Below are 56,203 nucleotides of genomic sequence, written 5' to 3' on the forward strand. Positions count from 1 at the left end.
CCGCGAGCACCGGGAAGAACGCGAACACGCCGGGCGCGGGGTGACGCACCCACAGCGGCAGCCGCGAGGCGGTCGCCCACCAGCCCACGAAGGCGAGCGCCCCCACCAGAGCCGCGAGGGCGTAGGCGATCACGATCCGCTCCTCCGCGGTGGCCGAGCGCCAGCGCCGCACCACCCCCGCCACCACGAGCACGAGGGCGAGCACGGCGGCGACCACGGCCAGCACCCCGGGCAGCGACCACGAGTCGGCCAGTGTGCCGAGCTTCTGCAGGACGGAGGTCGCCGCGTCGCCCTGTCCGCCGCTGCGCACGAACCGCACGAGCGCCCGCAGGTGCTCGACGAACCCGGCCGGCCCGAGCGACAGCAGTGCCGCGAGCTCCACGAGCGCGGTCGGCACCGCGACCAGCAGCAGCGGAAGCCACGCGCGGCGCAGCGTGTCGCGCAGCCGCGCCCAGCCCGAGCCGTCCGACAGCACCCACAGCGCGACCGCGAACGCCGGCAGCACCAGCAGTGCGATGAGCTTCGCCTGCACCGCGAGCCCCACCAGGAGCCCGGCCAGCCAGGCGCGGCGGGGAAGCACGACCAGGGCCCACACGATCAGGGCGGCCGCGGGGATCTCGCCCAGCAGATCGGCCGGCCCCTGGATGGGGGAGACACCGGCGCTCGCGGTGAACGCCAGCGGCACGGTCACGGCGAGCAGAGCCGCCCACCGTCCGGCGATCCGCCAGCCCAGCACGCCCAGCCCCGCCAGCAGCAGGACCCAGAACGCGAGCGGCACGAGTCGCGCGGCCAGCACCGGGTCCATCCCGGTCGCGAGGGTCGCGGCGACCGGGAGCAGCACGACGGGGCCGGTGGAGATCCGCGGGTCGAACGGCGTGATCGTCGAGCCGGACAGCGCGCCGTCGCTGGCGTAGCCGAGCCCGGCGAGCAGATTGCGCGGCACGGTCAGGTTGAACGCCTCGTCCTCCCAGAACCGCCACACCGTGAGACTGTGCCAGGCGAGGATCGCATGTCCCGCCAGCAGGGCGACCGCGGCCGCCCAGAACAGGATCGTGCGCGCCCGCGTCATCGGGCGACGGGCTCCGGGCGTCGCACGGCACGCAGCGGGGCGGACGGCCGCAGCGACAACTCCCACGCCTCACCGAGCGCGGCGCGCACGAACCGGCGCAGGCGCTTGGGCGGCAGGGTCACGCCGGCGCCGCGACCCCACATGGTGCCCGAGGCGGACTCGCCGCGGCGCGGGATGCTGGCGACGCGGAGGTAGCGCACGCGGAAGCCCGCCCTGGCCTCGGCCAGCGAGAAGTGCACGTGCGGCACGGTCGCCTCGGCCGGGACCGCGTCGAGCAGCACGCGCAGGGCATCGGGGCGGTAGGCGCGCAGCGGTGTGTTCACGTCGGGGATGCGGCGTCCGGCGGCGAGGGCGATCAGCAGGCCGACCGCGCCGGTGAGGCTCTTGCGGTACCAGGGGTCGGTGCGGCCGTCGCGCACGCCGTGCACGACGTCGGCCTGCTCGGCCAGGAGCGCGCCGATCAGCCGCGGGAAGTCGCTGCCGAGGAACTGCCCGTCCCCGTCGACGTGCACCAGCACCTCGGGATCGGCGGCGAGGCCGGCGCGGTAGGCGGCCAGGGCGGTCGGGCCGTGCCCGCGGTTCGCCGCCTGCACCTCGACCGTGGTGTCGGCGACACCGTCGAACGCGGCCGCCGTGGTGTCGGTCGACCGGTCGTCGGCGATGTGGAACGAGACGGTGTCGGCGAGCGGGGCCACGGACGCGCGGATCTCGTCGACGAAGCCCTCGATGCCCTCCGCCTCGTTGTAGGCGGGCATGACGATGGCGAGATGGCGGAGAGTCACGGGGTCCTCGGATGGGGGTGGCGGGGCGCGGAGGCGTTCAGGAAGTAGCCTAGTTGAGCCATGAATCCTCCCTCACGACTGCGCCGCCTCGCTGGCGTCGGCAGCCGGTTCCTCGTCGTCGGTGCCGTCAGCACCCTGATCGAGGTCGGCGTCTTCAATCTTCTCGTCTACGTGTGGGGGTGGGACGTCGTCGCGGCCAAGATCGTCGCGTCCCTCGTCGCGCTGATCAACGCCTACATCGGAAACCGCGAATGGACGTTCCGGCACCGGGACCGCCGCGGCCGGGTCTCCGAGGTGATCCTGTTCCTGGCGGTGAATGCCGCGTGCACCGCCCTGGGCGCCGCCCTGGTGTGGGTGGGGGTGGAGGCCGTGGCCGGCATCCTCGGTCGTACCCCCGGCGCCATCGCCGTCAACGCCGTGAACCTCACGAGCATCGTGATCGTCGTGGTGCTGCGCTTCCTGCTCTACCACGGCGTGGTGTTCCGGGTCGCTCCGAAGAACTGACCCGCCGGCGCCTGCGCTCAGGCCCGCACCCTCGCGGGCTTCCCGGTGCGCGAGGTGCGGGTGCGGCCGCGCTTGGACGCATGCCGTCCGGCGTGCACCGGGGTGCCGTCGGACTCGTGCGTCGCGCCGTACGTGTAGGCGCCGTAGCCGTAGCTGTCCGGACCCTTGGTCGGGAGCATGGTCACCACGATGCCGAGCAGGGCGACACCGGCGGTCTCCAGCGCGCGGACCGCGCCGGACAGCTCCTGCTTTCTGGTCTTGCCCGACGCGGCGGCGAGGATGACCCCGCGCGTCTTGGCGCCGACCACCGCGGCATCGGTCACGAGCAGCAGCGGGGGCGCGTCGATCAGCACGTAGTCGAAGTACTCGCCCAGAGACGCGAGCACCTGGTCCATGGCGGCCGATCCGAGCAGCTCGCTCGGGTTCGGCGGCACCTGGCCGCTGGGCAGCAGGTAGAGGTCGCTGGTGCCCCACTTCTGCAGCGCATCGGCCACGTCCATGCGACCGATCAGCACGTCGGTCAGGCCCGCACCGCCCTCGATGCCCATGTAGTCCGCGACGCGGGGGAGGCGCAGGTCGCCGTCGACGAGCGCGACCCTGGCTCCGGTCTCCGCGAGCGCGATGGCCAGGTTGGCGGTGGTGGTGGACTTGCCCTCGCCGGGACCGGCACTGGAGACCACGAAGATGCGCGGACCGGCGTCGAGGTTCAGGAACTGGAGGTTCGTGCGGAGGCTGCGGAAGGACTCGGCGCGCGGGCTGCGCGGGTCGGCGTGCACGATCAGCGGACGCTTGGTCGCCTCCGGGTCGTACGCGATGCCGCCGAGCACGGGCCGCTCGGTGAGGGCCTCGATGTCGTGGAGCGTGTGGATGCGGTTGTCGAGCACGGTGCGCAGCATGGCCACCGCCACACCCAGGGCGAGTCCGATGATGCCGCCGAGGATGACCAGCAGCCGCACGTTCGGGCTGGTGGGGGCCGTCGGCACCTCGGCCGGCTCGGTCACGGTGATGCGCACGGGGCTCACGGCGTCTTCCACCGCCGGCTGCTCGAGCGTGTTCTGCACCGCGTCTTGGAAGCTCACGGCGACCGCGTTGGCGATCTCGGCCGCGCGCTCCGGGTCGCCGTCGGTCGCGCTCACGTCGATCAGCACCGTGTTCAGCGGGGTCGTGGCGGTGATGCGGCCGCTCAGCTCGGCGACGCTGTCGTCCAGGCCCAGCTCCTCGATCACGGGCTCGAGCACGAGCGCGGTGCCCACCACGTCGACGTAGCTGGTCACCATCTGGCGCGCGAACGTCGTCCCCTGCACGAGGTCACCGGTCGCGGCGCCCTCGGTGCGCACCGACACGTACAGCTGCGTCGAAGCGACGTACTTGGGCTGCTGGAGAGCCGCGTACCCGGCACCGCCCGCGAGGCCGAGGAGGAGCAGGACCAGGATGAGGATCCAGTTCCGGTGCAGGATGCGCACATAGTCGCGAAGTTCCACGCGGCAGATTCCTTCTGTTGCTGGGCGGCTCCCGGACGACGGTGAACCGCAGAGTCAAATCCCGTCATTCTCCCACAGCGCGGGCGCCGTGCCGGACGGAGCGTCAGCGTGGCGCCGCGGCGGCGTACGAGGTCTGGGCGTTGTGCTCCCTGCGACCGAGCGGGGCCTTGGTGAGCACGGTGCCGAGCACCCGGGCGTCGACGGCCTCGATGCTCTTCGCGGCGGCGGCGAGTCGTCCGGCCTGCGTCGCCCCGGCCGCCGCGATCAGGATCGCCCCGGTGGTCACCCGGGCGATCACGGCGGCGTCGGTCACGAGCAGCAGCGGAGGGGCGTCGATCACGACCACGTCGAACGCCTCGCTCGCCGCATCGACGAGCTGCTGCATGGCGGGGGAGCCGAGCAGCTCCGCGGGGTTCGGCGGCAGGGAGCCGGCGGGCAGCAGGAACAGCGAGCTGCGCCCCCAGCGCTGCACCACGTCGTTCAGGCGCACGCGACCGGCGAGCACGTCGCTCAGTCCGATGCCGCCCTCGATCCCGAAGTAGTCGGCGACGCGCGGCAGCCGCAGGTCGGCGTCGATCAGGGCGACGCGGTGCCCGGCGTCGGCGAACGCGAGCGCGAGGTTGGCGGCGGTGGTCGACTTGCCCTCGCCCGGCCCGGAGCTGGTGACCACGAACACGCCCCTGCCGTCCTCGAACAGGAAGCGCACGTTGGTGCGGAGGCTGCGGTACGCCTCGGCGCGTGCGCTCTGCGGAACGGAGCTGACGGCCAGCGGACGGTCGGCGGTGTCGGGGTCGAGCGGGATCCGCCCGAGGAGCGGGACGGGGAGGGCCGCCTGCACGTCGGCATCGGTGCGCACCCGCTGATCGAGCAGCGAGCGCAGCAGGGCGACCGCCAGGCCGACCGCGAGACCGACGAGCCCGCCGACCACGAGCATCAGCTGCGTGTTGGGCGCGACCGGTGTGGTGGGCACCTGGGCGGCCTGCAGCGTCACGATGTGGATGGTGTAGGAGGTCTCCTGCTCCCGCAGTTCGAGCGTGTCGGAGACCACGGCGGAGAAGCTCTCGGCGATGCCGTTCGCGATCCGTGCGGCCTGACCGGGGTTGGTGTCGCTGACCCGGATCGAGAGGATCGCGCTGTTGAGCTGGGCGGAGGCGTCGGCGGCGGCCGCGAGCTCGGCCCGGTCCACGTCGAGGCCGAGGTCGTCGATCACGCGGTCGAGCACGATCGAGCTCGTCACGACGTCGCGGTAGGTCTGCACGACCTGGTTGGCGTAGCTCGTGGCGAGCGCGCGCTCGGTGGGGCTCGCGGTCTCGCCCAGCTGCACGGTGACCATGACCTCGGTGGTGGCCTGGTAGCGCTGCGGCGTGAGCATGGCGATCAGGGCGCCGACCGACACTCCGATCACGGCACCGGCCAGGATGATGACGAGCTGGCGGCGCAGGATCCGGAGATAGTCCTGGAACTGCATGGTTCTCCCGTGCTCGGTCGTGCGGATCGGGGGTATCGTCTCCTGAGACTACCCACTCCCCGAAGGGCAGCATGACGGCACTCCGCGATCTCTTCCCCGATGGTCCGCGCTCGGATCACCGCGCGGACGTCGTGCTCGACGACACCCACACCCGGTGGCGTCTGCGCGAGATGATCGGCGAACCGCGCCGCTCCGAGCCCGCACGGGCGCCGCTCGCGGACACCAGGGAGCTTGCGCGCATGGCGGAGGCCGCCGCGCGCACGGCCGTGCCGTTCACGGCGGAGTCGCCCCGATCGGCGCGCGAACCCCGGCGGCAGCGCCGTCGCCCTGATCTGCTGACCACGGCCGCCGCCGCCCTCGCCGTGCTCGCGGTCGCCGCGGCCGCGACCGTCGGCGGGATCCAGGCAGCGACCGCGAGCCCGGCGGCGAGCGCCCTCGAATCCCTCCAGGCGGACGAGGCCTCCATCCAGAACGCGCACCAGGCGTTGACGTCGGCCCGCGACACCCTCGTCGCCGACATCGGGACCCAGACGGCGGAGGCGACCGCGCTGCGCACCGCCATCGTCGACACCGCCACGGTGCCCGATCCCGCGTCGTCGTCGGACGACGACGTCATCGCGGTGGCCGATCCGGCCCTGGAGGAGGCGGCCGTCGCGGCCCTCGACGGGTACCTCGCCGCGCTCGCCGCGGTGACGGTGCCCGAGCTGCCCGCCGAGTATCGCCGCGCCGAGATCGACGAGAACTCGCTCGTCGACGTGGGGCAGGCGATCGACGACGCGCAGGGCGACCTGGACGCGCTCGACCAGGCGACCGCGGAGATGCGCACGATCCGCACGGCGTTCGACGCGCTGCGCCCCGCCGCCACCCCGGCCGTGACCGCGTACCTCGCGTCGTCCGTGCCGGCGGCGGCCGAGGCGACGGCGGATCGGCAGAGGGCCGAGGAGTCGTTCCGCACCGCCGTGACCGACGCCGCCGCGCAGGTCGCCGCGTCCGACCCGTGGACCCCCGGCGGGCAGGCCGCGCTCGTGGCGTACCGCGACGCGTTCGCCGCGCTGCTCGACGACCAGTTCCGCGCGGAGGTCGAGCAGGAGCGCGCCGACACGCAGCGCCGTCAGGGCGGGCAGTCCGGCGGGCAGCAGGATCAGCCGTCGGACGGCTCCACTCCGCCGCAGTCCGACACCACACCCGGGACGGGCGAGGAGACGCCGCCCGACGGCCAGGCCCCGCCGGCCGGCTGAACGACGGCACTAACGCACGGACCTGCTCGTTGCCTGTGAGACCATATCTCCAGGGGAGTGAAGAAAGTCCGGAGGGGGCGACACACTCGTGAGCAAGAAGGACGCGGCGGGCGACGTGTCCACCGGCGAGATCGCGATCCTGTCGGAGGGCTCGGTCACGCAGCGCCGACGACGCCGGTTCGCCGCGATCGTCGACGGTCTGGCGTGGAGCTTCGGCGTCGTCATCGCGATCGCCCTGCGGTTCGAGCTGCAGATGGACGCGGACTCGTGGATCGCCGCCGTCGTGCTGGCGCTCGTGGCCGGAGCCATCCAGATCGTGGTCGGGTACGCCACGGCCCTCTACCGCGGACGCTTCACCTACGGATCCTTCGACGAGGTCAGGACGCTCGCGCTGATCGTCGTGATCGAGGCGCTGCTGCTCTCGGTGGTCCTCATCCCGGTCGGCCCCCTGGTCGGCATCCCGCGCGGCACCCTCATGCTCGCGTTCCCGTTCGTCCTGCTGCTGATGTTCGGGGTGCGCTACGCCGCGCGCCTGGTGATCGAGCGCTCCCGCAAGCCGGGCGCTGACGCCGAACCCGCGCTCATCATCGGCGCCGGCTTCATCGGCGACAAGCTGCTCGCCAACATGACCACCGACCCGAACTCGCCGATCCGCCCCGTCGGGCTGCTCGACGACGACCCCGACAAGCGCAACCTGCGGCTGCGGGGCGTCGCGGTCGTCGGCACCACGCGCGAGCTCGCCGACGCGGCGCAGCGCACCGGCGCCAAGCTCGCCGTGATCGCGATCGCCCGCGCCGACAGCACCCTGCTGCGCACGCTCGCCGACCGGGCCGAGGCGGCCGGCCTGCGCGTGGCCGTCACGCCGACGCTGGAGATGATGACCTCCGGCGAGAAGGCGCTCACCGACGTGCGCGACATCAGCATCGAAGACCTCATCGGCCGGCACCCCGTCGACACCAACGTGGAGCTGATCGCCGGATACATCACCGGACGGCGCGTGCTGGTGACCGGGGCGGGCGGTTCGATCGGCTCCGAGCTGTGCCGCCAGATCGCCAAGTACGGCCCGCGCGAGCTGATCATGGTCGACCGCGACGAGACCGGACTGCAGGTCGCGCAGCTCGGCACCGCGGGGCACGGCCTGCTCGACACGAACGACGTGGTGCTGGCCGACATCCGCGACACCGACACGCTCGACCGCATCTTCCTGGAGCGGGAGCCGGAGGTGGTGTTCCACGCCGCGGCGCTCAAGCACCTGCCGATGCTGGAGCAGTACCCCGACGAGGCGTGGAAGACCAACGTCCTCGGCACGCTGAACGTGATCAACGCGTCCCGCCGGGTCGGCGTCTCGACGTTCATCAACATCTCCACCGACAAGGCCGCCAACCCCACGAGCGTGCTCGGGCACTCCAAGCGCGTGGCCGAGAAGCTCACGGCGTGGGCGGGGGAGGACACCGGCATGCGGTACCTCTCCGTGCGGTTCGGGAACGTGATCGGCAGCCGCGGATCGATGCTGCCCACGTTCCAGCGCCTGATCGCCGAGGGGCGGCCGATCACGGTCACGCACCCGCAGGCCACGCGGTACTTCATGACGATCCCCGAGGCGTGCCAGCTGGTCGTGCAGGCGGGCGGCATCGGCCGGGCGGGCGAGGTGCTGATCCTCGACATGGGGGAGCCGGTGTCGATCCTCGAGGTCGCCAAGCGCATGATCGCGATGTCGGGCAAGAACATCGAGATCGTGTTCACGGGGCTGCGTCCCGGCGAGAAGCTGCACGAGGAGCTGGTGGGTTCGCGCGAGAACCTCGAGCGCCCCTTCCACCCCAAGGTGTCGCACACGCGCGTCGACACCATCACGCCCGAGCGGCTCGACAAGGAAGGGTGGATGCGGCGGATGTTCTCGAGCCCCCGCGTCAACGACACCGTGACGATCGAGCCCGTACGCATCGGAAAGGCACCCCAGGAGTGAGTGAGCGGATCTACATGTCGTCGCCGGACGTCGGCGAGGCGGAGGAGCAGGCCGTCGTCGCGGCCATGCGATCCGGGTGGATCGCTCCGCTCGGCCCCGACGTCGACGCGTTCGAACGGGAGCTCGCCGACCGCGTCGGGGTGGCGCACGGCGTCGCGCTCAGCTCCGGCACGGCCGCCCTGCACCTCGGGCTGCTGGCGATGGGCGTGCAGCCGGGCGATGTCGTGCTCACGTCGTCGATGACGTTCGCCGCGACCGCCAACGCGATCGTCTACACGGGTGCGGAGCCCTACTTCATCGACGCGGATCCGCGCACGGGCAACATGGACGCGGCGCTGCTGCGCGAGGCCCTCGCCGAGCTCCGCGCCGCCGGGGAGCGGGTCGCGGCGATCGTCCCGGTCGACCTGCTGGGCAAGGCCGTGGACTACACCGCGATCCTGGCAGCCGCGGAGGAGTACGGGGTGCCCGTGCTGTCCGACGCCGCCGAGTCGCTGGGCGCGAGCCACGCGGGTCGCGCGACCGGCAGCTTCGGCCGCGCCTCGGTCGTGTCGTTCAACGGCAACAAGATCATGACCACCTCGGGCGGCGGGATGCTGCTGACCGACGACGGCGAGCTCGCCCAGCACGTGCGCTACCTCGCGACGCAGGCCCGGCAGCCGGTGGTGCACTACGAGCACACCGACATCGGCTACAACTACCGCATGAGCAACCTGCTCGCGGCGCTCGGACGCGCCCAGCTCGCCCGGCTCGACGCGATGATCGCGCGCCGCCGGGAGATGCGGGAGCTGTACAAGGAGCTGTTCGCCGACGTGGACGGCGTCGAGGTGTTCGGTGCCGACGGCGACGAGCACGACAACGTGTGGCTCACGTCGATCCTGGTCGACCCCGACGTCACGGGCTGGGAGCCGTCCGAGCTGGCCGCCGCCCTGACCGCCGACAGCATCGAGAGCCGTCCGCTGTGGAAGCCCATGCACGCGCAGCCCGTGTTCGCCGACGCCAGGCGCAAGAGCAGCGGCGCGTCGGAGCGGCTGTTCGCCCGCGGTCTCACGCTGCCCAGCGGCTCGGCGCTCACCGACGCCCAGCGCGAGCGCGTGGTCACGGCCATCCGCGGCTTCCTGGACCGATGAGCGCGCGGTTCCGCCCGTACGACGCGGTCAAGCGCGCGCTCGACGTCGTGGTCTCCGCGGTCGCCCTGGTGCTGCTGTCGCCGGTGATCGTGGCGACGGCCGTGCTCGTGGCGGTGCGACTCGGGCGGCCCGTGGTGTTCGCGCAGCCGCGACCGGGGCGCGACGGCCGCCTCTTCACGCTCTACAAGTTCCGCTCGATGCGCCCGGTCGACCCGGCGCGCGGGTGGGTGACCGACGCCGAGCGCCTCACGCCGTTCGGGGCCCGGCTGCGCTCGACGAGCCTGGACGAGCTGCCCAGCCTGTGGAACGTGCTGCGCGGGGACATGAGCATCGTCGGCCCGCGGCCGCTGCTGGTCGAGTACCTCGACCGGTACACGCCGGAGCAGGCACGGCGGCACGAGGTGCGCCCCGGCATCACCGGGCTCGCGCAGGTGACGGGACGCAACGCGGTCACGTGGGAGAGCCGGTTCGCGCAGGATGTGCGGTACGTCGACCGGCGCAGTGTCGGGCTCGACCTGCGGATCGTCGTCGCGACGGTCGGCTCTGTCGTGCGCCGGGACGGCATCTCGGCCGACGGGCACGTGACCATGAGCAGGTTCGGAGAGACGCATGACTGAGCGGATCGTGGTGCTGGGAGCGGGCGGCTTCGGTCGCGAGACGCTCGACGTGCTGGAGGCGATGATCGCGGCCGGCGCGGACCTCGAGCTGGTCGGCGTGGTCGATGCGGGACCGCGGGCCGTGGAGCTGGAGCGCCTCGCCGCGCGCGGGGTGCGCTTCCTCGGCGGGGAGGACGAGTGGCTGCCCGCTGCGGACGGCGACGAGCGGTTCGTGGTCGCGATCGGCGCGCCGGAGATCCGCCGCCGGGTCGCGGAGCGGCTGCGGGCGTCGGGGCTGCGCGCCGCCACGCTGATCCATCCGAGCGCCGTGATCGGCACGCAGGCGCAGGTCGGGGAGGGCGTGGTGATCACGGCCGGCGTGCAGGTGTCGACCAACGTGACCCTCGGCGACCACGTGCACCTCAACCCCGCGTGCATCATCGGACACGACGCGGTGCTCGCCGAGCACGTGTCGGTCAACCCCGGCGCGATCGTGTCGGGCAACGTCACCGTCGAGACCGGCACGCTGCTCGGCGCCGGTTCCGTGGTGCTGCAGGGGCTCACGGTGGGCGCGGGTGCCACGGTCGGCGCCGCGGCCTGCGTCACCAGGGACGTCGCCGCGGGGACCACGGTCGTCGGGGTCCCGGCGCGCGTGCAGGCGAAGGACACCGACGCGTGAGGGTCCTGATCGTCTCGCAGTACTATCCGCCGGAGGCTGTGCCGCTGCCCGCCGACCTCGCGCACGGCCTCGCCGGGCGCGGGCACCGGGTGAAGGTGCTCACGGGATTCCCGAACTACCCCACCGGAACCGTGTTCCCCGGGTACCGCCAGCGGTGGCGCACCATCGAGCGCGACGGAGACGTGCAGGTGTGGCGGGTGCCGCTGTACGCGGACCACTCGCAGAGCGCCGTGCGCCGGCTGCTCAACTACGCGTCGTTCGCGCTCAGCTCGGCGACCGCGCGACGCCTCTCCCGCGGGGCCGACGTCGTGTACGTGTACGCCACGCAGATGACGGCCGGCTTCGGGCCGTGGCTGTGGCGCGTCACCGGCGGCCGCCCCTACGTGCTGCACGTGCAGGACCTGTGGCCCGACTCGATCGTGGGCTCGTCGATGGTGACGGGCGGCACCAAGGCCAGGGTCGTGTCGGGAGCCCTGGGGCCGTGGCTGCGCAGCGCCTACCGCCGGGCGGGTGCCGTGATCGGGATCGCGCCGACCATGGTGAGCACGCTCGTGTCGCGCGGGGCTCCGGCCGCGCGCACGCACCTCGTGTACAACTGGGCCGACGCGGGCGAGCCGGTGACCTCCGCGCTCCCGCCCGCCGACGAGCACCGCGCCGCCGTGGTGTACGCGGGCAACGTGGGCGACATGCAGGACCTCGCGACCGCGGTGCGCGCCGCCCACGCCGCCGCCGACGCCGGGGTCGTGCTGACCATCGTCGGTGACGGCGTTCTCAAGCCCGAGCTGCGGGCGCTCGCGGACGAGCTCGGTGCCGACAACGTGCGCTTCCTCGACCCGGTGCCGCGCGAGCGCATGGCGGAGGTGTACGCGGCCGCCGACTACGCGCTCGTGTCGCTCAAGGACATGCCGGTCTTCCGCGGCACGATCCCGTCCAAGCTGCAGGCCGTGCTGTCGGCCGGCCTCCCGGTCATCACGACCGTGCAGGGCGATGTGCGCGCGCTCGTGGAGGGTGCGGCGGCCGGGGTGACCGCCGAGGCCGAGGACGTAGGCTCGATGGCGGACGCCTTCCGCGCCGCCGCCGCCCTTCCCGCCGAGGAGCGGGCCGCGATGGGCCGCCGCGGCCGCGACCTGTACGACACCAGCTTCTCCCGCGAATCCGGGATATCCACGATCGAACGGCTGCTCACGGCAGCGGCGAAGGGAACGGGCACACGATGAGCGACTCCTACAACGGCGCGCGGGTCCTGGTCACGGGCGGCACCGGCTCATTCGGGCACACCGTGGCGCGCAAGCTGCTCGAGCGCGACGTCGCCGAGATCCGCATCTTCAGCCGCGACGAGGCCAAGCAGGACCTGATGCGGCACGAGGTGCGCGACTCCCGGCTGCGGTTCTACGTGGGCGACGTGCGCGACTACGACAGCGTGGAGCGGGCGACCCGCGACGTGGACTTCATCTTCCACGCGGCCGCGCTCAAGCAGGTGCCCTCGTGCGAGTTCTTCCCGATGGAGGCCGTGCGCACCAACGTGCACGGCAGCGAGAACGTGGTGCGGGCCGCCGACCGCAACGGCGTCTCCTCGGTCGTGGCGCTCAGCACCGACAAGGCCGTGTACCCGGTGAACGCGATGGGCATGTCGAAGGCGCTGATGGAGAAGGTCGCGCAGTCGCACGGGCTCAACAACCCCAACACCGCCACCACCGTGTCGTGCGTGCGCTACGGCAATGTGATGTACTCGCGCGGCTCCGTGATCCCGCTGTTCATCCGCCAGCTCCAGTCGGGCGGGAACATCACGGTCACGAACCCCGACATGACCCGGTTCATGATGTCGCTCGCGCACTCGGTCGACCTGGTCGAGTTCGCGTTCCGCAACGCGCAGCAGGGCGACCTGTTCGTGCGCAAGGCGAAGGCCACCTCGATCGGGAACCTCGCCCAGGCCGTGCTCAACCTGTTCCGCTCCGACGCGAAGGTCGAGGTGATCGGCACCCGTCATGCGGAGAAGCTGTCGGAGGCGCTCGCCACGCGCGAGGAGCTGTCGCGCGCGCGGGACATGGGCGACTACTTCCGCGTGGTGGCCGACAACCGCGACCTCAACTACAGCGTGTACTTCGAGGAGGGCGACGTCGCCCAGAGCCGCTTCGAGGACTACGACTCGCACACGGTCGAGCAGATGTCGGTGGGCGAGGTCGAGGAGCTGCTGCTGACGCTGCCCGAGGTGCGCGCCGAGCTGCGGGCCGCCGGACTGCCGGAGACCCGCGGGACGCAGGCGTGACCCGGTTCGCGGTCACCGGGGCCGGCGGGTTCCTGGGCTGGCACCTGCGCGGCGCGCTGCTCGAGGCGGGCGTCGAGGTGGCGCCGATCGCCCTCGGTGCGGGCGTCGATGCGGCCGCCGCGATCACGGCGGTCGACGGTGCCGACCGGGTGATCCACATCGCCGGGGTCAACCGGGGCACCGACGAGGAGGTCGGCGACGGCAACCTCGCATTCGCCGAGCAGGTGGCCTCCGCTCTCCGGGCCGCCGCGAACCCGCCACCCGTGGTCGTGTTCGCGAACTCGATCCAGGCGGGCAACGGCTCGGTGTACGGGGAGGCGAAGGCCCGCGCGGCCGGGGTGCTCTCCGCGGCGGCGGCCGAGATCGGCGCGGAGTTCGTCGACGTACGGCTGCCCAACCTCTTCGGCGAGCACGGCCGTCCGTTCTACAACGCCGTCACCGCGACGTTCAGCCACCTGGTCGCCGCGGGGGAGAGCCCGGTGGTCGAGCAGGACAGGGAGCTCACGCTGCTGCACGCGCAGGACGCGGCCGACGTGCTGCGCGGCGCGGTGCCGGTGGCGGGGATGGCCGGGCGCGAGCGCCACGAGACCGTGTCCGGGCTGCTCGCGCGGCTGCAGGGATACGCGGAGCTGTACCGCCGCGGCGAGATCCCGAGCGTCGCGGACGACTTCGACCGCGACCTGTTCAACACGTACCGCTCGTACACGTTCCCGGCGCAGTCGCCGATCGACCTCACGCGGCACGCCGACGCCCGCGGCTCGTTCTTCGAGATCATCCGGTCGCACGGGGGGCCCGGACAGTCGTCGTTCTCCACCACCGTGCCCGGCGTGACCCGCGGCGACCACTTCCACCGCCGCAAGATCGAGCGCTTCACGGTGCTGCAGGGGCGGGCCCGCATCTCGCTGCGCCGCCTGTACTCTGAGGAGGTCGTGTCGTTCGAGGTCTCGGGCGAGGCGCCGGGCGCGGTCGACATGCCGACCCTCTGGGCGCACAACATCACCAACATCGGGGACGACGTGCTCTACACCTCGTTCTGGACGAACGACATCTTCGACCCCGCGAACCCCGACACGATTGCCGAGGCAGTGTGACATGGCCGACAAGCTCAAGGTGATGACCGTGGTCGGCACCCGACCCGAGATCATCCGCCTCTCCGCCACGATCAAGATGCTCGACGAGCACACCGACCAGGTGCTCGTGCACACCGGGCAGAACTACGACTACGAGCTCAACGAGGTGTTCTTCGAAGACCTCGGCCTGCGCCGGCCCGACCACTTCCTGGAGGCGGACACGTCGTCGCTCGGGGCGGCGCTCGGCTCCATCCTCGCGAAGACCGAGGAGGTGCTGCGCACCGAGAAGCCCGACGCGTTCGTGGTGCTGGGAGACACCAACAGCTGCATCTCGGCGGTCATCGCCAAGCGGCTGAAGGTCCCGGTGTTCCACATGGAGGCCGGAAACCGCTCCTTCGACGAGAACGTGCCGGAGGAGACCAACCGCCGTCTGGTCGACCACGTCGCCGACTACAACCTCGTCTACACCGAGCACGCGCGGCGCAACCTGCTCGCGGAGGGGCTGCATCCCTCGCGCATCCTGCTGACCGGCTCGCCCATGCGCGAGGTGCTGGCGCAGAACAGGGAGCAGATCGACGCGAGCGACGCCGTGACCCGTGCGGGCCTGGAGCCGGGGGAGTACTTCCTGGTGAGCCTGCACCGCGAGGAGAACGTCGACAACCCGGAGCGCCTGCGCGCCGCCGTCGACGCGCTGCACGCCCTGAGCGCCGAGTACGGGCTGCCCGTGCTGGTGTCGACCCACCCCCGCACGCGCAAGCGCCTGGAGGCCCTGGGCATCGCCGAGAGCGACGACGTGCGCTTCCACCCGCCGTTCGGCTTCCACGACTACGTCAAGCTGCAGCAGGACGCGAAGCTCGTCCTGTCGGACAGCGGCACGATCAGCGAGGAGTCGAGCCTGCTCGGCTTCCCCGCCGTCACGCTGCGCGACTTCATCGAGCGGCCGGAGGCGATCGACACCGGGGCCATCGTCACCGCGGGCATCGAGCCCGAGCGCGTGCTCGCCGCCGTGCGGGTCGTGCTGGACAGGGCGCGCCGCCCGGAGACCCCGGCCGACTACCGGATCGAGGACACGGCGCAGCGCGTGGTGAGCTTCATCCACGGCACGGTGCCCTCGCACCGGCGCCGCCTGGGACTGCTGCCCGCCGACGCCTGAGCCGTGCCGCGCTAGGCGACGGGCGGCGCCTCGGGGCGCGGCCGCCGCGACAGGTGGTAGTAGCTCGCCCACCACACCACGGCGTTGAGCGCGGAGATCGCCGCCATCGACCACGTCGCACCGGGGATGCCCCACACCTGCGCGCACGCGAGCACCACGAACGGCCGGGGGATGCCCACCGCGAGCCGCAGTGCCAGGCTGCGACCCCCGGCGAAGGCCACCCGGTGCCCGGAGTTGGCGACCGCGCCGATCAGGGCGAAGACCGCCTCCAGGCTCAGCGGCAGCAGGGCCAGGCTCGCGAGCTGCCACGTGTCGCCGAGCAGCTGCTCGCCCCACGCGTCCGGCAGGAACTGCAGCGCGACCAGGAACGGCGCGAGCACCGCCACCTGCAGCAGCGCGACCCGCAGCGCCGCGCGGATCTGCCGGCCCTGCACGTCGTCGCGGCGCGACAGGAACGGCAGCAGCAGGGAGCGGACGGTCGTCGCGATCAGGTTCAGCGGGCCGAGCAGCGTGCCCGCACCGCGCACCGCGCCCAGCACCCGTCCGTCGGACACGAGGCCCAGCAGTCCGGTGGTGAACAGCGCGCCGCCCGAGCCGACGGCGTAGTCGAGCGCGAACAGCCCGCTCACCCTGGTGTCGGCGGGGTGCCGCGACCAGCCGGGGAGGACGGGGGTGCGCGCGACCGCCATCAGGACGTAGCCGGCCAGCGCCCCGCTCGCGGCCCACACCACGAACACGACACCGGCGTCGAGATGCCCGGCGATCGACAGCACCGCGGCCGCGATCGTCAGCACCGACCACGCGGTCGTGGCCACCATCGCCCGACCCGCGGCCCCGGCGGCGGAGTCGAACGTGCGCAGGAAGTCGAACACGATGAGGCCGTGGAACGCGACCCCCAGCACCACCAGGAACGTGTTCGCCGTCACGAGGCCCCACACCACCACGACCACGGCCCCCGCCAGCGCGACGAGCGAGGCCCGCCGGAAGCTGCGGTCGAACGTGTCGCGGTCGGCCGGACGGGACAGGGCCGAGTCGGTGAGCGCGGACCGGATGAGCCCCGACCCGAACAGGTACGCGACCATCGCGAGCGAGAACGCCGCGAACACCGGGACCGACGACGCCCGGGCGACCGTGATCGACAGCGCCAGGCTCGCCAGACTGACCATGCCGTTGCCGCCGACCGCGAAGATCAGGCGGCGGCTGCCGGGCAGGCCGGGGAGCAGGCGTGCGGCCACGGGTGCCTAGCCGTCGGTGCGCAGGGCGGTCAGCGCGTCCTGCAGGGCCGTGCAGACCTCGGCGACGGCCGCATCGTCGAGCCGCGGGAAGGTCGGCAGGCTGATGCCCTCGCGCGAGATCGCCGCCCCGATCGGGGTCTGCGCGCGCTGCGCCTCGGGCACGAACGGCATGTCCTGCACGAGCGGGAAGACCGGTCGCGACTCGATGCCGCGGTCCGCGAGCGCCGCGATCACCGCGTCGCGCTCGGCCGCGGAGCGTCCCACCAGGCGCACGGAGTAGATCCACGGCGTCGGCGAGGCCCCGGGTGCGGTGTCCTGCGCGCGCACGCGGTCGTCGCCGCCCAGCAGGCGCTCGTACTCGGCGACCACGCGGCGGCGCTGCGCGATGAGCTCGGGGGCGCGCTCCAGCTGGGCGGTGAGGATGGCCGCGGCGACGTTGGTCATGCGGTAGTTGTAGCCGACCATGTCGTGGAAGTAGCGCCGCGTCGGGTGGTTGCCCTGGTTGCGCAGCTGGAGGATCGCGGCGTGGAAGTCCGCACGGGGCGTGGTGACCGCACCGCCCTCGCCGCTGGTGATGACCTTGTTGCCGAAGAACGAGAACGTGCTGATGTCGGCCAGGGACCCTGCCGCCCTGCCGCCCCACGTCGCCCCGAGCGACTCGGCCGCGTCGGCGATGAGCACGAGGTCGTGCGCATCGGCGATCCGGCGCAGCGCGTCGTAGTCGGCGGTCTGCCCGTACAGGTCGACCGCCAGGATCGCCCTGGTGCGCGGGGTGATCGCGCGCTCCACGGCCTCCGGGTCGATGCACCAGGTGTCGTCGCGCACGTCGACCACGACCGGCGTGGCCCGCACGTAGTAGACGGCGTTGAGCGTGGCCACGTAGGTGAGCCCGGGGATGACGACCTCGTCGACCTCGCCGATGCCCGCGGCGAGCAGCGCGAGGTGCAGCGCGGTCGTGCCGTTGTTGCACACGGCCGCGTGCGGGGCGCCGGTGAGCTGCGACAGCAGTTCCTCCGCGCGCTCGACGTACGCGCCGCGGGACGAGATCCAGCCGCTGTCGAACGCGTCGAGCAGGTACCGGCGCTCGAGGTCGCCGAGGTCGGGTTCCGAAACGGGGATCATGCGTGGTCGCCTCTCGTCAGGTGCTGCGGCTTGTCGCCGCGCCCGCCCGCCCAGGCGAACACCTGGTCGTACTCCTGCGCCATCTGCCGCCAGGTGCGTGCGCGCAGCTCCGCGCTGAGCGGACGGAGCCGGTCGACGAACGCCGCGTGGTCCGCGGTCGCCTCCCGGATCGCCGCGACCAGCTCGTCCGGGGCGTCGGGATCGAACGTGGGGGCGGGAAGGCCGAGCGTCGCGAGCTGGGCGGTGATCGGGGGGATGCGGCTCGCCACGAACGGCAGCCCGCGCACGATCGCCTCGAACACCGGGCCGCTCGCCGCCTCCCACCGCGTGGGCATCACGAGCAGGTCGGCGGCGGCGTACTCCGCCTCCAGGCGCTCGGCGTCGACGAAGCCGAGCCACTCGATGCGGTCGGCGACGCCCAGCTCGGTGGCCAGCGCGCGCAGCTGATCGCCCTGCGCGCCGTCCTCCGCGCCCGTGAACACCGCGACGGCGCCCGGGAGCTGCGGGAGCGCGCGCACCAGCACCTCGTGGTTCTTGTGCGGCGTGACGAAGCCGGGCAGTAGCAGCCGCAGGGCGCCGCCGTCCGGCAGGGTGCGATCGGTCCAGGGCCCGCTGTTGAGCACGGGCAGCGGGATGAGGAAGGTCTTGTCCGCCGCGGCCGGGAACCGCTCGATCAGGCTGCCGTACGGGTGCGCCCAGCTGCAGATCACGGCCGCGGCGCCCTCGACGTTGCGCGCGATGATCTCCTGGTCCATGGGCGAGGCCAGCCCCGGCTCGAACACCCGCAGGTCGTGCACCGTCACCACGGTGCGTCCGCCGCCCAGGGGGACGCGGTGGAACGGCTGCCACACCACGCCGTCGCCCAGGGCGCTGGAGGTGGAGCGCGCCCGGACGGCACGCACCCGCCCGATCAGCAGCTGCGCGAGCCTCGACGACCGCGGCACCAGGCGTCGCAGCGCCTGCTGCCACCGGCTGGTCGCGCTCAGCGCCACCGTCACCGGGACGATGGCCGAGGTCAGCGAGGGGAGGCGTTCGGCCCAGGCGTCGGCGGCCTCGGCGTTCACCAGACAGCGGAAGCGGACGTCGGCGGCCTCGAGGCCCTCCGCGACCCCCGCCGCCACCACGCCGACGCCGCCCGAGCTCGGGCTGACCGAGGTGAAGTCGAGGGTGAGGTCGGGCACGCTCAGATGTCCACCCGCACGTGCTTGCCGGCCTTCTCGTCGCGCACCTGCTCGAGATCGCCGTCGACCATGCGCTGCACGAGACCGGCGAACGTCGTGGTCGGCTTCCAGCCCAGCTGCCGCTCCGCCTTGGAGTAGTCGCCGATCAGCGCGTCGACCTCGGAGGGGCGCTCGTACCGCGGGTCGGTGCTGACGTAGTCCTCCCAGTTCAGGTTCACGTGCTCGAACGCCGCCTGCACGAACTCGCGCACCGTGTGGGCCTCACCCGTGGCGACCACGTAGTCGTCCGGCGTGTCCTGCTGCAGCATGAGCCACATGGCCTCGACGTACTCGGGCGCGTAGCCCCAGTCGCGGACCGCGTCGAGGTTGCCGAGCACCAGGCGGTCCTGCACGCCCTCGACGATGCGCGCGACCGCCCTGGTGATCTTGCGCGTGACGAAGGTCTCGCCGCGGCGGGGGCTCTCGTGGTTGAACAGGATGCCGTTCGAGGCGTGCAGTCCGTAGGCCTCGCGGTAGTTCACGGTGGCCCAGTAGCTGAACACCTTCGCCACGCCGTACGGGCTGCGCGGGTGGAACGGGGTCTCCTCGTTCTGGGGCGGCGGGGTCGAGCCGAACATCTCCGACGACGACGCCTGGTAGAAGCGCGAGTCGACGCCGCTCGCGCGGATGGCCTCGAGGAGGCGGATGGTGGAGACGCCGGTCACGTCGGCCGTGTACTCGGGGATCTCGAACGACACCGCCACGTGGCTCTGGGCGCCGAGGTTGTAGATCTCGTCGGGCTGCACGTCGCGGATGAGGTTCGTCAGCGAGCCGGAGTCGGACAGGTCGGCGTAGTGCAGGATCAGGTCGGACGGCCGGTGGCCCTCGGCCCTGGCCACCTCCTCCAGCCGGGAGGTGTTGAAGGAGGACGAGCGGCGCTTGGTGCCGTGGACCTCGTATCCCTTGCTGAGCAGGAGTTCGACGAGGTAGCTGCCGTCCTGTCCGGTCGTACCTGTAACGAGCGCCTTCTTCATCTCTGCCCTTTGTGCGTGCTAGCTGCGATTTGTCTGCCGGCGGTTCCGGATCGTGACTATCCTAGGGCGTCGGGGGATTCGCCCGTTCTGCCCGCCCCGTGGCCGGACGGTCGTCGGCCTCGCCGGATCCCTCACCCCGGATCCGAACCGCACGAAGGGCGAGCTGGCTTCTCGATGGACACACTCTCCGGTGCACGGGAGGCGCACGCACCCTCGTCCGAGGACGACGTCGCGACCGCCCCCGCCGGTCGTCCGCCGCGGTTCCAGCGGCTGTTCCGGTCGTTCCCGATCTCGGTCGCCCTGGCCCTGCCGTACGTCGTGCTGATCCTGCCGCAGGCGGTGTGGAACGACAACGAGCACCTCGGATTCATCGTCGGCGTGTTCGCGATCGCGCTCGCCGCCACGCTGTTCGTCGAGCTGCTGATCGCGATCGCCCGGTCGTCGCGGACCGACCGGCAGCGGGAGCGGGGCGAGCTCCGGCCCGACGCCACCCTCGCGCGCCTGAACGAGTACGGCCCGGCCCTCCGCCGGGTGGCCTTCGTGGTGACCGCGGTCGGGGTGGCGGTCGGTGTGCTGTCCGCCGCGGCCGGCGTGGGGTCCATCCAGTCGCAGATCGGGCTCGTGGCCGTGTCCGCGCCGCTCGCGATGGCCTCGGCGCTCGTCGGCGGGTGGCCCACGGTGGGCGTCGCGCTGCTGATCGCGGCCCGGCTCGCGGGGCAGCTGTCGGTGCGGACCTTCTGGATCTGGATCGGTGTCGTCGTGCTCGGGCAGGGGATCGAGGCGTACCTGACGGCGCTGACCGCCTCGCTCATGGCGTTCGCCACGAGCCTGATGATGATGCTGCTGCTGTTCGGCGTGATCCGCATCCGGTACGCCGTGATCGCCCTGCTGGTGGTGCTCGTCGCGTGGCCCCTCGCGTTCGACATCCGCAACGAGCTGCGCCAGTCGACCGGTGTCGCCGTGAGCACCCAGGTCGGCGCGTTCGACCGCCTGCGGTTCGACGAGCAGATCGCCCGTGCCACCGAGGTGACCGAGATGCCGCTCGACCTCGGCCAGCCGGGACCCATCGAGATGCTGCGCTACGGCCTGGTGCCGCGCGTGCTCGACCCCGAGCGGCCGCCGATCTCGACCGGCATCAAGATCAACATGTACCTGGGCGGAAGCGCCACCTCCACCTACACGTTCCTCCCCGTCACGACCACCTACGTGCTGGGCGGCCCGGTGTACCTGCTGCTCTGGTACGCGTTCTGGGCGCTGATCGGTGCCGTGATCCTCCGCGGCGGACGCGACCTCAGCGTGCTGCGCATCGTGCTGATGGGGCTGGTCTTCAGCGGTCCGCTCGGGTGGTTCTCGACCTTCCCCGACCGCACGATCGGCGTGCTGCAGTTCTTCGTGTCCTTCCTGCCGGTGATGCTGTTCCTGCTGCTGGAGAAGACGGCGGTCAAGCGCCGCGCGGCCCGGCGCGAGGCGAAGGCGGCCGCGTCCGGCGAGGAGCCGTCGTGACCGCGGCCCGGCGGGTCGCCGTGCTCGCCCCGTACTACCCCCCGGCCTTCCGCGGCGGGGGACCCGTGCGGTCGATCGCCGCCCTGGTCGACAGTGCCCCCGACTCGTTCGCCCCGCTCGTGCTCACCGCCGACCGCGACCTCGGCGAGACCGTCCCGCTCCCGGTGCCCGCCGACCGGTGGACCCGCCGTGACGGCGCCGAGGTGTACTACGCCGCGCTCGGCTCGATGGGCGGCTTCGTGCGCGGTCTCCGCGCCGTGCGCCGTCGCCGGCCGGAGCTGATCCACCTCAACAGCGTCATGAACCGCCGCCTGTCGATCGCGCCTCTCGTGCTGTGGCGGCTCGGGTTCTGGGGGCGTGCGCGGGTGCTGCTGGCCCCGCGCGGCGAGTTCGGCGACGGCGCGCTCTCCCGGCGCGGCCTCAAGAAGCGCGCCTACCTCGGGCTGTTCCGGCTGCTGGGCCTGCCGCGGCGTGTGGTGTGGCACTCCACGGCGCCGCACGAGACCGCCGACATCCGCCGCCTCTGGGGCGACCGGGTCGTGATCGTCGAGCGGGAGAACGACACCCTGCTGCCCGCGACCGCCACTGCACCGCGGCCGGTCGAGGGTCCGCTGCGCGCGGTGTTCCTCGGTCGCATCGTGGAGCACAAGGGGCTGCACCTCGCCCTGGAGGCCCTGGCATCGGTGACGGCCCCCGTGCACCTCGGCGTGTACGGCTCTCGGGAGGATGCCGCCTACTTCCGTCGCTGCGAGGAGCTCGTGCGCGGCCTCCCCGACCACGTCACGGTGACGTTCCACGGCCCGGTGTCGCCCGACGACGTCGTTCCCACGCTCGCGTCGCACGAGCTGCTGGTCATGCCGACGGCCGGCGAGAACTTCGGCCACGTGATCGCGGAGGCCCTGTCGGCGTCGTGCGCGGTCGCCGTCACCCCGCACACGCCGTGGACCGACGTGCTCTCGGAGGGCGGTGGCGTGGTGGTCGAGCGGGCGGTGGCGCCGTGGACGCAGGCCCTGCAGGCGCAGGCGGCGGCGACCCCGCAGCAGCGGCTGGCCTCCCGCCGGGCGGCCGGGGAGACCTACGGGCGGTGGCGCGCACGACCGCGACCGCCGCACGTGTGGACGTCGGCGCTCGCCGCCGAGCTGCCCTGACCTCCGGCCGGCGCCGCGCCGGTCAGAGGCGGTGCACGCTCGGGTTGCCGAGACGGTTGCGGGTGTCGAACACCGTCACGGCGCCCGCCTCCGCCTGGCGCTCGAGCAGCTCGAAGTCGAAGCGGTCGTGGTCGGTCACGAGGATCACCAGGTCGGCCTCGGCCACGGTCTCCGCGGTGAGCTCGCGGCGCTCGGCCGTCCGCGGCCACTGCGCCTCCACCACGTGCGGGTCGGCGGCCAGGACGGTCGCGCCGAAGTCGGCCAGCAGCTGGATGATCCGCAGCGCGGGGGACTCGCGGCTGTCGCCCGAGTTCTTCTTGTACGCCACCCCGGCGAGCAGCACCGTCGAGCCGTTCAGCGCCTTGCGGTCGGCGTTGAGCAGCTCGATCACGCGCTGCACCACATACGCCGGCATGTTCTCGTTCACGTCGTTCGCGAGCTCGACGAACCGGAAGCTCTTGCCGAGCGTGCGCCGCACCTGCCAGGACAGGTAGCTGGGGTCGACCGGCAGGCAGTGCCCGCCGACGCCCGGGCCCGGGGTGAACTTCATGAAGCCGAACGGCTTGGTCGCGGCGGCGTCGATCGACTCCCACACGTTCACGTCGAGCTCGTCGGCGAACACCGCGAGCTCGTTGACGAGGGCGATGTTCACGTGGCGGAACGTGTTCTCCAGCAGCTTGGTGAGCTCGGCCTCCTTCGGCGTGGACACCGGGACCGTGCGCTCGACGAGCGAGGAGTAGAACGCGTCGACGTGCGCGAGGGAATCAGCGTCGATGCCCGAGACGACCTTGGGCGTGTTCACGAAGTTCCATCGCGGGTTGCCCGGATCGATGCGCTCCGGGCTGTAGCCCACGAAGAAGTCGGTGCCGGCGGTGAGGCCGGAGCCCTTCTCCAGCAGCGGCACCATGAGCTCTTCCGTGGTGCCGGGGTACGTGGTGGACTCCAGCACCACGGTCGCGCCGGGGGTGACGAACGGGGCGAGCGACGCCGCGGCCGACTCGATGAACGACAGGTCGGGCAGCGTCTCCTTGAGCGGCGTCGGCACGGTGATGACCGCGACCCCGAAGTCGCGCGCGGTGTCGTAGTCGGCGCTGGCGCGGTAGCGGCCGGAGTCGAGCGCGGCACGCACGGTCGCGTCGGAGATGTCCTCCACGAACGACCGGCCGTCGCCGAGCGCGTCGATGCGCACCCGGTCGAGGTCGAGCCCCACCACCGTGTAGCCGACCTCCACGGCGCGCATCGCGAGCGGAAGCCCGACGTACCCCTGTCCGATGACGACGACGGGGCGGGAACGGTCGAGCATGGAGACTCCATTCGGACGGGGCGACGCGAGCACGCCGAGACGAACATAGTCTGTCATGCGGCATTCCGGCCGGTCGCGGACGGTCCCGGACGGTCGGGGACACGGCGTCGCGCGCGTCGCCGGGGCGCGGCTCCTGCGGTTGAATGAACCCGATGGACAGTGCGGGAGAAGGTTCGGCGTCGCCGCGGCGTCGCGTGCTCGACGTCGCCGGTGCGTTCATCGCGGTCGAGGTCGATCGTGGCGACGAGGACCGCGCGGCGTCGCTCCTGCGCGGCTGGGCCGACGCGGTCGCCCCGGAGGGCGCGGCGGTCGATCGCACGCTGTTCCTCGCCGAGCTCACCGGGGCCGATGCCGCCGATCTGCGCGCCGCCGTGTTCACCGCGGCACGGCGGGTGCTCGCCGACCGCGACGTCTGGGCCCCCGAGGCGACGCTGCTGGTCGATGACACCGACGGCGGCGACCGCGCCGTGCTGGTCGTCGGCGGTGCCGCGGCGGCGTTCCCGCCCGGAGCGCACCACGGCGGTTTCGTGAGCCGGGGCCGCACGCTCGTGGCGGTCGATCCGCTCGGCACCCTCCGCCCGTGTGCGGCACCGGTCCCGACGGCCGACGGGCCCGTCGCGCCCTCCGCGGCCGATGAGCGGACGGAGGCCCCGGCCCGGCTGCGCCTCGCGGGCGTGCTGCTGCCTTCCACCCTGGCCGACGACGCGGTGCCGCCGGAGGATGCGACGCCGGTCGCGCTCGAACGGGTGCTCCCGGCCCTCGCCGCCGCGGCCCCGCCGTTCCCCGGTGCCCGCGACCCGCTGCGCTCGCTCGCCCGGCTGGTCGCGCACGCGGGGGTCGCCGAGCTGCGTTCACCGCACGACGACGACGCGCACGCCGCCCTCGCCGCACTGGCGCACGGTCCCCGCGGCCTCGGACATCGAGCCCTCCCGGTGGCCGAGCCGCTGACCGCCGCGTCCGGAGAGGCCCGGCTCCACCGCGCGGGCGCGACCGATGCGCTCGTGACCGAGGGCGGGCGCGTGGTCGCCCTCACCGCGCACGACGGCGGCACGGTCGTGGTGCTCGACGGCGGCACGGTCGTGGTGCTCGACGCCGCGGAGTCCGCCGTCTGGACCGGCGACGCGGACGCCGTCGCGAGCGCCGAGGTTCCGGCGGCTGTGGCCCGGCTCCTCGACCGCGGACTGCTGTCGGCCGACCCCGGCTGGCGGATCGCGGACCACGCGACCTGGGCCGACCACGGCGCCTCGACCGTGGCGCTCGACCTGTCGACACCGGCCGCCGCACCCCTCGCCCTGCGCGACTCCGCCCAGTCGGTGTGGCACGTGCTGGTGCAGCGGCGTGCGGTCCAGCGGACGCGACTGCTGGACGAGCTCGCGGCACAGTACGGGGTGGAGCCCGCGGTGGTCGCGGACGACGTGGATGCGCTGCTGGCATCGCTCGAGCGGGCACGACTGGTCGTGCGACCGTGAGGCGCGCATCAGGGGCGGCCGCGGGGCGCCGCGAGCGGAGGGGAGCGCGATGACGGGGGAGCAGCACGCACCGCCCGCCGCGGCGGCGTCGAGCGCGCTGCCGATCGACGCCGCCGGTCGCCTGGCGCACGCCCTGGTCGCCTACACGGCCGCCGAGGCCGGCGTGCGGGCGCTGTCGCTCAAGGGGCCGTTCGCGGCCGAGTACGGGCTGCGCGACCGCCGCCCCTCCGCCGACGCCGATGTGCTCGTCGACCCCGCGGCGCTGCCCGCGCTGCGCGAGCGTCTGGAGCAGCGCGGCTGGCACACCCGCGCCGGCCGCATGCCGCCCACGTTCATCGACCTGCACTCCGTGACGCTGATCCACGACGACTGGCCGTGCGACATCGACCTGCACCGCTTCTTCCCCGGCTTCCTCGCCGCGCCCGAGGTCGTGTTCGAGCTGCTGTGGCAGGGCAGGGAGGTGCACCGCGCGGGCGGCGCCGCCGTGCTCACCCCGTCCCGCGCCGGCATGGCCGCCGTCGTGGCGCTGCACGCCGCCCGCGACCCGCACGTGTCCAAGAACCGCCGTGACGCGGAGTCGGTGCGCACGGCCGTCGCGACGCGCTTCACGGCCGCGGAGGTGCGCGAGTTCTGCGACATCGTGCGCGGCGGTCGCGCGCAGTGGGTGCTGCGCGAGCTGATCGCGGAGGCGGGGCTGCCGCTCACCGCCGACGACGCCACCGCGGACGAGAAGGCGCTGTGGCTCCGGAACCAGCAGCCGGCGCCGGCGAAGGCCGCGTCGCTGTGGATCAGGGAGATCGCCGACGCCCCGCTGCGCGACAAGGTCAGGGTTCTGCTGCACGCGCTGTGGGTGCCCCGCGACGACATCCCCCGCAACGACCCGCACCGTCGGCCGAGCCGGCGCGAGGCCCTGGCCTTCCAGCGCCGGCGATGGGCCAGGGGCTTCCGGTCGCTGCGCGGGTACCTGCGCCGCCGCTGAGCCGCACGCCCGCGGGCGGCCACCGGCGTTCTCCCGGGGAACTGCGCTTGAATAGGACGCGATGTCCTCCTCCGCTCCCACCCGTGCCCAGCTGCGTGCCGACGCGCGTCGCGATGTCCCGCGTCGCGCCCCCTGGCGTCGCATCGTCTGGATCGCCCTCGGCGTCCTCGCCCTCGTGCTCGCGGTCGCCGCCGTGGTCGGGGGGATCGCGGTGTCCAAGGCGCTGACCGTGCGGGACGCCCTCACCCGGGCGATCCCGGTCGCGAGCGGTCTGCCGGCCAAGATCGTCGCCGGAGACACGGAGGGTGCGACCACCGACGCCGCCGCGCTGCAGAAGTCCGCGGCCGCCGCGGTCGCCGAGACCGAGGACGGCGTCTGGACGGCCGCGGAATGGATCCCGTTCCTCGGCCCGAACCTCGCCGCGATCCGCACCGCCGCGGAGGGGGTGGACGACCTCGCCGACTTCGCCGTCGAGGCCGTGCCGACGCTCGACCTCGCCGCGTTCCGCCCGGTCGACGGCGCCGTCGACCTGGCCGCGGTGCACAGCCTCGAGAAGGTCGTGTCGAGCGGTGCGGCGGTGTTCTCGTCGGTGAACCAGCGCATCGACGAGACGGACCGCTCGGTGCTGCTGCCGCAGGTCACCGGAGCGCTGGGCACGCTCGACGACGCGGTCTCGCGCGTGGACGACACGCTGGGAACGCTCGCCCCGATCCTGCGGGTGCTCCCCGCGGCGCTCGGCGAGGGCACCCCGCGCACGTACCTGCTCATGTTCCAGGGCAACTCCGAGCTGCGGGCCTCCGGCGGCAACCCCGCGGCGCTGGCCCTCGTCACCGCGACCGATGGCCGCATCGAGCTCACCACCCAGGCTACGAGCGTGCAGTTCGACAACGCGCGGCCGGAGAGCATCGCCCCGCTCGACCCCGAGACCCAGAACCTCTACTCCGACATCATCGGCCGCTGGATCCCGAACATGACCGCGACGCCGGACTTCCCGACCACGGTCGAGATCATGCGCGCGTGGTGGGCCGACGAGGGGCTCCCGCCGTTCGACGACGTGATCTCGACCGACCCGGTGGCGCTGAGCTACATGCTCAAGGCCACCGGCCCGATCCCGCTCGCGACCGGCGAGACCCTGACGAGCGACAACGCGGTGGCGATGCTGCTGAACGAGGTGTACTTCTCCTACGGCGAGTACGTGCCGGGCAAGGTGCTCGACGCCTCGGCCCAGGACGAGTTCTTCGCGGCGGCTGCTGCGCAGATCTTCTCCGCGCTCACCACCGGCATCCAGAGCCCGCTCGGGTTCCTCGACGCGCTGAGCCAGGCGTCCGACGAGGGCCGCATGAAGCTGTGGTCGTCGAACCCCGACATCGAGGCGATGCTCACCGGGAGCAAGGTCGCCGGCACGCTCCCCGCCTCCAACGCGGACCAGACGGTCGCCGGCGTGTACTTCAATGACACCACCGGCGCGAAGACCGACTACTACGCCGACGCGAGCGTGGTCTCGTCGAGCGACCAGTGCACCGCGACCGGCGCGCCGTCGTTCCGGCAGACCATCACGTTCGCCAACAACATCACGCCGGAGCAGGCCGACGCCCTGCCCTACTTCATCACCGGCCCGCACTTCCAGCCCGGCTACATCGCCACCGACGTGGTCGTCTACGCGCCCGTCGGTGCCACGATCAGCGGCTGGGGCGTGGAGGGCGCCGAGAGCTACACGCTGGTGTCGGAGGGCACCCACCTCGGGCGCACGGCCGTGCGCATCAACGTGGTCACACCGCCGCAGACCGCCGCGGTCATCACGGTCGACATGACGGGGGCGGAGGGAACCACCGGGGCCGACTACGGGCCCTACGACGTGTGGACCACGCCCATGGTGCGACAGACCCCGGTCACGCTCGAGACGCCCGGCTGCGGCTGATCCCGCGGCCGGGGGTCACGGGCCGCCCCACCGGTCGAACGGCCACAGGATCGGCCCCGCCCTGCCCACGACCTCGTCCCGCGTCATCCACCGGGCGCAGTCGCCGGCGTCGGGCCTGCCGCGGCACGGGTAGACCGAGTCCGCCGAGTTCGCGCGGTTGTCGCCCAGCACCAGGTACGAGTCCTCCGGCACGGTGACCGCGGGGAAGCAGCGCGTCGAGGCCGGGGTCGTGTCGCAGTCGAGCTCTCCCGCCACGAAGGGCAGGTCGCGCGTGACGTAGGGTTCGTCGAGCGGTTCGCCGTCGACCAGGACCGCGCCCTCGGCGTCGCAGCACTCGACGGTCTGCCCCGGCCCCGCGATCACCCGCTTCACCAGCACGTACGGCCGGATCCCGGTCGCCTCGCCCGCCGCGTCGAGGGCGTCGCGCAGCGGGTTGCCGGTCGGCGCGGGGCGCTCCCACCCGTCGCCGGGACGGAACACCACGATGTCGCCCTGCTGCGGGTCCGCGGCGACGTACGCGAGGCGGTTCACGATGAGCCGGTCGCCGGGCTCGAGCGTCGGCGCCATCGAGTTCGACGACGGCTGCCCCACGAACGCGACGATCAGCAGCGCGAGCACAAGGGCGAGCGCGACGTGCACCCACACGCTCCCGCGCCGCCGGCGTCGCGGGCGGGACGGCTCGGTCGTCGTCATGGTCTCTCCGGTCGCGCGGTCGGTGGTGCACCCAATAGTGTCAGGGAATGCGAGGGGGAACCGAGGCCGACGTCGTGTCCACCGGAGTGTCGAGCGGCGTGCGCGCGACCGATCGGCTGCGCATCCCCGACGTGCTGCGCGGGATCGCGATCGTGGCGATGCTCGTCGCGCACGCCGCGGTGTTCCTGCCCGTGAAGCCCCTGCCGGTCACGTTCGTGAGCTCGATGCTGAACGAGCTGGCCTCTCCGCTGTTCGCTCTCGTGATGGGCATGTCCGCGCAGCTGCTGTGGACCAGGGGCCCGCGGGTGCCGCTCACGCTGCTGCAGCAGGTGGTGCGGGGACTGTTCCTGATCGCGCTCGGGGTGTGGATGTCGACGTGGGGGTCGTGGGTGGCGATCATCCTCGGGCATCTGGGCGTGCTCCTGATCGTCGGCGCCCCGCTGCTGCTCGCCCGCACGCCGTGGCTCATCGCGATCGCCGCGACGCTGCTGCTGCTCAGCGACCCGCTGGTGCGTCTGACCCGGGGGTGGCTGTGGGCGTACACGGCGCCCAGCCCGCTGCACGAGCTGCTGGAGTGGGTCGCGCTGAGTCCGTCGTACCGGCTGCTGAACCTGCTGCCGTTCTTCCTGGCGGGTGCCCTGCTGATCCGGCACGGGCTGCGCCGGGACGCGCTGCTGTGGGCGCTCGCGGGCGTCGCGGTCGTGGCCTACCTGTCGTGGGGCGTCGCGGCCTTCACGGAGTTCGGCGGAACGGACTCCGGGCTCCTGTTCGACACCCTGCGCGACATCGGCCTGGTGTCGGCCACGTACGTGCTGGTGGTGCTCGCGGCCACATCCCGCCGCGGCGCCCGGTTCTGGAACGCGCTGTTCACGCCGCTGGTGGCGTGCGGGCAGGTGGCGCTGTCGCTCTACCTGCTGCATGTGGGTCTCATCGCGCTGTGGAACGGAGCGTACGGACGGCCGGCGGAGAACGCCTGGCTCGGATGGCTGGTGATCGTCCCCGGCATGATCCTGGTCGGCTGGCTGTGGTGGCGCTTCGTCGGCACCGGCCCGGTGGAGTGGGCGATGGGCTGGGTGACCGGGCGCCGCAAGCCGCTGCGACGCACGCGCTGACCCGCGGCACGCACGAGGGGTGCGGTGTCGGCACCGCACCCCTCGTGGCCGGCTCGTCAGAGGAGCGTGATGCCCACGTTCGAGGTGGTCGTGTTGTTGCCGGTCACGTCGTCGCCCGCGACGGTGGCCGTCATCGTCTGCTGCGGTCCGCCGAGCAGCCCGGTCACGATGCTCAGGTTCAGCAGCGAGTCGAGCGTCGTGCCCAGGTTGATCACCACGTTGCCGCCCGCCGGGATCGACGGGAGCGTGAGGGTGTAGTTGCCGTCGGAGCCGGCGACGGTCACACCGGCGACCGGGCCGATGTTCAGGGTCAGCAGCGACGGCGTGTACTGGATGGTGGTCGTGGCGCCGGCGGGGGAGGCGGCCGGGCCGTTGTTGGTGATCGTGAGCGTGTTGACCGTGGCGATGCTCGCGACGGCCAGCGGGCCCACGCCCAGGCTGAGCGTGATCGGCCCGCTCAGGGCGGGGACCAGGTCGCTGTCGGTGAGCGATGCGGCGGCCAGCGGCGTCGCCACCGCGGCCGCGATGACGGGGACCGACCAGGCCGCGCCCTTGACGACCGTGCGGCGCGAGATGCCCTTGTTCTTCTGGATTTCCTCGGTCACGTGAGTGTCCTCCCTCGTAGATGCAGATGCGGTTTCCCGCGGTGTCGTGAAGAGGCGACACGTTGTCTGCATCCCCCAGGAGCCCCTCCGTGGACCTCAAGCTAGGGCGGCGGGGAACGGCGTTCCGGGGCTTCCCGCGAAAGCCGCGCGGGGTGCGCCGAACCTGCGCGGAGTGTGCTCTGGGAGGGGCGCGCGGGCTAGGCGCGGCGGGCCGAGCGGAGCGCGCGCGGGGTTGCGGAGTAGGACTCGTCGAGGGCGCGGCGCAGGCTCATCGGCGACTGGAAGCCGGCGCGCTGCGCGATCTGGTCGATGCTCAGCACGTCGTAGCGGCTGTCCATCAGCAGGGAGTGCGCCAGGCGGGCCCGCTGTCGCCGGATCTCGCCCGCCACGCTGTTGCTCACCTCGGAGAACACCAGCTGCAGCTGGCGCAGCGACGACTGCACCTCGCGCGCCACCCTGGCCGGGTTCAGCGACGGGTCGCCGCACTGCTGGGCGATCACCGCGATCGCCCGCTCGCGCAGGACCTCGTGGGGCGTGCCCTGCCCGGTGACACCGCCCACGCGGTCGAGCACGAGGGCGCCGCTCATCTCCATCACCAGCTGCTCGATCGCGTACTGCTCGATGGCCGACGCGTGCGCGTCGGTGTCGAGCAGGCCGGCGATGAATCGCTGCAGCGATGCATCCAGCAGCCGCCGTTCGGGGTACACGCTCGCGTCGGGCGGGAGGGAGGGCACGAACGATGCGATGGCCGAGCGGGGGACCAGTGCCGCGACGCAGCGCCAGACCCCGGCCGCACGGAGCCGCCGGGTGATGCCGTGCGGTGCGATGACGAGGCCGCTCTCGGTCTCCACCCAGGGCTCGCCGTCGACGCGCGACCACAGGGCCTGCGCCTCCAGGAACGCGAACACCGAGTGGTCGGGGTAGGCGCTGACCGTGTCGACGGTGAGCTCGGACGTGGCGCCGCCCATTCCGAGCAGCAGCACCCCTCCGGAGCTGCGCACGCGCGAGCGGAGACCGGGGTGGTCCCCGACTCGACGGATCCCGTGCAGGGAGAGCTCGCGGTCGTCGATCGAGTGGGCGGCCTTGGTGTTCACGAGGTCCTCCTCAGAGGTTCCGTTCCGCGGGGGGATCCGGGCGGAGGTTCGCTCCGCCCCGATCGCTCGAGGGTTCGGGGCGCACCGCCGGTGGACGACACTGCCCGATTTGAACAAGTATTCAGTGGAGCACGCGGAAGTACAGAGGTGATCAGAGAATTCCCGCGCCGACGGGCACGGGGATGGTGGTGGTCGCCGTCGCGGCGGTCCCGCCGACGGTGACCGTGAGCGTCACGGGGAAGGTCGCGAGCGCGCTCACCGTGACGCCGGTCGACGCTCCGGCGAGCCCGACGACGACCGACAGGTCGACGGCGCCGTCCGGGGCGACCGTGACGGTGCGCGTGCCGGTCCACGTGGTGGCGGGGAACCCGGACTGCCCGACGATCGGCGCGGTCTCGTAGACCGCGGTGCGTTCGCCCGCCGTCGTCCTGACACCGTCGACGGACCAGACGCCGATGCCCCGCGCGCGGCCGAGCGAGAGGGTGAGGTCGGTGGGACGCCCGATCCCGATCGTGATCGTCGCCGGGGCGGCGGTGATCGGGCTCGGCCCGTTCACGATCGTGAAGCGGGTGGGCACCGTGACCACGTTCTGGCTGGTGAGGACGCCGCCGCCGTCGAGCAGGGGAAGGGCCACGAGTGAAGTGGTGGCGCCCGTCCAGGCCAGGCTGAAAGTGGTAGCGCTGGCGGCCGCGAGCGGTGCGGCGGCGGCCAGCGCCACCACCGGGACGCTCCAGGCGGCGGCGTGCAGGACGGCTCGTCGCGACGGTCGGGGCGGGGGACGGTCGTCGTCGATCATGGGGCTCTCTCCCGTGGGTGCAGAAGCGTGACGTGCGGTCGCGGAGCGGCGACACGAACCGTCTGCATCCCCCAGGAGCCCTCCGTGGAAGAGACGGTAGGGGCGGGCGGACGGGCGCGGGCGGCGCACCGGGGAAAAGCGCGCTGTGCGCGTTCTTTCTGCGCGGATTGTGCGTTCGACTCGGGGTGGGCGAAAGCGCCGCGGGCTCGGCCGCCGCCCCGGGGAGCTGCCGCGGTGCACGGATAGGCTGGCGCCATGTCCGACCGCATCCGGGTCGCCGCGATCGGCGCCGTCATCGACATCGACGCGTCGACCAGGGGTCCGGTGTTCGCGGATCGGGTGCGCGCCGCCTGGAGCGACGCGCTGACCGATGCCGACGGCCCGCTGTCCTCCGTCGTCCGCGTTCGGGAGGGCGGCGACGACGACGCGGCCCTCGCGCTCCTGTCGAGTGACGTGACCCTCGCAGCGCTGGCCCTGCGCCGCGGCGACGCCCTGTGGATGATGCACGCCGCGGGTCTCGCCGACGCCGACGGCCGGGTCGCGGTGCTCAGCGCGCCGTCGGGCACCGGCAAGACCACGGCCGCCCGCCGGCTGGCCCGTCGGTACGCGTACGTGAGCGACGAGACCGTCGGGGTCGCCGCGGACGGCACCATCGTCGCCTACCGGAAGCCGCTGTCCGTGATCGAGGCCGCCGCACCGCACAAGGTGCAGGTCGCGCCCTCGTCGCTGCACTCCGGGGTGCCGCTGTCCGGGGCACCGCGCGTCGCCGCCGTCGTGGTGCTGGACCGCCGCGTGGACGGACCGGACTCACCCGAGGTCGAGCGCCTCGACCTCGCCCAGGCGCTCGAGCTGCTCGCGCCGCAGACCAGCTACCTCAGCGACGCCCCGCGCCCGCTGCACCTGATCCGCGACGTGCTCGACCGCGTCGGCGGGGCCGTGCGCGTGCGCTACCGCGAGGCCGAGACGCTCGACGCCGTGGTGGCCGCGCTGCTCGCGGAGGCGCCGACGGGGTCGCGGTCGCGCGACGACGCCGACACCGCGTCCGAACCCATGCCCGAACCCGAACCCGCGCCCGAACCCGAACCCGCGCCCGGACCCGTGGCCGGGGGCGCGGTCGGCGCGCTCGTGCGCACGGCCATGGTCGACGCGCTCGACCTCGGCGACGGACGACTGGCCCTGCTGCGCCGCACCGACGACGGCAGCAGCGTGCACGTGCTCGACGGCATCGGACCGGCCGTGTGGCGCGCGGCCGACGGGCGCCCGCTCGACGACATCACGGCGGAGGTCGTGCGGGTGCACGGCCGCCCGGAGGGCGCGGACGCCGGGGCCCTCGTCGCCGCGGCGGCGGAGACGCTGCGCGCGGACGGCCTGCTGCGGCGGGTGCCTCAGACCTGAGCCGTGCCCCGGCGGCGCACGCCCGGCGTCTGCCCGGCGTCGGACGGCGCGGCGGCCGGTGCGTCGTCCGGCTCCGCGTACCGCTCGTACGCCCCGTAGTACTCGCGGCCGTAGTACGCCGACTCGGCGCCCTTGCGCGGCACGCGGTTGAGCACGACGCCGAGCACGCGGCCGGTGGTGCGCGTGATGTTGGCGATCGCGCGCTGCAGCATGTCGAACGTGGTCTTGCCGGACGACACGACGATCAGCACGCCGTCAGCGCCGGCGGCGAGCACCGCCGCATCGGTCACCGGCAGCACGGGCGGGGAGTCGAGGATCACGATGGCGGACGAGCTGATCTCGGCCAGGAAGTCGCGCATGCGCTTCGAGCCCAGCAGCTCGCTGGGGTTCGGCGGGATGCGCCCCGCCCCGACCACGGCCAGCGGCACGTCGCGCGAGGGGCGGTGCGCCACGTCCTGCAGCTCCGCCCGCCCGGCGAGCACGTCGGTCAGCCCGACGTCGCGGGACATGCCGAAGATGTCGGCGATGACGGGGCGCCGAAGATCGCAGTCGATCAGGATCGCCCACTGCCCGGCGGCCGCGAGGCTCGAGGCGAGGTTGACCGACACGGTCGACTTGCCGTCGCCCGGCACCGAGCTGGTCACGACGATCACCCGCGGCGGGTGATCGACATCGATGAACTGCAGGTTCGTGCGCAGCTCGCGCATCGACTCGATCGTGTGGTGGGAGACGCCGTGCTGCGACTCGAGCGAGAAGTCGATCACCTGCCGCTCGTCGGACATCGACTTCTCCAGCGGCAGCGTCCCGATGACGGAGACGCCGGTCTCGCGCTCGATGTCGCGGGGGTGGCGGACCCGCCGGTCGACCGTGTGGCGCACGAACGCGTAGACCAGGCCCAGCGCGAGTCCGGCGAGCGCGCCGATGAGGACGGCGATGCGCGTGTTGGGGGAGGAGGGTTCGGTGGGCAGGCGCGCGGAGTCGCCCACCACGAGGGAGATCGCGGCCGGGGTCGACGAGGTGCCGCCCTCGAGCTTGTCGATCTCGATCGCCATGCCGTCGAGCCAGGCCTGCGCCAGCGCCTGTGCCTCCTGCGGCGTCGGTCCCTTCGCGGTGACCTGCAGGGCGGTCGTGTCGAGCGGATTGGTCACGGTCACCCGGTTCACGAGCACGTCGGGGGTCGTGTCCAGCCCGAGCTCGTCGATCGCGTGCTCGGCGACCGCCCGCCACGAGCCGATGTTGAGGTACGACTTCACCCTGCTCTGCGCGAGCTGATTGCCCACCAGGGCGGAGCCGCTCGAGCCGTCGCCGCCGGCCGCCGTGACGATGCCGGTGGTGTCGGCGGAGTACACGCGCGGCTGCAGGGCGGTCCATCCGAACGCGGCGGCGGCGCCGACCAGCGTGGCCACCACGATCACGATCCAGTGCGCGCGCACGATGCGCACGTAGTCTCTCAGTTCCACGGTTTCCGCCCCTCGCGCATCCCTCGGGGAGCACGGGATGCCTGCATGACCATGAGCATACGGTGATCGTCCGCGCGGACGGGTGCGTCTCAGCCGATGGCGTCGCGCACGACCCGCTCGACCTCGGCCAGCGCCGGGGTGAGCTGCGATGCCGAGAGCGCGTAGGTCTCGCGCGAGCGGCGGTACGGGTCGATCACGTCGTCGTCCTCCGGCTGCGAGGGGGTGAGCCCGCGCTGGTCGTTGAGCGCGCGCAGCACGGCGGCGAACCGGTCGGCAGGGGCGTCGCCGGCGGCATCGGCTGCCGCCCTCGCGTCCGCACTGGTCAGCGTGGACGCGAGCCGGGCGAACTCGCGCACCGTGAACGTGCGCCGCAGGATGCTCGGCAGCATCTTCACCGCGTGCGAGCGGTGCTCCCTGGCCATGGTCAGCACGAGGTCGGTGTCGGCGAGCAGCGGCTCGACCAGGTAGCGCGCCTGGTGGGCGGCGGCGATCGACGGCTCGACGCCCGCCGTGGCCGCGAGCTCGAGCGCCGGCTCCGGCATGCCGTGGCCCACCAGCGCGTGCGTCCCCGCGCTGTGCACGCGCACGCCCAGCGGCTCGAGCGAGCGGCGGAGCATCACCTCGGCCAGCGGCGAGCGGCAGATGTTGCCCGTGCAGACGGTGAGGATCGTGAGGCGGTGGCCGGGGTCGCCGCCCGCGTCCGGGCGCAGCAGCGCGTCGAGCGGGCCGGGCGCCGGGGCGTCCGCGTGCGCGTTCCCGGGTTCGGGGGAGGGTGAAGGGGAGGCGGAGGACGCGGCGGGCGTCGTCGCCCGGAGCTCGCGCCATTCCCTGCGGCTCATGCCGGCCGGAGGGCCGTCGGGGTGGGGCGTGGTCACGACACCAGCCTACGGCGGGCCGCCGCCGGACGATCACCCGCCACCAGCTGGAGCAGCACCAGGGCGAGCACCGCGCCGATCAGCGTGCCCGAGGTGTTGGCGATGATGTCGCTGAGGGCCGGGACGCGCGAGGGCATGAGCCCCTGGACCGCTTCGATGACCACGCTCATCAGACCGCCGCAGAGCACCACCTGCCACAGGCGCAGCCGCGGGAGGGCGAGCGCGAGCAGCAGGCCTACCGGCACGAACAGGGCGACGTTGGCGAGGATCTCCAGCACCACGGCGCTGCGCTCGTACGAGGCGATGCCCGCATCGGACACCCACGCGGCCATGACGCCCACCAGCCCCGTGACCTTGGCCGAGACCGAGGCGGGGAGCCAGACGGTGAAGCCGACGAACAGCAGGTAGCCGACGAGCGCGAGACGCGCCGTCACCGTGCCCGCGCGCGAGGGGGCGACGGCGGGGGAGGTCATGCGGTCATGCTAGCGGCGGGGGGTGTGCGCCCCTCTCAGGTTCGCGCGCCGCTGTGCTCCTCGATGTAGCGCAGCAGCACGCCCTCGCGCAGGGCCCACGGGGAGACCTCCAGCTCGTCCACCTGCAGGGCGCTCATCGCGGTGTGCAGAGCGACCGCGGCCGCCACGATCTGGAACGTGCGATCGGGGGTGATGCCGGGCAGCTCCTGTCTGGCCGAGGCGGGCAGGCGGGCGAGCCGCGGGATCCAGGAGCCGAGCGCCGCGCGGGGCAGCAGCATCCGGTCGCTGCCCGACCACCCGGGCGCCGGGTAGCCCACCAGACGCGCGAGCGAGCGGATGGCCTTGGACGATCCGACGACGTGGTCGGGGCGGGGCAGGGCGCGGAATCGGGGCAGCACCTCGGCGAGCGTCGTCTCGGCGTGCGCGCGCAACCGCTCGACGTCGGCTTCGCCGGGCGGGTCGTCGGGGAGGAACTGCACGGTCATGCGGCCGGCGCCCAGCGGGACGGAGGCGGCGGCGTCGGGCAGCTCCTCCGCCCCCGCGGCGATCTCCAGCGAGCCGCCGCCGATGTCGAGCAGCAGCAGCTGTCCGGCCGACCACCCGAACCACCGCCGCACCGCGAGGAACGTCAGCTCCGCCTCGGTCTCGCCGTCGAGCACCTGCAGCGGCTGCCCGAGCGCGGCTTCGATGCGGGCGATGACCTCGGCGCCGTTGCGGGCGTCGCGCACGGCGCTCGTCGCTGTGGCGAGCAGCTCGTCGACCCGCTCCGCCTCGGCGACGCGGCGGGCCTGGGCCACGGCGGCCTCGAGCGCGGCGACGCCCTCCTCCGAGATGGCGCCGTCGGGGGTGAGGTAGCGCATGAGGCGCAGCACCGTCCGGTCGCTGGTCGTCGCGAGCGGGCGGCCGCCGGGACGCACGTCGGCCGCGAGCATGTGGACGGTGTTGGATCCGATGTCGAGGACTCCCAGGCGCACGGGAAGAGACTACTCGCGCGCCGTTACGATGGTGCACGTGACCCCCGACCCCACGCTGCCGTTGTCGCCGTACCGGGAGATCGGCCGAGCCGAGTGGGCGCGTCTGGCTGCGGGCCTCGACCAGCCCCTCACCGAGACCGAGGTCGTGGAGCTGCGCGGCATCGGCGACCGGCTCGACCTCACCGAGGTGCGCGAGGTGTACCTGCCGCTGAGCCGCCTGCTGAGCCTCTACGCCTCGGCGACCAAGCAGCTCGGCGCGGCGACCTCGACCTTCCTGCAGGAGGACGACAGCACGACGCCGTTCGTGGTCGGCGTCGCCGGATCGGTCGCGGTGGGCAAGTCCACGATCGCCCGGCTGCTGCGCGAGCTCATGAGCCGCTGGCCGGGCACGCCACGCGTCGAGCTGGTGACGACCGACGGCTTCCTCTATCCGAACGCCGAGCTGGAGCGCCGCGGGCTCATGGACCGCAAGGGCTTCCCCGAGTCGTACGACCGGCGCGCGCTGATCGAGTTCCTGACCGAGGTCAAGAGCGGCGCCCCCGAGGTGCGCGCGCCGTTCTACTCCCACATGCGCTACGACATCGTGCCCGACGCGCACGTCGTGGTGCGGCGACCCGACGTGGTGATCGTGGAGGGGCTGAACGTGCTGCAGCCGCCGCCCGCGCCCAACGACGTCGCGGTCAGCGACCTGTTCGACTTCTCGATCTTCGTCGACGCCGAGACCTCGCACATCGAGAAGTGGTACGTCGACCGCTTCCTCGCGCTGCGGCAGGGCGCGTTCAGCAATCCGTCGTCCTACTTCAACGTGTTCGCGCACCTCACCGACGAGGAGGCGATCACCACGGCGCTCGGGTACTGGAACGAGATCAACATGCCCAACCTGGTCGAGAACGTGATGCCCACCCGGCATCGCGCACGCCTGGTGCTGCGCAAGGGGCCGGACCACGACGTGGAGAGCGTGCTGCTGCGCAAGCTGTGACGCCGCGCCGTCGGCGCTCTATTGTTCGGACGACTCGCAAAAATCGCGTCTTACCCTGTATCTCATGTGTGGAATCGTCGGATACGTGGGCCCGCGGCCCAGCCAGGACATCCTTCTCGCCGGTCTCGCCCGGCTCGAGTACCGCGGCTATGACTCCGCGGGCATCGCCGTGATCGACGGCGATGGCGAGCTGGGGATGCGCAAGAAGGCCGGCAAGCTGGCCGTGCTGCGCGACTCGCTCGGCGACGCGCCGCTGCCCGACGGCACCACCGGCATCGGCCATACGCGCTGGGCCACCCACGGCGGACCCACCGACGGCAACGCCCACCCGCACCTCGCCGACGACGACAAGCTCGCCGTGATCCACAACGGCATCATCGAGAACTTCGCCGCGCTGCGCGACGAGCTGCTCGCCGACGGCGTCGTGTTCCGCAGCGAGACCGACACCGAGGTGGCCGCGGCCCTGCTCGGTCGCGAGTACGCCGGCAACGGCGGCGACCTCGAGCTCGCCTTCCGCTCGGTCGTGAACCGCCTCGAGGGCGCCTTCACGCTGCTCGCGATGCACCAGGACCACCCCGGCCTCGTCGTCGGTGCCCGCCGCAACTCCCCGCTCGTGATCGGCCTGGGCGAGGGCGAGAACTTCCTCGGCTCCGACGTCGCGGCCTTCGTCGAGCACACCCGCCAGGCGCTCGCGATCGGTCAGGACCAGATCGTGTCGATCACGCCCGACGCCGTGACCGTGATCGACTTCGCCGGCACCCCGGTCACCCCGGAGCCCTTCGACGTGTCGTGGGATGCCGCCGCCGCCGAGAAGGGCGGCTGGTCGAGCTTCATGGCCAAGGAGGTCGCCGAGCAGCCCGAGGCCGTGGCCAACACGATCCGCGGTCGCATCCAGGACGGGCAGGTCGTGATCCCCGAGCTCGACGGGCTCGACGAGCTGTTCACCGGCATCAACCGCGTCATCATCACCGCGTGCGGCACCGCGTCGTACGCCGCCCTCGTCGGCAAGTACGCCATCGAGCAGTGGGCGCGCGTCGCGGTCGACGTCGAGCTCGCGCACGAGTTCCGCTACCGCGACCCCGTGATCGGCGCCGACACCCTGGTCGTGTCGATCAGCCAGTCGGGCGAGACCATGGACACGCTCATGGCCGTCAAGTACGCCCGCGAGCGCGGCGCGCGCACCCTCTCGGTGTGCAACACGCAGGGCGCCACCATCCCGCGCGAGTCCGACGCGGTCGTCTACACGCACGCCGGACCGGAGGTCGCGGTCGCGTCGACCAAGGCGTTCTCGGCACAGATCACGGCGCTGCTGCTGCTCGGCCTGCACATGGGTCGCGTGCGCGGCACGGTCGCCGACGCGTCCACCGACGTCGCCGAGCTGCTGGCCCTGCCCGAGAAGGTCGCCGCGGTGCTGGAGAGCGAGCAGGAGCACGTCACGCAGCTCGCCGGCTGGATGGCCGACACCCGCTCCGTGCTGTTCCTCGGTCGCCACGTGGGCTACCCGATCGCGCTGGAGGGCGCGCTCAAGCTCAAGGAGATCTCCTACATCCACGCCGAGGGTTTCGCCGCCGGCGAGCTCAAGCACGGCCCGATCGCGCTGATCGAGCCGGGGCAGCCGGTGTTCGTGCTGGTGCCGTCGCCGCGCCACTCCGCGCTCGTGCACTCGAAGGTCGTCTCCAACATCCAGGAGATCCGCGCGCGCGGCGCCCGGGTCATCGTGGTGGCGGAGGAGGGCGACGCCGCGGTGCTGCCCTTCGCCGACGAGGTCATCCACATCCCGCTCGCCGGCCCCATGTTCGAGCCGCTGCTGGCCGTGGTGCCGCTGCAGATCTTCGCGATGGCGCTGGCCACCGCCAAGGGACTCGATGTGGACCAGCCGCGCAACCTGGCCAAGTCCGTCACGGTGGAGTGACCCCGCCCGTCGTCCGCGAACGGCCCCGTCCCGCTCCGGGGCGGGGCCGTTCCGCGCGAGTAAGCTGAACGGGTGATCATCGGCACCGGCATCGACCTCGTGGACATCCCCCGGTTCGAGCGCACGATGACCCGCACGCCCAAGCTCCGCGAGCGGCTGTTCGCCCCCTCGGAGCAGGCGCTCCGACTGCCGTCGTTGGCCGCGCGCTACGCCGCCAAGGAGGCGCTGATCAAGACGCTGGGCGGGTCGGACGGCGTGCACTGGACCGAGATCGAGATCGCCTCCGAGCCCTCGGGGCGGCCGTACTTCGTGCTGTCCGGATCGACGGCGGCGGTCGTCGAGGAGCGCGGCATCGTGACCCTGCACCTCACCCTCACCCACGACGCGGGCCTGGCCGCCGCGTTCGTCGTCGCCGAAGGAGCACCGCTGTGACCGTCCACTTCCGTGAGGCCGCGATCGACCTCGACGCGATCGCCGACAACGTGCGGCACTTCCGTCGGCTCACCGGGGTCGAGGTGCTCGCGGTGGTGAAGGCCAACGCGTACGGACACGGTGCCGCGGCGACCGCGGTGGCCGCGCTCTCGGCCGGTGCCACCCGGCTCGGGGTCGCCGAGATCCCGGAGGCGCTGGAGCTGCGTCGGCAGGGCGTGCACGCGCCGATCCTCGCCTGGCTGCACGCCCCGGGGGAGCGCTTCACCCAGGCGGCGGCCGAGAACATCGAGCTCGGGATCTCCTCGTTCGACCAGCTGGAGGCGGCGGCGGCCGCGGCGGCGGTCGACAGCCCGGTCGCGGTGCACCTGAAGTTCGAGACGGGGCTGTCGCGCAACGGCATCGCCCCGGGCGACTGGGGGCGGGTGCTGGCCGAGGCCGCGCGGCTCGAACGCATCGGGCGGCTGCGGGTGGTGGGCCTGTTCAGTCACCTGTCGAACACCTCACCCGCCGACGACAGGGCGGCGCTGGCGAAGTTCGAGGAGGGGGTGGCCGCGGCGGCGTCGTTCGGCATCCGCCCGGAGATCCGCCACATCGCCGCGACCGCCGCGGCGATCGACCTGCCGGAGACGCGGCTGGATGCGGTGCGGATCGGCATCGGGCTGTACGGGCAGTCGCCGTTCGACGACCGCTCCTCGGCCGAACTGGGCCTGCGCCCGGCCATGACGCTGCGCGGCGCGGTCGCGGCCGTGCGCCGGGTGCCGGCCGGCACCGGTGTCTCGTACGGCTACGACCATCGCACCGACCGCGACACCACGCTCGTCCTGGTGCCGCTGGGCTACGCCGACGGCGTGCCCCGCAGCGCCTCCGGGCGCCTTCCCGTGTCGATCGGCGGGCGCCGCTTCGTGAACGTCGGCCGCATCGCGATGGACCAGTTCGTGGTGGACGTGGGGGACACCCCCGTCTCGATCGGCGACGAGGTGGTGCTGTTCGGCGATCCGACCCTCGGCGTGCCGTCGGCGCGGGAGTGGGCGGACGCCGCGGGCACGATCGACTACGAGATCGTGACCCGCATCGGACACCGGGTGCCGCGGAGGGCGTCGTGAGCGTCGACCCGGCGTTCCTCGGCCGCCGGGAGATCGCCACCGCGGACGAGATGGAACAGCTCGGCCTGCGGATCGGCGAACAGCTGGAGGCGGGCGACCTGCTCATCCTCACGGGGCCGCTCGGGGCGGGCAAGACCACCTTCACGCGGGGGCTCGCGGAGGGGCTCGGCGTGCGCGGACCCGTGCAGAGCCCCACGTTCGTGATCGCGCGCACCCACCCGTCGCTCGTGGGCGGGGCGCCGCTCGTGCACGTCGACGCCTACCGGCTCGGCTCGGCCGCCGAGCTCGACGACCTCGATCTCGACCTGCAGCGCTCGGTGGTCGTGATCGAATGGGGGCGCGGCATGGCGGAGGAGCTCGCCGACGCGTGGTGGGACATCGAGCTGGAACGCCCGGTCGGCGCGGCCGGAGCCGACGACGACCTCGACCCGTCCGAGCTCGACGCGGACGCCCCGCGCGTGGTCACCATCGTCCGGGAGCAGCGGGCATGACCGCCCGCAGCGTCGGCGACCTGGTCGCGGTCATCATCGAGGACGACCCCGGCGTGCAGTCGCTGCTGGAGGAGGTGTTCCTCGCCGCGGGCTTCGAGGTCGCCGTCACCGGGTCGGGGCCGGAGGGCCTCGCGGCGGTCGAACGGCACCAGCCCGTGATCACCACGCTCGACATCAACCTGCCCGGCATCGACGGGTTCGAGGTGGCCCGGCGCATCCGCCGGGTCAGCGACACGTTCATCATCATGCTGTCCGCGCTCGCGGAGGAGTCCGACGTGGTGCTCGGTCTCACCTCGGGCGCCGACGAGTACCTGGTCAAGCCGTTCCGTCCGCGCGAGCTGCGCGCGCGGATCGAGGCGCTCCTGCGGCGACCGCGGCTCCCGGTCGCCACGGCGACGCAGCGGCCGGTCGCGCCCGCGCCGCCGGCCGCCGCGACCGACACGACGGTGTCCACGTGGCGTGGTCGGGTGCATCGCGACCTCAGTCTCGACCTCGACACGCGACTCGTGCTCGTGGCGCAGCGTCCGGTCGAGCTCACCCCCACGGAGTTCGACCTGCTCGCCGCGCTGCTGGAGTCGCGGCGCCGCGTGTGCAGCAAGGCGGAGCTCGCACGGGGTCTGCGCGGCGCGCCGTCCGGCTCCGCCGACCCCGTCAGCGAACCGGACAAGCGCGCCATCGAGACCCACATGGCCAACCTGCGCCGCAAGCTCGGCGACAGCCCCACCGAGCCGCGCTACATCGAGACCGTGCGCGGCGTCGGCTATCGGCTCACCCCAGCCGGCGATCAACCCGGCTGACAGGGGTTCGAGGCCGCGGCTCCCCCACCGCGGCCCCGGATGCCTGCGAATCCCCACTCGCGCGGCCCCAGCGTCTGCGAAATCCCCAGTCGCAGTGTCGGCCCCCACTCAGAATCGTAGGACGCCGATGTCGCCTGAAGAGCGCGTAGGCCCGATCTTTGAGTAATCTTGCGACAAAGCTGAGGATCGACCAGGAGGCGGGGGCTTCATGATCCGCACTGTGTCGATCTGGCGTTGGCAACTCGTGTTCGCGGGCAGCATCGTCGCCATCGTGGTGATGGTCGCGGGCTTCAAGCCGCACACGCTCACGATCCCGCTGTTCGTGGTCGGGATCGTCCTCGTGGTGGTCACCACGCTCGTCGCCCTGCTCGTGCCGTGGCGCCGGCTTCCGCGCACCGCCGTGACCGCGCTCCCGCTCCTGGACATCCTGGCCGTCGGCTTCACCACCAACGCCCCCGACCTGCGGCTCGGGTTCCTGTGGGTGTTCCCTGTGGTGTGGCTGGCGACCTACTTCTCGATGCCGTGGGTGTTCACCGGTGTCGCCTTCAGCAGTGGCTGTCTGGTGTTCTTCGCCGACCGCTCGGGGGAGCCGGCCGACGTGCTGCTGCGGGTGCTGACGGTCGTCGTGACCCTCAGCTTCCTCGGGGTCACGGTGCGGATCGGCTCGCAGCGGTCCGGTGCCGCGCGACGGCTGCTGCAGCGGCGCTCCGAGCAGGTGAACAGGGCGGCCGAGCGGGCCGAGACCAACCAGCAGCGGGTGACGCAGATCATCGACGCGCTCGGTGTCGCCCTGGTCGTGGTCACCGCACAGGGGCGGATCCTGCAGATGAACGACGCCTACCGCGCGCTGTACGGCCGCGACCGCTACGGGGCCGCCCTGCCCTCCGCCTCGGTCGAGTACGACGCGCGGCGCGGCACCGCCCTGAGCCCCGCGCGCACGACCCTGGCGCGGGCGGCCGCGGGGGAGGAGCTGCGCGCCGAACGGGTGTGGCTGTTCGACGGCGCGGGACAGTGGCGGGCGCTGGAGGTGACCACGCAGGCGATGGCCGGGGCCGGCGAGGGCGAGCACATCGCTCTGGTCGTGATCGACGACGTCACCGCGCTCCTGGAGGCCGCGGAGGAGCGCAGGGCCCTCACCGCGATCGTCTCGCACGAGCTGCGCAACCCGCTCACCGCGATCATCGGGCACGTGGAGCTGCTGCGCGAACGCGACGACCTGCCGGGCCGCGTGCCCGCGCAGGTCGAGGTGATCGCCAACGCGGGGGAGCGGATGCAGGACCTGCTCTCGAGCATGCAGGCGCAGACCCGCAGCTCGCCGGAGCCGTTCGAGCCGGTGGACCTGCGCGAGGTGGTGGAGGCGTCCGCGGCCTCGTTCGCGCCGCTGATCACCGCCGCCCGGCAGGAGCTGAGCCTCGACGGCGCGGACCGCCTGGTCATCACCGGCGACGCGTTCCGGCTGCGCCAGGTGCTCGACAACCTGATCGGCAACGCCGTGAAGTACACCCCGTCCGGCGGCCGCATCCAGGTGCGGGTCGGCGCGGACGATGCCAGGGCCGAGGTGAGCGTGGTCGACACCGGCATGGGCATCGCCCCCGACGAGCTGCCCCGTCTCTTCGAGCCGTACTTCCGCACCGACAGCGCCGTGCGGGGCGGGATCTCCGGCACCGGGCTCGGCATGGGCATCGCGCGGGACATCGTCGTCGCGCACGACGGGGAGATCCTCGTCGACAGCGAGGTGGGCGTCGGCACCACCGTCACCGTGCGCTTCCCGCGCCGTTCCCCGAGGAAGGATCCGGCATGACACCGCTCGTGCCCGTCAACGTCGACGTGACCACCAGCATGGTCGCCGTCGTGACCGTGCTGACCGCGATCGTGATCGGTCTCGCCACCCTGGCGCGCCCGACCAGGGCGACGATCGTGTGGGGCGTGGCCTTCGGGATCGGCATGCTGGGCGCGTACCTGTGGCTGGCCGGGCACCACACCGGCCTCCCGGTCCTGCGGGCCGCCTCGTCGGCGCTGACGGTCGTGTTCATCCCCCTCGTCTGGATCGGCGTGCGGATCCACTTCGGGCGCTCGGCCCCCTGGCTGCCGGTGATCGTGGCGCTGATCGGCGTGCCGGTCGCCCTGGTGTCCACGGCGGGCACGGCCTGGTACCTGCTGGTCTTCCACCTCGTCTTCCTGTCGATGGGCGTGTTCGCCGGGCTCCTCGCGTGGGAGCTGCTGCGCGGGCAGCCTCCCGCGCGCGACGTCGTGATGCCCCTCGCGCTCGCCGCGTGCGGCTTCGCGATCGTCTCCGTGGTCAGCGGGGCGTCGGCACTGGTGTCGGGGAGCGTGAGCACCGAGGCGCAGTTGAGCGCCCTGCGGGGCATGAACGCCGTCGGCGCGATCGTGGTGAGCACCTGCGCCGCCTTCACCCTCGTGCTGCTGGTGCGGGTGGAGAGTGCGGCGCGCGGTGACGTCGGGGCGGCCGACCGTGCCAGGGCCCGCCTGCGCAAGGCCGAGGCGCAGAACGACGGGGCGTGGTCGGTGCTGGACGTGCGGCTGGACGACCCCGCCGACCTGCGCGAGGCGTCGAGCAGCGGGGCCTTCCGCCGGATCGTCGACCGCTTCCACGCCGACGTCCAGGAGGCGCTGCCCACGACCGCCGACGCCGAGCGGGTGAGCGACGACCGGGTCGTCGTGCTGATCCGCGGCAGCGACGAGGCCGTGCGCTTCCACCTGCGCGCGATCCTGTCCCGGATCTCGGTCATCGACCCGGACGCGCCGGTGAGCGGCATCCGCTCCTCGGCCAGCATCGGCTGGGCCACCTCGAGCGTCGCCGGCTACGACTACGACGCGCTGCTGGCGGCGGCGGCCGCCGCCGCGGACCGGGCACGTGCGGCCGGCGGCGACCAGTGGAAGCGCGCCGTGTCCGCCGACCTCTCGCCAGTGTGAACGGCTAGGACCGGCGGTGCTCGCGGCCGCGCGCGAGCGCGGCGGCGATGGCCCCCTCGGCGGTGGCGTCGGTGTCGGCGGCGGCGGAGACGTTCTCGGCGCCGACGGCCTCGATGATCTCGGTGCGCTGGATGCGCGTCTCCCGCGGGGCCTTCACGCCGATCCGCACGCTGTCGCCCTTGATGTCGAGCAGCGTGACCTCGATCTCGCCGTCGATGCGCACGCTCTCACCGATCCGCCTCGTCAACACCAGCATTCGATCAGCCTACTGGTGCGACGGGGGCGGGCCCCAGCGACGCGGTCGAGGCGTCGCGCACCACGCCGATGGTCTCGATCGTCAGCGGCGCCGCGGTGGCCTCGCTGTACGACAGCACCGGCAGGCCGTCGATCTGCGCCGACACCAGCCGTCGCACGGCCGGCCGCAGCGACGGCGCGCACACCAGCACCGGCTCCGGCCCGTCCGCCTGCGCGGCGACCGCCTGCTTGACCGAGGCGATCACGGCCTCCATGCGCTGCGGCTCGAACACGATCTGGGTGCCGTCGTCGCCCGGCCGCAGGCTCTCCAGCATCGCCTGCTCCAGCAGCGGGTTGATCATGACCACCCGCAGCACGCCGTTCTCCGCGAAGCGCGCGGCGATCGCCGGGCCGAGCGCGGCCCTGGCGGCCTCGATCAGCCCCTCCGGGTCGGTCGAGGTCTTGGCGCGCAGGGCCAGCGCCTCGTAGATGCGGCCGAGGTCGTTGATCGGCACGCGCTCCGCGAGCAGCCCCTGCAGCACGCGCTGGACCTCGGCGAGCGAGAGCTGCGCGGGCGTGAGCTCCTCCACCGCCGACGGCGACACCTGCTTGAGCGCGTCGGTGAGCTGGCGCACGTCCTCCCGCGACAGCAGCCGCGCGGCGTGCGTCTGGATCACGCTCGACAGGTGCGTGACGATCACGCTGGCCCGGTCGATCACGGTCGCCCCGGCGAACTCGGCGCTGTGCCGCATCTCCATCGGGATCCACTTGCCCTCCAGCCCGAACACGGGGTCGAGGGCTGCGGCGCCGGGCAGCGACTCGAGTCCCGAGCCGAGCGCGAGCACCGATCCGCCCGGCGCGGTGCCGCGTCCGGTCTCCACCCCGGCGATGCGGATCACGTACGTGGCCTGCGGCAGCTCGATGCTGTCGCGCGTGCGGACGGGCGGGGTGACCAGGCCGAGGTCGAGCGCGATGCGCCGCCGCAGCGCCTTCACGCGCGCGAGCAGGTCGTCGGGGCCGCCGGTGACCAGGTCGACGATGTCGGGCGAGAGGAGGATCTCGAGCGGGTGCACGCGCATCCGCTCGATCAGCTCCTCCGGCTGCTCCGCAGGCGGCGTCACCGGTGCCTTCGCGGCTTCGGCCGCCTCCCGCTTCCTGGTGGCGGTGATGCGCTGGGCGACCAGGAGCAGCAGCGCCCCGATCGCGACGAACGGCAGCATCGGCATGTGCGGGATGAGCGACATGATGATGGCCGCGCACCCGGCGATCAGCAGCGCGTTGCGGGACTGCCCGAGCTGGGCCGATGCGGCCGTGCCCATCTCGGTCTCGGCGGTCGAACGGGTCACGATCATGCCGGTCGACACGGCCATGAGCAGGGCCGGGATCTGCGTGACCAGGCCGTCGCCGATCGTCAGGAGGCTGTACGTGCTCATGGCCTGGTCGATCGACATGCCGTGCTGCACGAGCCCGATCGCGATGCCGCCGACGATGTTGATGATGATGATGACGAGCCCGGCGATCGCGTCGCCCTTCACGAACTTCGAGGCACCGTCCATGGCGCCGTAGAAGTCGGCCTCCGCGGCCACCTCGGCGCGGCGCTGCCTGGCCTCCGTGTCGGTGATGAGTCCCGCGTTGAGATCGGCGTCGATGGCCATCTGCTTGCCGGGCATCGCGTCGAGCGTGAACCGGGCGCCGACCTCGGCCACGCGCTCGGCACCCTTCGTGACGACGACGAACTGGATCACCACGAGGATGAGGAACACGACCGCGCCGATGATGAGCGAGCCGCCGACCGCGATGGCCCCGAACGCCTCGATGACCTGCCCCGCGTACGCCTCGCCCAGCACGAGCCGGGTGGACGCGACGTTCAGGCCGAGACGGAACAGCGTCGCCACCAGCAGCAGCGAGGGGAACACCGAGAAGTCGAGCGGCTTCTTCACGAACATCGACGTGAGCAGGATCACCAGCGCGAACATGATGTTGAGGATGATGAGCACGTCGAGCAGGAACGGCGGCACCGGGACGACGAGCAGCATGATGATGCCGACCACCCCGATCGGCACCATCAGCGTGGTGAGCATCTTCTTCATGCGGTCCTCCGGTAGGGGAGCGAGTGGATGCCGCGGGCGGCGCCGCGACGCCGCAGGGCGTCGACGAACACGAGCACGCGCGCCACGGCGTTGTACAGGTCTTCGGGGATCTCGTGTCCCAGCTCGCACGCGGCGTGCAGGGATCGCGCGAGGGTGATGTCGCGCACGAGGGGCACCCCGGCCTCGAGCGCCTTCTCGCGGATGCGCTCGGCGATCACCCCGCTGCCCTTCGCGACCACGCGGGGCGCGGAGGTGCCGGCCTCGTAGCTCAGTGCGATCGCGATGTGGGTGGGGTTGACCACCACGACGTCGGAGTTCGCGACCGCCGCGATCATCCGGTTGCGGCTCACGGCGAGCTGGCGCGACCGGCGCTGCTGGCGGATCAGCGGGTCGCCCTCGGAGTTCTTGTTCTCGTCGCGCACTTCCTTCTTGGTCATGCGCGTGTGCTTGCGGTTGCGGCGCATCACCACGAACAGGTCGATCGCGGCGAGGACCAGGCCCACGCCGATCGCGGTCTGCAGGAGGGCGGCGGTGCCCTCGGCCGCGGTGCCCAGCAGACGGGAGATCGAGTGCGCGCCGCTCGCGGTCAGCACCGGCATGAGCCCGGCGATCACGAACCACAGCGCGAGCGCGACCGCTGCCGTCTTGAGCAGCGCCTTCGCGCCCTCCCAGAGCGCCTGCAGGCCGAACACCCGCCGCATGCCCGAGACGAGGTTGAACTGCTCGTAGCGTCCGGTGAGCTTGCGCAGGTGCACGCCGCCCTGCACCACCGCGCCGAGCAGGGTGACGACCGCGACGGCGGCCAGCAGCGCGCCGAGCGTGGGCAGGACCGACGCGAGCCCGCGGCCCAGCGCGCCGAGCGCGGCCTCGGGCGACGGCGCCCGCATGAGCGAGGTGAGCGAGATGAGCTGCTCGGTGCCCGCGGCGGTGCCCGCAGCGATCGCGGCGGGCATCATGACGGCCGCGGCGCCGATGCCGACCCACGCCGTGAGGTCCTGGCTGCGGGCGAGGCGGCCCTTCTGCCGGGCTTCGCGCAGGTGCTTGTCGGTCGCCTTCTCACTGCGCTCCCCGCTGTCGGCGTCGCTCACGGCGTCACCCCCTGCATCAGCCGGAAGGCCTGGGAGGCGAGCGCGTCGATGATGCCGGGGAACGCCACGTACACGGCGCCGGCGAGCAGCAGGGTCAGCAGGATCTTCACCGGGAAGCCCATCGCGAAGGCGTTGAGCGCGGGCGCGACCCGGGTGATCAGGCCGAGGCCCACGTCGGCCAGGAACAGCACGAGCACGAGCGGGCCCGCGATCTGCACGGCCGCGAGCACCATCTGCGACACCCCGTCGACGAGCAGCTCGACGGGTCCGGCGACTGCGAAGACGCCGTCGACCGGCACCGCGTCGAAGCTGCGCGCGAGCCCTGCGAGGATCAGCTGGTAGCCGCCGGAGGCGAACAGCAGCGTCAGCGCCGTCAGGTGGAACAGGCGGGTGAACTGGGCGCCGTTGACCATCGCCGCCGGGTCGAACGCCTGGGCGAGCTGGAACCCGCCGAACACGTCGATCAGGCTGCCGGCTGCCTGCAGCGCCGCGAAGCACATCATCACCAGGAAACCCAGCAGCGCACCGGTGAGCACCTGGAGCACGAGCGCGCCGAGGAACGCGCCGGTGTCCAGCGGCTCGTAGCCGGGGGCGACGGCCGCGCCCACCGCGAGGGACAGCCCGATCGACAGCATGGCCTTCACGCGCACCGGGATCGCGCCGTAGGAGAACGGCGGAGCGATCATGATGAACGCCGTGATGCGCACGGCCGCGAGCATCGTGGCCTCCAGCCACACGAAGTCGATCGGGATGTACACGCGCTCACCCGCTCAGCAGCGCCGGGATCCGGGCGAACATCTCGTTCGTGAAGGCGATGATCTCCGCGATCATCCAGTTGCCCGCGATCAGCAGGGCGATGCCCACCGCGACGATCTTCGGCACGAACGACAGCGTCACCTCCTGCACCTGGGTGATGGACTGCAGCAGCGAGATCGCGAAGCCCACCACGAGCGCGGTCACCAGCATGGGCGCGGCGAGCTTGGCCGCGATGAGCAGCCCCTGCGCGCCGATGTCGAGCACGGCCTCCGGGCTCATCCCACACCTCCGTAGCTCTCCAGGAGGGCCTTGATGATGAGCCCCCAGCCGTCCACGAGGATGAACAGCAGGATCTTGAACGGCAGCGAGATCATGACCGGCGGGAGCATCATCATGCCCATCGACATCAGCGCGGCCGCCACGACCAGGTCGATCACCAGGAACGGCACGAAGATCACGAAGCCGATGATGAACGCGGCCCGCAGCTCCGAGATCATGAACGCGGGGATCAGCGTGTACATCGGCACGCTCGCCGCGTCGTCGGGGTTGTCCTGACCGGCCATGCGGGTCATGAGCGCGAGGTCCTCCTCGCGCGTGTAGTGCAGCATCCACTCGCGCAGCGGGCCCTGGCCGATGTCGACCGCCTGCGTGAACGTGAGGGCGCCGTCGATGTAGGGCTGCACCGCGAGCGTGTTGATCTCGGTGAGCACGGGCCACATGATGAACAGCGACAGGAACAGCGACAGGCCCGCCAGCACCTGGTTCGGCGGGATCGTCGGCAGCGACAGCGCGTTGCGGGTCATCGCCAGCACCACGAAGATCTTCGTGAACGACGACATCATCAGCAGCAGCGCCGGAGCGACCGACAGCAGCGTGATGCCGAGCAGCGTGAGGATGGAGCCGGACGGGCTGCCGTCGACGCCGTTGATGTCGATCGAGACGCCCTCGCCCTGGTCGTCGGGCAGCACCTCGGCGTGCGCGGGACCGCCGCTGCACAGCACGAGCACCGCGACCACGAGCAGCACCGCGGCCGCGACGGCGAGCAGCCGCCACGGCGCGCGACGAGGCTCGACGGCCCGGGCTGCGGTCATCGTGCGCGCCGGAGGGCCTCGGCGGTCTGCCGCCAGGTGTCGGGGGAGAGGATGGAGCCGCGCAGGGGGTCGTTGCGGTGCCGCACGCGCCGGCGCAGCTCGGTGCCGTCGCCCGGGGTCGCGGGGCGTGCGGGGGTGCCGGTGAGTGCGGGGGTCGCGGGCGTGCCGGAGGTCGCGGGGGTCGCGGGGGTGCCGGTGAGCGCGGCTGCGGCGAGGATGCGCTCGAACTCCGCGGCGTCGGCGGCGGCGTCGCGCGGTGCCGGCCCGGTGGGCGGGGCCGCGGGCTCCGGGCGCAGCGGAAGGCGGTCGACCACGCTCACGCCGTGCTCCGTGACACCCAGCACGTAGCGGGCGTCCTCGGTCTGCACCACCACGAGCTGCGCCTTCGCCCCGAGGCCCTGACGCCCCAGCACCGTGATCGGCTCGGCGTCGCGCTTGCGCGACTGGGTCTTCGCGACCCGGCGCTGCAGGAACCACAGCAGGCCGAGCACCGCCGCCAGGGAGAGCCCGACCCGCAGGGCGAGCAGCAGGTCGTCCAGGGTCAGGCCTCGACGTTCTCGAGGATGCGCGTGATCCGCACCGCGTAGTCCTGGTCGACCACCACGACCTCGCCGTGGGCGATCGTGCGGCCGTTCAGCTTCACGTCCGCAGGGGCGCCGGCCGAACGGTCCAGCTCCACGATGCGGCCGGGCTCCAGGTCGAGCACGTCACGCACGGCCATGCGGGTGCGGCCGATCTCGACCGTCAGCTCCATCTCCACACCGGCGATGCGGTGCAGGCGGCCGTCGCCGCCGGCGGGTCGTGCCGGGCGGTGGGTGATGCGCACGGCGAGCCGGCCGATCGTGCGCTCGCCCTCGTCGACCAGGTCGAACAGCTGCGCGTGCGGGTCGGCGAACAGCGCCGACGCATCGCCCGTGGCGGCCTCGCCCAGCACGCCGGGGCCCAGGGCGGTCACGGCCGCCTCCAGCGCGTCGAGCAGCCGGTCGGCGACGGGCCGTCCCGCCAGGCCGTCGATCAGCGCGTCGGGGTCGAGCAGCTGCACGGCGAGCTGGGCTCCGGCTTCGCCGACGAACTGCACGACGACCGCGTCGCCGGTGTCGCCGGAGGCCTGCGACGCCCGTGCGGTGACGGGCGCTGCCGTGGGGAGCCGGGCGGCGAAAGCGGCGGCGACGGCGGATTCGTAAGCGGTGGTGCTGGTCACGCGGACTCCTGAGCGGCGGGGGCGGATGCGGGGACGGTGGTGGTGACGACGCACGCGAGGCGCGCGCCGGAGCTGCCGACCGCGGCCGTCGCGACGGTCTGATCGCCGACCGTGAGCAGCAGCGGCCGGTCGGCGGAGTGGGGGAGGGCGAGGAGGTCGCCGACCGCGAGGTCGAGCACCTCGCGCGGCAGGACCGAGCGGGGCGCGAGGCGCAGTGCGACCTCGACGGGCGCGGCCTCGACCTGGCGGCGCACGAGGCCCGGGGTCTCCGCACGGTCGGTGAGGGCCTCGCGCACGGCGAACCCGGACAGCACGGACGCGGGCAGCATGATGCTCGCCGGCACCGTGCGCCCGCCATGCCGCATCGACAGTCGCGCCACGATCACCGGCTCCCCGGCGGCCGCGACCTGCGCGAACTGCGAGCTGTACTGGATCCCGGCGACGGTGACCCCGGTGGGCAGCAGGCCGTCGAGCGCGGCCGCGAGGTGCTCCGTGGCCTCCGTCACGAGGGAGCGCAGCAGCGCCTGCTCGATCGGCGTGAAGGTGCGGTCGTCGACCGTCGCGGTCGAGCGCCCTCCCACCATCTGCACGATCCATGAGGTGGCGGTGGAGGTCGGCACCTGCAGGATCATCCGCTCGTCGGAGTCGGGCAGGGCGCACACGATCATGGTCGTGGTGGTCGGCAGCGACTGCGCGTACTCGCCGTAGGTGAGCATCCCGACGTGCTCGACCGCGATGGTCGCGCGCACGTGGATCCGGCCGGACAGCTGCGCCGACCACTGCCTGGCGAACGTCTCGAACGCGAGCTCGAGCGTGCGCGCGTGCTCGCGCGACAGCGTCGCCGCACGGCCGAAGTCGTACACCTCGACCTCGGCGGTCGCTGTCGCCGTGCGTGCGCGCACCGCGGAGCGCGCACCGTCATCCCTCACCACGTACCCGACTATCGGGCGGCGGAGGGCGTGCGTTAGGGAGGGGTCAGGGGGAGGTCTGCGCCGCGCCCGCGGCGGGGAGCAGCGCTCGCACCTCCTCGCTCGCATCGGAGAGGACCACGATGTCGACGCGGCGGTTCTCGGCCAGCTGCTCCGGGGTGCTGCCGGCGACCACGGGACGGGTGTCGCCGAAGCCCACCGACTTCAGGTGCGCGGGCGGCAGGCCGGCCGACTCCACCAGGTAGCGCAGCACCTGGGTCGAGCGCCCGGCCGACAGCTCCCAGTTCGTCGGGAACGGCGCGACGGAGCCCCGGGCGTCCGCGTGGCCCTCGACCGAGATCTCGTTGGGCGTCGTGACCAGCACCGATCCCAGCGCGTCGAGCACCTGCGTGGCGGCGGGGCTCAGCGCGGTGCTGTTGGTGGTGAAGAACGTCTCGGCGCTCACCAGGCCGATCGTGAGGCCGCGCTCGTCGATCGTGAAGGTCACGTCGGCTTCGAGGCCGCGCTCGGCGAGCACCTGCCGCAGCCGGTCGCGCAGCGCCGACAGCTCGTCGAACTCCTGCTGCGCCGCCGCGGCCTCGGTGTCGGCGAAGTCCTGGCCCTTCTCGTCCACCAGCTCGGGCGGCACCACGACACCGGTGACCGCGTCGATGTCCTCGGAGGGCTCCTGCCCGAAGCCGGTGGCGAGCGACGCGCTCAGCGCCTCGAACTTCTCCTGGTCGACGGTCGACATCGCGAACAGCACGATGAACATGCACATCAGCACCGTGACCATGTCGAGGTACGACGCCATCCAGCGCTCGTCCGGTCCGCTGTGCTCGGACTCGGTCACGCGGCGGCGTGCGCGCACGCTCATGAGAACAGGTCCTCGGCGTCCTCCGCGGGTGCGGGCTGCTCGGTGCGGCGCGAGCGTCCGCCGGACCGGTCGGACACCAGCGCGCCGAGGCGCTCCCGCACCAGCTGCGGTGCGGCGCCCGCCTGGATCGCCAGCATGCCCTCCATCAGCACGGTCATGCGCTCCAGCTCCAGCTCGCCCAGGCGCTGCAGGCGTCCGCCGATCGGGAGCCAGATGAAGTTGGCCGACAGCAGGCCCCACAGCGTCGCGACGAACGCGGCCGCGATCATCGGGCCGAGCGTGTCGGGCTTGTCGAGCTTCTCCAGCACGTGCGTCAGCGACACGACCGTGCCGATGATGCCGACCGTGGGGGCGAAGCCGCCCAGCGTCATGTAGAAGCGCGAGGCCGTGCGGTTGCGGGCGGCGGTCGACGTCAGCTCGTCCTCCAGCAGCACCCGAAGGTCTTCCGCGTCCGTGCCGTCGGCGATGCTCTGCAGTGCCTGCCGGAGGAACGGGTCCTTCTCCTCGTCGAGGCCCTGCTCGAGGGCGAGCAGCCCCTCCGACCTGGCCTTCTCGGCGTAGCCGACGACCGTGTCGATCATGCTCTGCGCGGTGCGGCGCTCGCCGCGGAAAGCTCGGGGGAGCGACTTCACGGCGTGCAGGGCGTCGCGCAGCGTGCCGCTGGCGAGACCCACGGCGATGGTCGCGCCGAACACGAGCACCATCGGGGCGGGCAGGAGCAGCGAGCCGATGGTCGCGCCCTCGAGGTTGATCATGGCGATCAGGGCCCCGAACGCGAGGACCAGACCGAGGATGAGCGACGGATCCATCAGGCCTCCGTCCCGGCGGCGGCCGTGTCGACGGTGTCCGTGTCGACGGTGTCCGTGGCGACGAGGGCGGCGGCGGTGGCGAGCACTCCCGCGCGGAAGCGGGTGATGCGGGCGATCACGTCGTCCATCGTCTCCGTGACGACGAAGGTCGCGCCGTCGACCATGATCAGCGTCGTGTCGGGCGTGGCCTGCACACGTTCGATCAGGTCGGGGTTCACCGCGAACCGGGTGCGGTTCAGGCGCGTGAGGACGATCATGGGCTCCATCCTGGAAGGCTCGCTCCGTCCGGAGACGGAGAACAGACGGCCCGTCCTGGGCTGTCGGGAGGGACTGTCGGCCGTGCGGCGCGACGCGTTAGGGCGCGGGGTGCGCGACGCGCCGACGACGCCCCGACCTGGCGCGTGCGCCGTGTCGCAGGCGGCCGGGCGCGTCGACCGGGGTCAGCATGGACGGGACCGGACCCGACCGAGAGCGCATCGACGTGCGCGCGGCGCCGGAGGCGGAGCGGAAGAGAAGGAGACGCACCCCGTGAAGCAGCGAACCCCGCAGACGGCGGCCGAGACGGCGGCGGAGGACTGCGGGTGCGCCCCGACCCCCGCCGAGCGCGAGTCGCTGTGGCGGGTGAACGTCAGCCGCCGCGGCGCCTTCGGGCTCGGGGCGCTCGGCGTGGTCGCGCTCGCCGCGTTCGGCGTGGGCACCGGGGTGTCGGCCGCGTACGCCGCGACCTATCCGAGCTGGGACGACGTGCAGCGGGCCA

General features: G+C 72.7%; 55 protein-coding genes (2 of these 55 cut by a window edge). 26 read left to right on the forward strand and 29 right to left on the reverse strand.

What is annotated here, in order from left to right:
• Together ACFWCH_RS09550 and ACFWCH_RS09555 are read right to left on the reverse strand one after the other, a co-directional pair.
• Positions 1–1,069 carry the 5' portion of a hypothetical protein gene (locus ACFWCH_RS09550; RefSeq protein ID WP_378803426.1) on the reverse strand. Its footprint begins 383 nt before the window's first position, so only the first 1,069 of its 1,452 coding nucleotides appear in the window; its start codon is at positions 1,067–1,069; its stop codon lies beyond the left edge, outside the window.
• Positions 1,066–1,851, reverse strand: a complete 786-nt coding sequence (locus tag ACFWCH_RS09555; RefSeq protein ID WP_378803427.1) for a glycosyltransferase family 2 protein — start codon at positions 1,849–1,851, stop codon at positions 1,066–1,068. The genes ACFWCH_RS09550 and ACFWCH_RS09555 overlap by 4 nt, the downstream gene beginning before the upstream one ends.
• A 60-nt stretch (positions 1,852–1,911) precedes the next feature.
• Here ACFWCH_RS09555 and ACFWCH_RS09560 point away from each other — a divergent pair, with 60 nt between their 5' ends.
• On the forward strand, positions 1,912–2,355 hold the full coding sequence (locus tag ACFWCH_RS09560; protein ID WP_136028760.1) for a GtrA family protein: 444 nt from the start codon (positions 1,912–1,914) through the stop codon (positions 2,353–2,355).
• Between the two features lie 17 nt (positions 2,356–2,372).
• Here the strand turns inward: ACFWCH_RS09560 and ACFWCH_RS09565 are convergent, their stop codons facing one another.
• Both ACFWCH_RS09565 and ACFWCH_RS09570 read right to left on the reverse strand, forming a co-directional pair.
• A complete protein-coding gene (locus ACFWCH_RS09565) occupies positions 2,373–3,836 on the reverse strand; it encodes a polysaccharide biosynthesis tyrosine autokinase (protein WP_136028759.1) in 1,464 nt (487 codons plus the stop codon).
• A gap of 103 nt (positions 3,837–3,939) precedes the next feature.
• Complete coding sequence (locus tag ACFWCH_RS09570) at positions 3,940–5,304, reverse strand: polysaccharide biosynthesis tyrosine autokinase (RefSeq protein ID WP_378803428.1); 1,365 nt, start codon at positions 5,302–5,304, stop codon at positions 3,940–3,942.
• A 71-nt stretch (positions 5,305–5,375) separates the two neighbouring features.
• Here ACFWCH_RS09570 and ACFWCH_RS09575 point away from each other — a divergent pair, with 71 nt between their 5' ends.
• From ACFWCH_RS09575 to wecB, 9 genes are all read left to right on the forward strand, one after another.
• Positions 5,376–6,542, forward strand: a complete 1,167-nt coding sequence (locus ACFWCH_RS09575; RefSeq protein ID WP_378803429.1) for a hypothetical protein — start codon at positions 5,376–5,378, stop codon at positions 6,540–6,542.
• A gap of 88 nt (positions 6,543–6,630) precedes the next feature.
• Positions 6,631–8,505 carry a nucleoside-diphosphate sugar epimerase/dehydratase gene (locus ACFWCH_RS09580; RefSeq protein ID WP_206251697.1) on the forward strand — a complete coding sequence of 625 codons (1,875 nt, stop codon included), beginning with the start codon at positions 6,631–6,633 and terminating at the stop codon, positions 8,503–8,505.
• A 14-nt stretch (positions 8,506–8,519) separates the two neighbouring features.
• Positions 8,520–9,632, forward strand: coding sequence for an aminotransferase class I/II-fold pyridoxal phosphate-dependent enzyme (locus ACFWCH_RS09585; protein WP_136028763.1), 1,113 nt, complete (start codon positions 8,520–8,522; stop codon positions 9,630–9,632).
• On the forward strand, positions 9,629–10,249 hold the full coding sequence (locus ACFWCH_RS09590) for a sugar transferase (RefSeq protein ID WP_136028756.1): 621 nt from the start codon (positions 9,629–9,631) through the stop codon (positions 10,247–10,249). Before ACFWCH_RS09585 ends, ACFWCH_RS09590 begins: the two co-directional genes overlap by 4 nt.
• Positions 10,242–10,907 (forward strand): NeuD/PglB/VioB family sugar acetyltransferase, encoded by a 666-nt coding sequence (locus ACFWCH_RS09595; RefSeq protein WP_378803430.1) that lies wholly within the window; start codon positions 10,242–10,244, stop codon positions 10,905–10,907. Before ACFWCH_RS09590 ends, ACFWCH_RS09595 begins: the two co-directional genes overlap by 8 nt.
• On the forward strand, positions 10,904–12,124 hold the full coding sequence (locus ACFWCH_RS09600; RefSeq protein ID WP_378803431.1) for a glycosyltransferase family 4 protein: 1,221 nt from the start codon (positions 10,904–10,906) through the stop codon (positions 12,122–12,124). The genes ACFWCH_RS09595 and ACFWCH_RS09600 overlap by 4 nt, the downstream gene beginning before the upstream one ends.
• Complete coding sequence (locus ACFWCH_RS09605) at positions 12,121–13,173, forward strand: SDR family NAD(P)-dependent oxidoreductase (RefSeq protein ID WP_136028753.1); 1,053 nt, start codon at positions 12,121–12,123, stop codon at positions 13,171–13,173. The genes ACFWCH_RS09600 and ACFWCH_RS09605 overlap by 4 nt, the downstream gene beginning before the upstream one ends.
• The gene (locus tag ACFWCH_RS09610; RefSeq protein WP_378803433.1) at positions 13,170–14,264 is read left to right on the forward strand and encodes an NAD-dependent epimerase/dehydratase family protein; all 1,095 of its coding nucleotides are present in this window, start codon (positions 13,170–13,172) and stop codon (positions 14,262–14,264) included. The genes ACFWCH_RS09605 and ACFWCH_RS09610 overlap by 4 nt, the downstream gene beginning before the upstream one ends.
• 1 nt (position 14,265) lies before the next feature.
• Complete coding sequence (gene wecB, locus ACFWCH_RS09615; RefSeq protein ID WP_136028751.1) at positions 14,266–15,396, forward strand: non-hydrolyzing UDP-N-acetylglucosamine 2-epimerase; 1,131 nt, start codon at positions 14,266–14,268, stop codon at positions 15,394–15,396.
• Between the two features lie 11 nt (positions 15,397–15,407).
• Here wecB and ACFWCH_RS09620 read toward each other — a convergent pair whose 3' ends face one another.
• Genes ACFWCH_RS09620 through gmd form a run of 4 tightly spaced genes read right to left on the reverse strand, consistent with a single transcriptional unit; the run spans position 15,408 to position 19,947 of the window.
• Positions 15,408–16,631, reverse strand: a complete 1,224-nt coding sequence (locus ACFWCH_RS09620; RefSeq protein ID WP_378803434.1) for a hypothetical protein — start codon at positions 16,629–16,631, stop codon at positions 15,408–15,410.
• Positions 16,632–16,637: 6 nt separating this feature from the next.
• Positions 16,638–17,753 (reverse strand): DegT/DnrJ/EryC1/StrS family aminotransferase, encoded by a 1,116-nt coding sequence (locus ACFWCH_RS09625; RefSeq protein ID WP_378803435.1) that lies wholly within the window; start codon positions 17,751–17,753, stop codon positions 16,638–16,640.
• Positions 17,750–18,934, reverse strand: coding sequence for a glycosyltransferase (locus tag ACFWCH_RS09630; RefSeq protein WP_378803436.1), 1,185 nt, complete (start codon positions 18,932–18,934; stop codon positions 17,750–17,752). Before ACFWCH_RS09630 ends, ACFWCH_RS09625 begins: the two co-directional genes overlap by 4 nt.
• Positions 18,935–18,936: 2 nt before the next feature.
• Positions 18,937–19,947 carry a GDP-mannose 4,6-dehydratase gene (gene gmd / locus ACFWCH_RS09635; RefSeq protein WP_136028747.1) on the reverse strand — a complete coding sequence of 337 codons (1,011 nt, stop codon included), beginning with the start codon at positions 19,945–19,947 and terminating at the stop codon, positions 18,937–18,939.
• A 174-nt stretch (positions 19,948–20,121) separates the two neighbouring features.
• On the opposite strand from gmd, the gene ACFWCH_RS09640 reads away from it, so the two are divergent.
• A complete protein-coding gene (locus tag ACFWCH_RS09640) occupies positions 20,122–21,450 on the forward strand; it encodes a hypothetical protein (protein WP_378803437.1) in 1,329 nt (442 codons plus the stop codon).
• Complete coding sequence (locus ACFWCH_RS09645; protein WP_378803438.1) at positions 21,447–22,598, forward strand: glycosyltransferase family 4 protein; 1,152 nt, start codon at positions 21,447–21,449, stop codon at positions 22,596–22,598. Before ACFWCH_RS09640 ends, ACFWCH_RS09645 begins: the two co-directional genes overlap by 4 nt.
• Positions 22,599–22,620: 22 nt before the next feature.
• Here the strand turns inward: ACFWCH_RS09645 and ACFWCH_RS09650 are convergent, their stop codons facing one another.
• A complete protein-coding gene (locus ACFWCH_RS09650; protein ID WP_378803439.1) occupies positions 22,621–23,901 on the reverse strand; it encodes a nucleotide sugar dehydrogenase in 1,281 nt (426 codons plus the stop codon).
• A gap of 152 nt (positions 23,902–24,053) precedes the next feature.
• On the opposite strand from ACFWCH_RS09650, the gene ACFWCH_RS09655 reads away from it, so the two are divergent.
• The 3 genes from ACFWCH_RS09655 (at position 24,054) to ACFWCH_RS09665 (ending at position 28,267) form a co-directional block, all read left to right on the forward strand.
• On the forward strand, positions 24,054–25,370 hold the full coding sequence (locus ACFWCH_RS09655; RefSeq protein ID WP_378803440.1) for a PqqD family peptide modification chaperone: 1,317 nt from the start codon (positions 24,054–24,056) through the stop codon (positions 25,368–25,370).
• Positions 25,371–25,419: 49 nt separating this feature from the next.
• Entirely contained in the window at positions 25,420–26,349 is a 930-nt protein-coding gene (locus ACFWCH_RS09660) for a nucleotidyltransferase family protein (protein ID WP_168442767.1), read from the forward strand.
• A 61-nt stretch (positions 26,350–26,410) separates the two neighbouring features.
• A complete protein-coding gene (locus ACFWCH_RS09665) occupies positions 26,411–28,267 on the forward strand; it encodes a DUF4012 domain-containing protein (protein ID WP_136028741.1) in 1,857 nt (618 codons plus the stop codon).
• 15 nt (positions 28,268–28,282) lie between these two features.
• On the opposite strand, the gene lepB is transcribed toward ACFWCH_RS09665, so the two are convergent.
• On the reverse strand, positions 28,283–28,960 hold the full coding sequence (gene lepB / locus ACFWCH_RS09670) for a signal peptidase I (protein WP_136028740.1): 678 nt from the start codon (positions 28,958–28,960) through the stop codon (positions 28,283–28,285).
• Between the two features lie 47 nt (positions 28,961–29,007).
• On the opposite strand from lepB, the gene ACFWCH_RS09675 reads away from it, so the two are divergent.
• On the forward strand, positions 29,008–30,072 hold the full coding sequence (locus tag ACFWCH_RS09675; protein ID WP_378803441.1) for an acyltransferase family protein: 1,065 nt from the start codon (positions 29,008–29,010) through the stop codon (positions 30,070–30,072).
• A 56-nt stretch (positions 30,073–30,128) separates the two neighbouring features.
• Here the strand turns inward: ACFWCH_RS09675 and ACFWCH_RS09680 are convergent, their stop codons facing one another.
• The 3 genes from ACFWCH_RS09680 to ACFWCH_RS09690 form a co-directional block, all read right to left on the reverse strand.
• Positions 30,129–30,677, reverse strand: a complete 549-nt coding sequence (locus ACFWCH_RS09680; RefSeq protein WP_378803442.1) for a hypothetical protein — start codon at positions 30,675–30,677, stop codon at positions 30,129–30,131.
• 197 nt (positions 30,678–30,874) lie between these two features.
• Positions 30,875–31,771: a helix-turn-helix domain-containing protein gene (locus ACFWCH_RS09685; protein ID WP_136028737.1), complete on the reverse strand. Its 897-nt coding sequence runs from the start codon at positions 31,769–31,771 to the stop codon at positions 30,875–30,877.
• Between the two features lie 151 nt (positions 31,772–31,922).
• Complete coding sequence (locus tag ACFWCH_RS09690; RefSeq protein ID WP_378803443.1) at positions 31,923–32,567, reverse strand: hypothetical protein; 645 nt, start codon at positions 32,565–32,567, stop codon at positions 31,923–31,925.
• A gap of 255 nt (positions 32,568–32,822) precedes the next feature.
• Here ACFWCH_RS09690 and ACFWCH_RS09695 point away from each other — a divergent pair, with 255 nt between their 5' ends.
• Entirely contained in the window at positions 32,823–33,962 is a 1,140-nt protein-coding gene (locus ACFWCH_RS09695; RefSeq protein WP_378803444.1) for a hypothetical protein, read from the forward strand.
• Here the strand turns inward: ACFWCH_RS09695 and ACFWCH_RS09700 are convergent.
• The 4 genes from ACFWCH_RS09700 to ACFWCH_RS09715 form a co-directional block, all read right to left on the reverse strand.
• Positions 33,953–35,422, reverse strand: a complete 1,470-nt coding sequence (locus ACFWCH_RS09700) for a polysaccharide biosynthesis tyrosine autokinase (protein ID WP_206251682.1) — start codon at positions 35,420–35,422, stop codon at positions 33,953–33,955. The genes ACFWCH_RS09695 and ACFWCH_RS09700 overlap by 10 nt on opposite strands.
• An 89-nt stretch (positions 35,423–35,511) precedes the next feature.
• Positions 35,512–36,297 (reverse strand): low molecular weight phosphatase family protein, encoded by a 786-nt coding sequence (locus ACFWCH_RS09705; protein ID WP_378803445.1) that lies wholly within the window; start codon positions 36,295–36,297, stop codon positions 35,512–35,514.
• On the reverse strand, positions 36,294–36,770 hold the full coding sequence (locus ACFWCH_RS09710; protein WP_136036910.1) for a VanZ family protein: 477 nt from the start codon (positions 36,768–36,770) through the stop codon (positions 36,294–36,296). The genes ACFWCH_RS09705 and ACFWCH_RS09710 overlap by 4 nt, the downstream gene beginning before the upstream one ends.
• 35 nt (positions 36,771–36,805) lie before the next feature.
• Entirely contained in the window at positions 36,806–37,744 is a 939-nt protein-coding gene (locus ACFWCH_RS09715; RefSeq protein ID WP_136029684.1) for a Ppx/GppA family phosphatase, read from the reverse strand.
• A gap of 28 nt (positions 37,745–37,772) precedes the next feature.
• Here ACFWCH_RS09715 and coaA point away from each other — a divergent pair, with 28 nt between their 5' ends.
• The 8 genes from coaA (at position 37,773) to ACFWCH_RS09755 (ending at position 46,392) form a co-directional block, all read left to right on the forward strand.
• Entirely contained in the window at positions 37,773–38,723 is a 951-nt protein-coding gene (gene coaA, locus ACFWCH_RS09720) for a type I pantothenate kinase (protein WP_136029683.1), read from the forward strand.
• Between the two features lie 64 nt (positions 38,724–38,787).
• Positions 38,788–40,635 (forward strand): glutamine--fructose-6-phosphate transaminase (isomerizing), encoded by a 1,848-nt coding sequence (gene glmS, locus ACFWCH_RS09725; protein WP_136029681.1) that lies wholly within the window; start codon positions 38,788–38,790, stop codon positions 40,633–40,635.
• Positions 40,636–40,707: 72 nt separating this feature from the next.
• Positions 40,708–41,067, forward strand: coding sequence for a holo-ACP synthase (locus ACFWCH_RS09730; protein WP_136029679.1), 360 nt, complete (start codon positions 40,708–40,710; stop codon positions 41,065–41,067).
• Positions 41,064–42,170, forward strand: a complete 1,107-nt coding sequence (gene alr / locus ACFWCH_RS09735; protein ID WP_378803446.1) for an alanine racemase — start codon at positions 41,064–41,066, stop codon at positions 42,168–42,170. Before ACFWCH_RS09730 ends, alr begins: the two co-directional genes overlap by 4 nt.
• A complete protein-coding gene (gene tsaE, locus ACFWCH_RS09740; RefSeq protein ID WP_372490575.1) occupies positions 42,167–42,661 on the forward strand; it encodes a tRNA (adenosine(37)-N6)-threonylcarbamoyltransferase complex ATPase subunit type 1 TsaE in 495 nt (164 codons plus the stop codon). Before alr ends, tsaE begins: the two co-directional genes overlap by 4 nt.
• Positions 42,658–43,458, forward strand: coding sequence for a response regulator transcription factor (locus ACFWCH_RS09745; RefSeq protein ID WP_136029675.1), 801 nt, complete (start codon positions 42,658–42,660; stop codon positions 43,456–43,458). Before tsaE ends, ACFWCH_RS09745 begins: the two co-directional genes overlap by 4 nt.
• Positions 43,459–43,666: 208 nt before the next feature.
• Positions 43,667–45,259, forward strand: coding sequence for a cell wall metabolism sensor histidine kinase WalK (locus ACFWCH_RS09750; protein ID WP_136029663.1), 1,593 nt, complete (start codon positions 43,667–43,669; stop codon positions 45,257–45,259).
• Complete coding sequence (locus ACFWCH_RS09755) at positions 45,256–46,392, forward strand: hypothetical protein (RefSeq protein ID WP_378803447.1); 1,137 nt, start codon at positions 45,256–45,258, stop codon at positions 46,390–46,392. The genes ACFWCH_RS09750 and ACFWCH_RS09755 overlap by 4 nt, the downstream gene beginning before the upstream one ends.
• Before the next feature lie 4 nt (positions 46,393–46,396).
• Here ACFWCH_RS09755 and csrA read toward each other — a convergent pair whose 3' ends face one another.
• The 12 genes from csrA to ACFWCH_RS09815 are packed head-to-tail and all read right to left on the reverse strand — an operon-like array spanning position 46,397 to position 55,703.
• Complete coding sequence (csrA, locus tag ACFWCH_RS09760) at positions 46,397–46,648, reverse strand: carbon storage regulator CsrA (protein WP_136029658.1); 252 nt, start codon at positions 46,646–46,648, stop codon at positions 46,397–46,399.
• A gap of 4 nt (positions 46,649–46,652) precedes the next feature.
• The gene (locus ACFWCH_RS09765) at positions 46,653–48,716 is read right to left on the reverse strand and encodes a flagellar biosynthesis protein FlhA (RefSeq protein ID WP_378803448.1); all 2,064 of its coding nucleotides are present in this window, start codon (positions 48,714–48,716) and stop codon (positions 46,653–46,655) included.
• A complete protein-coding gene (locus ACFWCH_RS09770; protein WP_378803449.1) occupies positions 48,713–49,804 on the reverse strand; it encodes a flagellar biosynthesis protein FlhB in 1,092 nt (363 codons plus the stop codon). The genes ACFWCH_RS09765 and ACFWCH_RS09770 overlap by 4 nt, the downstream gene beginning before the upstream one ends.
• The gene (locus ACFWCH_RS09775; RefSeq protein WP_378803450.1) at positions 49,801–50,562 is read right to left on the reverse strand and encodes a flagellar biosynthetic protein FliR; all 762 of its coding nucleotides are present in this window, start codon (positions 50,560–50,562) and stop codon (positions 49,801–49,803) included. Before ACFWCH_RS09775 ends, ACFWCH_RS09770 begins: the two co-directional genes overlap by 4 nt.
• A 4-nt stretch (positions 50,563–50,566) precedes the next feature.
• Positions 50,567–50,839, reverse strand: coding sequence for a flagellar biosynthesis protein FliQ (gene fliQ / locus ACFWCH_RS09780; RefSeq protein WP_136029649.1), 273 nt, complete (start codon positions 50,837–50,839; stop codon positions 50,567–50,569).
• Positions 50,836–51,651: a flagellar type III secretion system pore protein FliP gene (gene fliP, locus ACFWCH_RS09785; protein ID WP_206251678.1), complete on the reverse strand. Its 816-nt coding sequence runs from the start codon at positions 51,649–51,651 to the stop codon at positions 50,836–50,838. The genes fliQ and fliP overlap by 4 nt, the downstream gene beginning before the upstream one ends.
• Positions 51,648–52,142, reverse strand: coding sequence for a flagellar biosynthetic protein FliO (locus ACFWCH_RS09790; RefSeq protein ID WP_378803451.1), 495 nt, complete (start codon positions 52,140–52,142; stop codon positions 51,648–51,650). The genes fliP and ACFWCH_RS09790 overlap by 4 nt, the downstream gene beginning before the upstream one ends.
• Positions 52,143–52,192: 50 nt before the next feature.
• Positions 52,193–52,852, reverse strand: a complete 660-nt coding sequence (gene fliN / locus ACFWCH_RS09795; RefSeq protein ID WP_136031168.1) for a flagellar motor switch protein FliN — start codon at positions 52,850–52,852, stop codon at positions 52,193–52,195.
• Complete coding sequence (locus ACFWCH_RS09800) at positions 52,849–53,784, reverse strand: flagellar motor switch protein FliM (protein ID WP_205814364.1); 936 nt, start codon at positions 53,782–53,784, stop codon at positions 52,849–52,851. Before ACFWCH_RS09800 ends, fliN begins: the two co-directional genes overlap by 4 nt.
• 43 nt (positions 53,785–53,827) lie before the next feature.
• A complete protein-coding gene (locus tag ACFWCH_RS09805; RefSeq protein ID WP_136031172.1) occupies positions 53,828–54,637 on the reverse strand; it encodes a flagellar motor protein MotB in 810 nt (269 codons plus the stop codon).
• Complete coding sequence (locus tag ACFWCH_RS09810) at positions 54,634–55,446, reverse strand: motility protein A (protein ID WP_136031174.1); 813 nt, start codon at positions 55,444–55,446, stop codon at positions 54,634–54,636. Before ACFWCH_RS09810 ends, ACFWCH_RS09805 begins: the two co-directional genes overlap by 4 nt.
• Positions 55,446–55,703, reverse strand: coding sequence for a flagellar FlbD family protein (locus tag ACFWCH_RS09815; protein ID WP_136031176.1), 258 nt, complete (start codon positions 55,701–55,703; stop codon positions 55,446–55,448). Before ACFWCH_RS09815 ends, ACFWCH_RS09810 begins: the two co-directional genes overlap by 1 nt.
• Before the next feature lie 271 nt (positions 55,704–55,974).
• Between ACFWCH_RS09815 and ACFWCH_RS09820 the strand changes: the two genes are divergently transcribed.
• Positions 55,975–56,203, forward strand: the 5' portion of a protein-coding gene (locus ACFWCH_RS09820; protein WP_378803452.1) for a M23 family metallopeptidase. The gene runs 1,130 nt beyond the window's last position; only the first 229 of its 1,359 coding nucleotides appear in the window; the start codon lies at positions 55,975–55,977; the stop codon falls past the right edge of the window.

This window comes from Microbacterium sp. NPDC060132 (assembly GCF_042729675.1).
Lineage (GTDB): Bacteria > Actinomycetota > Actinomycetes > Actinomycetales > Microbacteriaceae > Microbacterium > Microbacterium sufflavum.

What these genes read in the sequence shown, in the direction of transcription:
- ACFWCH_RS09575 (WP_378803429.1), top strand. Translation starts at nt 5,376, where the DNA reads ATGACGGCACTCCGCGATCTCTTCCCCGATGGTCCGCGCTCGGATCAC.
- ACFWCH_RS09655 (WP_378803440.1), top strand. Translation starts at nt 24,054, where the DNA reads ATGGACAGTGCGGGAGAAGGTTCGGCGTCGCCGCGGCGTCGCGTGCTC.
- ACFWCH_RS09695 (WP_378803444.1), top strand. Translation starts at nt 32,823, where the DNA reads ATGTCCGACCGCATCCGGGTCGCCGCGATCGGCGCCGTCATCGACATC.
- ACFWCH_RS09570 (WP_378803428.1), bottom strand. Translation starts at nt 5,304, where the DNA reads ATGCAGTTCCAGGACTATCTCCGGATCCTGCGCCGCCAGCTCGTCATC.
- ACFWCH_RS09815 (WP_136031176.1), bottom strand. Translation starts at nt 55,703, where the DNA reads ATGATCGTCCTCACGCGCCTGAACCGCACCCGGTTCGCGGTGAACCCC.
- ACFWCH_RS09595 (WP_378803430.1), top strand. Translation starts at nt 10,242, where the DNA reads ATGACTGAGCGGATCGTGGTGCTGGGAGCGGGCGGCTTCGGTCGCGAG.
- ACFWCH_RS09690 (WP_378803443.1), bottom strand. Translation starts at nt 32,567, where the DNA reads ATGATCGACGACGACCGTCCCCCGCCCCGACCGTCGCGACGAGCCGTC.
- ACFWCH_RS09765 (WP_378803448.1), bottom strand. Translation starts at nt 48,716, where the DNA reads ATGAAGAAGATGCTCACCACGCTGATGGTGCCGATCGGGGTGGTCGGC.
- fliQ (WP_136029649.1), bottom strand. Translation starts at nt 50,839, where the DNA reads ATGAGCCCGGAGGCCGTGCTCGACATCGGCGCGCAGGGGCTGCTCATC.
- ACFWCH_RS09810 (WP_136031174.1), bottom strand. Translation starts at nt 55,446, where the DNA reads ATGGATCCGTCGCTCATCCTCGGTCTGGTCCTCGCGTTCGGGGCCCTG.
- ACFWCH_RS09640 (WP_378803437.1), top strand. Translation starts at nt 20,122, where the DNA reads ATGGACACACTCTCCGGTGCACGGGAGGCGCACGCACCCTCGTCCGAG.
- fliP (WP_206251678.1), bottom strand. Translation starts at nt 51,651, where the DNA reads ATGACCGCAGCCCGGGCCGTCGAGCCTCGTCGCGCGCCGTGGCGGCTG.
- ACFWCH_RS09745 (WP_136029675.1), top strand. Translation starts at nt 42,658, where the DNA reads ATGACCGCCCGCAGCGTCGGCGACCTGGTCGCGGTCATCATCGAGGAC.
- csrA (WP_136029658.1), bottom strand. Translation starts at nt 46,648, where the DNA reads ATGCTGGTGTTGACGAGGCGGATCGGTGAGAGCGTGCGCATCGACGGC.
- ACFWCH_RS09675 (WP_378803441.1), top strand. Translation starts at nt 29,008, where the DNA reads ATGCGAGGGGGAACCGAGGCCGACGTCGTGTCCACCGGAGTGTCGAGC.
- lepB (WP_136028740.1), bottom strand. Translation starts at nt 28,960, where the DNA reads ATGACGACGACCGAGCCGTCCCGCCCGCGACGCCGGCGGCGCGGGAGC.
- ACFWCH_RS09710 (WP_136036910.1), bottom strand. Translation starts at nt 36,770, where the DNA reads ATGACCTCCCCCGCCGTCGCCCCCTCGCGCGCGGGCACGGTGACGGCG.
- coaA (WP_136029683.1), top strand. Translation starts at nt 37,773, where the DNA reads ATGGTGCACGTGACCCCCGACCCCACGCTGCCGTTGTCGCCGTACCGG.
- ACFWCH_RS09650 (WP_378803439.1), bottom strand. Translation starts at nt 23,901, where the DNA reads ATGCTCGACCGTTCCCGCCCCGTCGTCGTCATCGGACAGGGGTACGTC.
- wecB (WP_136028751.1), top strand. Translation starts at nt 14,266, where the DNA reads ATGGCCGACAAGCTCAAGGTGATGACCGTGGTCGGCACCCGACCCGAG.
- ACFWCH_RS09590 (WP_136028756.1), top strand. Translation starts at nt 9,629, where the DNA reads ATGAGCGCGCGGTTCCGCCCGTACGACGCGGTCAAGCGCGCGCTCGAC.
- ACFWCH_RS09560 (WP_136028760.1), top strand. Translation starts at nt 1,912, where the DNA reads ATGAATCCTCCCTCACGACTGCGCCGCCTCGCTGGCGTCGGCAGCCGG.
- ACFWCH_RS09660 (WP_168442767.1), top strand. Translation starts at nt 25,420, where the DNA reads ATGACGGGGGAGCAGCACGCACCGCCCGCCGCGGCGGCGTCGAGCGCG.
- ACFWCH_RS09750 (WP_136029663.1), top strand. Translation starts at nt 43,667, where the DNA reads ATGATCCGCACTGTGTCGATCTGGCGTTGGCAACTCGTGTTCGCGGGC.
- ACFWCH_RS09755 (WP_378803447.1), top strand. Translation starts at nt 45,256, where the DNA reads ATGACACCGCTCGTGCCCGTCAACGTCGACGTGACCACCAGCATGGTC.
- ACFWCH_RS09585 (WP_136028763.1), top strand. Translation starts at nt 8,520, where the DNA reads ATGTCGTCGCCGGACGTCGGCGAGGCGGAGGAGCAGGCCGTCGTCGCG.
- ACFWCH_RS09625 (WP_378803435.1), bottom strand. Translation starts at nt 17,753, where the DNA reads ATGATCCCCGTTTCGGAACCCGACCTCGGCGACCTCGAGCGCCGGTAC.
- gmd (WP_136028747.1), bottom strand. Translation starts at nt 19,947, where the DNA reads ATGAAGAAGGCGCTCGTTACAGGTACGACCGGACAGGACGGCAGCTAC.
- glmS (WP_136029681.1), top strand. Translation starts at nt 38,788, where the DNA reads ATGTGTGGAATCGTCGGATACGTGGGCCCGCGGCCCAGCCAGGACATC.
- ACFWCH_RS09665 (WP_136028741.1), top strand. Translation starts at nt 26,411, where the DNA reads ATGTCCTCCTCCGCTCCCACCCGTGCCCAGCTGCGTGCCGACGCGCGT.
- ACFWCH_RS09805 (WP_136031172.1), bottom strand. Translation starts at nt 54,637, where the DNA reads ATGAGCGTGCGCGCACGCCGCCGCGTGACCGAGTCCGAGCACAGCGGA.
- ACFWCH_RS09605 (WP_136028753.1), top strand. Translation starts at nt 12,121, where the DNA reads ATGAGCGACTCCTACAACGGCGCGCGGGTCCTGGTCACGGGCGGCACC.